At 35.3% G+C, this 57671-nt stretch carries 55 protein-coding genes (1 of these 55 running past the window's edge); 5 read left to right on the forward strand and 50 right to left on the reverse strand.

Features of this window, described 5'->3' with window-relative positions:
• The coding region (locus tag BM183_RS08850) for a transposase (protein ID WP_139221502.1) at positions 1–204 on the forward strand (204 nt) is incomplete at its 5' end.
• A gap of 173 nt (positions 205–377) precedes the next feature.
• Here BM183_RS08850 and codY read toward each other — a convergent pair.
• From codY to BM183_RS08890, 8 genes are all read right to left on the reverse strand, one after another.
• A complete protein-coding gene (codY, locus tag BM183_RS08855) occupies positions 378–1148 on the reverse strand; it encodes a GTP-sensing pleiotropic transcriptional regulator CodY (protein WP_091686223.1) in 771 nt (256 codons plus the stop codon).
• A gap of 194 nt (positions 1149–1342) precedes the next feature.
• On the reverse strand, positions 1343–3406 hold the full coding sequence (gene topA, locus BM183_RS08860) for a type I DNA topoisomerase (RefSeq protein ID WP_091686372.1): 2064 nt from the start codon (positions 3404–3406) through the stop codon (positions 1343–1345).
• A gap of 45 nt (positions 3407–3451) precedes the next feature.
• Entirely contained in the window at positions 3452–4540 is a 1089-nt protein-coding gene (dprA, locus tag BM183_RS08865; RefSeq protein WP_091686225.1) for a DNA-processing protein DprA, read from the reverse strand.
• A gap of 86 nt (positions 4541–4626) precedes the next feature.
• Positions 4627–6162, reverse strand: a complete 1536-nt coding sequence (locus BM183_RS08870) for a YifB family Mg chelatase-like AAA ATPase (RefSeq protein ID WP_091686227.1) — start codon at positions 6160–6162, stop codon at positions 4627–4629.
• Between the two features lie 271 nt (positions 6163–6433).
• Positions 6434–6751, reverse strand: coding sequence for a LiaI-LiaF-like domain-containing protein (locus tag BM183_RS08875; protein ID WP_242960945.1), 318 nt, complete (start codon positions 6749–6751; stop codon positions 6434–6436).
• Positions 6738–7292, reverse strand: coding sequence for a hypothetical protein (locus tag BM183_RS08880; RefSeq protein WP_091686231.1), 555 nt, complete (start codon positions 7290–7292; stop codon positions 6738–6740). The genes BM183_RS08875 and BM183_RS08880 overlap by 14 nt, the downstream gene beginning before the upstream one ends.
• Positions 7282–7776, reverse strand: a complete 495-nt coding sequence (locus BM183_RS08885) for an anti-sigma factor (protein ID WP_091686233.1) — start codon at positions 7774–7776, stop codon at positions 7282–7284. Before BM183_RS08885 ends, BM183_RS08880 begins: the two co-directional genes overlap by 11 nt.
• Complete coding sequence (locus BM183_RS08890) at positions 7773–8330, reverse strand: RNA polymerase sigma factor (RefSeq protein ID WP_316284387.1); 558 nt, start codon at positions 8328–8330, stop codon at positions 7773–7775. Before BM183_RS08890 ends, BM183_RS08885 begins: the two co-directional genes overlap by 4 nt.
• A gap of 260 nt (positions 8331–8590) precedes the next feature.
• Here BM183_RS08890 and BM183_RS08895 point away from each other — a divergent pair, with 260 nt between their 5' ends.
• Positions 8591–9478, forward strand: coding sequence for an SPL family radical SAM protein (locus BM183_RS08895; protein WP_091686237.1), 888 nt, complete (start codon positions 8591–8593; stop codon positions 9476–9478).
• A 169-nt stretch (positions 9479–9647) separates the two neighbouring features.
• On the opposite strand, the gene nrdR is transcribed toward BM183_RS08895, so the two are convergent.
• The gene (gene nrdR, locus BM183_RS08900; protein ID WP_091686238.1) at positions 9648–10112 is read right to left on the reverse strand and encodes a transcriptional regulator NrdR; all 465 of its coding nucleotides are present in this window, start codon (positions 10110–10112) and stop codon (positions 9648–9650) included.
• Between the two features lie 220 nt (positions 10113–10332).
• Between nrdR and BM183_RS08905 the strand changes: the two genes are divergently transcribed.
• Positions 10333–10593, forward strand: coding sequence for a PRC-barrel domain-containing protein (locus BM183_RS08905; protein ID WP_091686240.1), 261 nt, complete (start codon positions 10333–10335; stop codon positions 10591–10593).
• A gap of 55 nt (positions 10594–10648) precedes the next feature.
• On the opposite strand, the gene sigG is transcribed toward BM183_RS08905, so the two are convergent.
• From sigG to BM183_RS09075, 35 genes are all read right to left on the reverse strand, one after another.
• Positions 10649–11428 (reverse strand): RNA polymerase sporulation sigma factor SigG, encoded by a 780-nt coding sequence (gene sigG / locus BM183_RS08910; protein ID WP_091686241.1) that lies wholly within the window; start codon positions 11426–11428, stop codon positions 10649–10651.
• Between the two features lie 131 nt (positions 11429–11559).
• Positions 11560–12300: an RNA polymerase sporulation sigma factor SigE gene (gene sigE, locus BM183_RS08915; RefSeq protein ID WP_091686242.1), complete on the reverse strand. Its 741-nt coding sequence runs from the start codon at positions 12298–12300 to the stop codon at positions 11560–11562.
• 73 nt (positions 12301–12373) lie between these two features.
• Positions 12374–13312 carry a sigma-E processing peptidase SpoIIGA gene (locus BM183_RS08920; RefSeq protein ID WP_170847939.1) on the reverse strand — a complete coding sequence of 313 codons (939 nt, stop codon included), beginning with the start codon at positions 13310–13312 and terminating at the stop codon, positions 12374–12376.
• Positions 13313–13912: 600 nt separating this feature from the next.
• Positions 13913–15139 carry a cell division protein FtsZ gene (ftsZ, locus tag BM183_RS08925; protein WP_091686245.1) on the reverse strand — a complete coding sequence of 409 codons (1227 nt, stop codon included), beginning with the start codon at positions 15137–15139 and terminating at the stop codon, positions 13913–13915.
• A gap of 328 nt (positions 15140–15467) precedes the next feature.
• Complete coding sequence (locus tag BM183_RS08930) at positions 15468–16214, reverse strand: cell division protein FtsQ/DivIB (RefSeq protein WP_170847940.1); 747 nt, start codon at positions 16212–16214, stop codon at positions 15468–15470.
• A 46-nt stretch (positions 16215–16260) separates the two neighbouring features.
• Positions 16261–17520: a UDP-N-acetylglucosamine 1-carboxyvinyltransferase gene (murA, locus tag BM183_RS08935; RefSeq protein WP_091686248.1), complete on the reverse strand. Its 1260-nt coding sequence runs from the start codon at positions 17518–17520 to the stop codon at positions 16261–16263.
• A 106-nt stretch (positions 17521–17626) separates the two neighbouring features.
• Positions 17627–18772, reverse strand: coding sequence for an FtsW/RodA/SpoVE family cell cycle protein (locus BM183_RS08940; RefSeq protein ID WP_091686250.1), 1146 nt, complete (start codon positions 18770–18772; stop codon positions 17627–17629).
• Between the two features lie 43 nt (positions 18773–18815).
• A complete protein-coding gene (gene murD, locus BM183_RS08945; RefSeq protein WP_091686251.1) occupies positions 18816–20177 on the reverse strand; it encodes a UDP-N-acetylmuramoyl-L-alanine--D-glutamate ligase in 1362 nt (453 codons plus the stop codon).
• A 106-nt stretch (positions 20178–20283) separates the two neighbouring features.
• Positions 20284–21252 carry a phospho-N-acetylmuramoyl-pentapeptide-transferase gene (mraY, locus tag BM183_RS08950; protein WP_091686253.1) on the reverse strand — a complete coding sequence of 323 codons (969 nt, stop codon included), beginning with the start codon at positions 21250–21252 and terminating at the stop codon, positions 20284–20286.
• 64 nt (positions 21253–21316) lie between these two features.
• The gene (locus BM183_RS08955; protein ID WP_091686255.1) at positions 21317–23266 is read right to left on the reverse strand and encodes a penicillin-binding transpeptidase domain-containing protein; all 1950 of its coding nucleotides are present in this window, start codon (positions 23264–23266) and stop codon (positions 21317–21319) included.
• 86 nt (positions 23267–23352) lie between these two features.
• Positions 23353–25446, reverse strand: a complete 2094-nt coding sequence (locus BM183_RS08960; RefSeq protein WP_242960947.1) for a peptidoglycan D,D-transpeptidase FtsI family protein — start codon at positions 25444–25446, stop codon at positions 23353–23355.
• Positions 25447–25456: 10 nt separating this feature from the next.
• Positions 25457–25972, reverse strand: a complete 516-nt coding sequence (locus BM183_RS08965) for a septum formation initiator family protein (RefSeq protein ID WP_091686257.1) — start codon at positions 25970–25972, stop codon at positions 25457–25459.
• Between the two features lie 29 nt (positions 25973–26001).
• Entirely contained in the window at positions 26002–26955 is a 954-nt protein-coding gene (rsmH, locus tag BM183_RS08970; protein ID WP_091686377.1) for a 16S rRNA (cytosine(1402)-N(4))-methyltransferase RsmH, read from the reverse strand.
• A 31-nt stretch (positions 26956–26986) separates the two neighbouring features.
• On the reverse strand, positions 26987–27415 hold the full coding sequence (gene mraZ / locus BM183_RS08975; protein ID WP_091686258.1) for a division/cell wall cluster transcriptional repressor MraZ: 429 nt from the start codon (positions 27413–27415) through the stop codon (positions 26987–26989).
• Between the two features lie 244 nt (positions 27416–27659).
• A complete protein-coding gene (gene lgt / locus BM183_RS08980) occupies positions 27660–28592 on the reverse strand; it encodes a prolipoprotein diacylglyceryl transferase (protein WP_091686260.1) in 933 nt (310 codons plus the stop codon).
• Between the two features lie 17 nt (positions 28593–28609).
• A complete protein-coding gene (gene ychF / locus BM183_RS08985) occupies positions 28610–29707 on the reverse strand; it encodes a redox-regulated ATPase YchF (protein ID WP_091686380.1) in 1098 nt (365 codons plus the stop codon).
• A gap of 120 nt (positions 29708–29827) precedes the next feature.
• Positions 29828–30496, reverse strand: coding sequence for a thiamine diphosphokinase (locus BM183_RS08990; RefSeq protein ID WP_091686261.1), 669 nt, complete (start codon positions 30494–30496; stop codon positions 29828–29830).
• Between the two features lie 85 nt (positions 30497–30581).
• Complete coding sequence (gene rpe, locus BM183_RS08995) at positions 30582–31241, reverse strand: ribulose-phosphate 3-epimerase (RefSeq protein WP_091686263.1); 660 nt, start codon at positions 31239–31241, stop codon at positions 30582–30584.
• 206 nt (positions 31242–31447) lie between these two features.
• Positions 31448–32326 carry a ribosome small subunit-dependent GTPase A gene (gene rsgA / locus BM183_RS09000; RefSeq protein WP_091686265.1) on the reverse strand — a complete coding sequence of 293 codons (879 nt, stop codon included), beginning with the start codon at positions 32324–32326 and terminating at the stop codon, positions 31448–31450.
• Positions 32326–34512: a Stk1 family PASTA domain-containing Ser/Thr kinase gene (gene pknB / locus BM183_RS09005; RefSeq protein WP_091686266.1), complete on the reverse strand. Its 2187-nt coding sequence runs from the start codon at positions 34510–34512 to the stop codon at positions 32326–32328. The genes rsgA and pknB overlap by 1 nt, the downstream gene beginning before the upstream one ends.
• Before the next feature lie 15 nt (positions 34513–34527).
• Positions 34528–35250 (reverse strand): Stp1/IreP family PP2C-type Ser/Thr phosphatase, encoded by a 723-nt coding sequence (locus tag BM183_RS09010; protein WP_091686268.1) that lies wholly within the window; start codon positions 35248–35250, stop codon positions 34528–34530.
• A 77-nt stretch (positions 35251–35327) separates the two neighbouring features.
• Entirely contained in the window at positions 35328–36386 is a 1059-nt protein-coding gene (gene rlmN / locus BM183_RS09015; protein WP_091686270.1) for a dual-specificity RNA methyltransferase RlmN, read from the reverse strand.
• 3 nt (positions 36387–36389) lie between these two features.
• Positions 36390–37736 (reverse strand): 16S rRNA (cytosine(967)-C(5))-methyltransferase RsmB, encoded by a 1347-nt coding sequence (gene rsmB, locus BM183_RS09020; protein ID WP_091686271.1) that lies wholly within the window; start codon positions 37734–37736, stop codon positions 36390–36392.
• Position 37737: 1 nt separating this feature from the next.
• Positions 37738–37860, reverse strand: coding sequence for a hypothetical protein (locus tag BM183_RS21250; RefSeq protein ID WP_276326328.1), 123 nt, complete (start codon positions 37858–37860; stop codon positions 37738–37740).
• Positions 37853–38557 (reverse strand): zinc metallopeptidase, encoded by a 705-nt coding sequence (locus tag BM183_RS09025; protein WP_334292868.1) that lies wholly within the window; start codon positions 38555–38557, stop codon positions 37853–37855. The genes BM183_RS21250 and BM183_RS09025 overlap by 8 nt, the downstream gene beginning before the upstream one ends.
• 15 nt (positions 38558–38572) lie before the next feature.
• The gene (gene fmt, locus BM183_RS09030; protein ID WP_091686275.1) at positions 38573–39517 is read right to left on the reverse strand and encodes a methionyl-tRNA formyltransferase; all 945 of its coding nucleotides are present in this window, start codon (positions 39515–39517) and stop codon (positions 38573–38575) included.
• Positions 39518–39629: 112 nt separating this feature from the next.
• On the reverse strand, positions 39630–40109 hold the full coding sequence (gene def / locus BM183_RS09035) for a peptide deformylase (protein WP_091686277.1): 480 nt from the start codon (positions 40107–40109) through the stop codon (positions 39630–39632).
• A gap of 24 nt (positions 40110–40133) precedes the next feature.
• On the reverse strand, positions 40134–42383 hold the full coding sequence (gene priA / locus BM183_RS09040) for a replication restart helicase PriA (RefSeq protein ID WP_170847941.1): 2250 nt from the start codon (positions 42381–42383) through the stop codon (positions 40134–40136).
• Positions 42384–42404: 21 nt separating this feature from the next.
• On the reverse strand, positions 42405–43976 hold the full coding sequence (locus BM183_RS09045; protein ID WP_091686279.1) for a UDP-N-acetylmuramoyl-tripeptide--D-alanyl-D-alanine ligase: 1572 nt from the start codon (positions 43974–43976) through the stop codon (positions 42405–42407).
• A 284-nt stretch (positions 43977–44260) separates the two neighbouring features.
• Entirely contained in the window at positions 44261–45757 is a 1497-nt protein-coding gene (locus BM183_RS09050) for a UDP-N-acetylmuramoyl-L-alanyl-D-glutamate--2,6-diaminopimelate ligase (RefSeq protein WP_091686280.1), read from the reverse strand.
• A 155-nt stretch (positions 45758–45912) separates the two neighbouring features.
• Positions 45913–46494, reverse strand: a complete 582-nt coding sequence (gene lepB / locus BM183_RS09055) for a signal peptidase I (RefSeq protein WP_091686282.1) — start codon at positions 46492–46494, stop codon at positions 45913–45915.
• Between the two features lie 19 nt (positions 46495–46513).
• Complete coding sequence (gene lepB, locus BM183_RS09060; protein WP_308742331.1) at positions 46514–47218, reverse strand: signal peptidase I; 705 nt, start codon at positions 47216–47218, stop codon at positions 46514–46516.
• A 204-nt stretch (positions 47219–47422) separates the two neighbouring features.
• Positions 47423–47671: a DNA-directed RNA polymerase subunit omega gene (rpoZ, locus tag BM183_RS09065; protein WP_091686283.1), complete on the reverse strand. Its 249-nt coding sequence runs from the start codon at positions 47669–47671 to the stop codon at positions 47423–47425.
• 83 nt (positions 47672–47754) lie between these two features.
• Positions 47755–48027: a DUF370 domain-containing protein gene (locus BM183_RS09070; RefSeq protein ID WP_091686285.1), complete on the reverse strand. Its 273-nt coding sequence runs from the start codon at positions 48025–48027 to the stop codon at positions 47755–47757.
• Positions 48028–48088: 61 nt separating this feature from the next.
• Positions 48089–48967, reverse strand: coding sequence for a YicC/YloC family endoribonuclease (locus BM183_RS09075; RefSeq protein ID WP_091686287.1), 879 nt, complete (start codon positions 48965–48967; stop codon positions 48089–48091).
• 526 nt (positions 48968–49493) lie between these two features.
• On the opposite strand from BM183_RS09075, the gene BM183_RS09080 reads away from it, so the two are divergent.
• Positions 49494–51257 carry an Rqc2 family fibronectin-binding protein gene (locus tag BM183_RS09080; RefSeq protein ID WP_091686289.1) on the forward strand — a complete coding sequence of 588 codons (1764 nt, stop codon included), beginning with the start codon at positions 49494–49496 and terminating at the stop codon, positions 51255–51257.
• Between the two features lie 382 nt (positions 51258–51639).
• Here BM183_RS09080 and BM183_RS09085 read toward each other — a convergent pair whose 3' ends face one another.
• From BM183_RS09085 to BM183_RS09105, 5 genes are all read right to left on the reverse strand, one after another.
• A complete protein-coding gene (locus tag BM183_RS09085) occupies positions 51640–52665 on the reverse strand; it encodes a pre-peptidase C-terminal domain-containing protein (RefSeq protein ID WP_091686291.1) in 1026 nt (341 codons plus the stop codon).
• A gap of 427 nt (positions 52666–53092) precedes the next feature.
• The gene (gene mnmA / locus BM183_RS09090; protein ID WP_091686293.1) at positions 53093–54178 is read right to left on the reverse strand and encodes a tRNA 2-thiouridine(34) synthase MnmA; all 1086 of its coding nucleotides are present in this window, start codon (positions 54176–54178) and stop codon (positions 53093–53095) included.
• Positions 54179–54189: 11 nt separating this feature from the next.
• The gene (gene nifU / locus BM183_RS09095; RefSeq protein WP_091686295.1) at positions 54190–54627 is read right to left on the reverse strand and encodes a Fe-S cluster assembly scaffold protein NifU; all 438 of its coding nucleotides are present in this window, start codon (positions 54625–54627) and stop codon (positions 54190–54192) included.
• Positions 54628–54701: 74 nt separating this feature from the next.
• A complete protein-coding gene (nifS, locus tag BM183_RS09100; RefSeq protein WP_091686296.1) occupies positions 54702–55886 on the reverse strand; it encodes a cysteine desulfurase NifS in 1185 nt (394 codons plus the stop codon).
• A 30-nt stretch (positions 55887–55916) separates the two neighbouring features.
• The gene (locus BM183_RS09105; RefSeq protein WP_091686298.1) at positions 55917–56399 is read right to left on the reverse strand and encodes an RrF2 family transcriptional regulator; all 483 of its coding nucleotides are present in this window, start codon (positions 56397–56399) and stop codon (positions 55917–55919) included.
• Positions 56400–56616: 217 nt separating this feature from the next.
• Between BM183_RS09105 and BM183_RS09110 the strand changes: the two genes are divergently transcribed.
• A complete protein-coding gene (locus tag BM183_RS09110) occupies positions 56617–57087 on the forward strand; it encodes an acyl-CoA thioesterase (protein WP_308742330.1) in 471 nt (156 codons plus the stop codon).
• A gap of 151 nt (positions 57088–57238) precedes the next feature.
• Here BM183_RS09110 and bcp read toward each other — a convergent pair whose 3' ends face one another.
• Positions 57239–57671 carry the 3' portion of a thioredoxin-dependent thiol peroxidase gene (bcp, locus tag BM183_RS09115; RefSeq protein WP_091686299.1) on the reverse strand. It continues 26 nt past the right edge of the window, so 433 of the gene's 459 nt are visible here — the last part of the coding sequence; the start codon falls outside the window, past its right edge — the gene reads right to left on this strand; it ends in the stop codon at positions 57239–57241.

Raw genomic sequence — 57671 nt, forward strand, 5'->3', positions numbered from 1 at the left:
GAGAAATCTGGAATTCCTGAATTTGAAGAATGTGCAAAGACATACAGGAACTGGTCTGAAGGAATTTTGAATGCCTTTAAATATAAATATACCAACGGCCCTACGGAAGGCTATAATAACAAAATCAAGGTACTTAAAAGAATATCTTTTGGAGTCCGTAACTTTAAGCGTTTTCGGACAAGAATTATTCATTGCTCTATCTGATGATAACTGGACGACAAAAAATGAAAATGAAGAGGCTTATTTGGCATGCCCAAAAACAGGAATTATAGACACAAACATAAAAATGGTTCTAAATACAGTAATGGAGCAGGATTCAGAGAATCCCACCCCAAAACTTGACAAAGAGCCATTAATATCATGTAAATTTTTATACACTATTTCTTTAATTTCTTTAACTCATCAAAAACCACGTCATTTAGTACTTTTATATAAGTACCCTTCATACCAGATGACCTGGACTCAATAACACCGGCACTTTCGAACTTTCTTAGAGCATTAACAATTACTGATCTTGTAATTCCTACTCTGTCCGCAATCTTACTTGCAACTAAAATTCCTTCATTGCCATCTAATTCTTCAAATATATGTGTAATTGCTTCAAGTTCAGAAAAGGATAAGGTGCTAATGGCAGATTTTACAATCTGAACTTTTCGGCTTTCTTCAGCACTTTCTTCATTTACAGAGCGCATCATCTCAAGTCCCACAACTGTAGTTCCATATTCACTTAAAATAATATCATCAATATCATATTGGCTGTTAATTTTATAAAGGAATAAAGTACCTAATCTTTCTCCAGCAATATCTATCGGTGTAATAATTGCCTGATAATCATTCACATTGTCGAATTCAAATCCCAAGGTTAATAAATTGACGTTTTCTTTCGTTGAAAGAACATTTAACAATCTTTCATTGAGCAAGGTATCAATATAACCGCCAACAGTGTCTTTTATTAATTCTTTGATTTCCATAATATCATCACGATTCTTAATTCCTAACACTTTACCTTTTTTACTGATTACAAGAATATTGGATTCTAAAATTTCTCCTAACACTTCACAGATATCATTAAATACTACTTTTTGTGAATCATTGTTGTGTAAAAGTTTATTTATTTTTCTTGTCTTATCTAGCAACTGTACGCTCATGTAACGTCCTCCTAGTACTCCCCACCTAATAAGAATACTTAATTAATTCTATATCATAGCAGTAAAACAAATAAATCATAGGCTTTAAATTCTGCTACAATTTCAATATTAACATACATTTTCTCGAAAAACAATAGCCATTTCACGTAATTTATACAAATTAGCCAAATTATACATACGATTCAACATAATTTTCACTTATTAACTGCCACGTAGCCACATTTTTCGTCATTACAAACCAATTTTGTCCCTTTTTCCAACATATACCCACCACATTTTGGACATTTTTCTTTGGAAGGTTTCTGCCATGTCATAAATTCGCATTCCGGATTGTTTTCACATCCATAATATTTTCTTCCCTTTTTTGTTTTTCGGATAACTATATCCTTTCCGCAAATTGGGCAAGGTATACCTATTTTCTCCAGATATGGCTTAGTATTTCTACAATCAGGGAAACCTGGACATCCAAGGAATTTACCGTGGGGTCCATATTTAATCACCATGTTCCTTCCACATTCTTCACAGATTACATCTGTTTCCTCATCTTCTATTTTAATTTCTTCCAGTTCTTTTTCTGCTAACTTAACCGCTTCATCCAAATCGGGATAAAAATTACGAATCACTGTTTTCCAATTTACAGTTCCATCTTCCACACTATCTAATAAGGATTCTAAATTTGCAGTAAAATTAACATCTACAATACTGGAGAAAGATTTTTTCATAATGTTGTTTACAATCTCGCCTAGTTCTGTAATATATAGATTTTTATTCTCCTTAACCACATACCGCCTTGCAAGAATAGTTGTAATAGTTGGTGCATAGGTACTTGGCCTGCCTATTCCCAATTCTTCTAAAGTCTTTACTAAGGATGCTTCCGTATAATGTGCCGGTGGCTGTGTAAAATGTTGAGACTTATTTAGTTCTTTTAAAGTAAGTTCTGAATCTTCACTTAAATCTTTTAATAGTGTCTTATTTTGTTCCTGATCCTCATCTGTTGTATAAACAGACATATAACCTTCAAATATTAATTTGGAGGCTGAAGTAGAGAATCGGTATCCATTACCATCAATTTTAACGGTAGTAGTTTCATATTTAGCCGGCTGCATTCTGCTTGCAACAAACCTTTTCCAAATAAGCTGATATAATCGGAATTGATCCCTGGAAAGAGACTCTTTTACCTGAACAGGAGTTAAAGTAACATAAGTTGGACGAATGGCTTCATGTGCATCCTGTATTCGCTTTTTACTTTCCTTCCCTTCTTCCTGACTGGCAATAAACTCTTTGCCATAGGTTTCTCCAATGAATTCTCTGGCAGCTGTATCTGCTTCTTCCGAAATACGAACAGAGTCCGTACGTAAATAGGTAATTAAACCCACCGTACCATGTCCTTTTACGTCAACACCTTCGTATAATTGTTGAGCCAGGCTCATTGTTTTTGAAGTAGAAAAGTTAAGAGTCTTGGCAGCCTCTTGTTGTAAGGTACTGGTTGTAAAAGGCAGAGGTGCCTTCTTTTGTCTCTCACTCTTTTTAATTTCAATAATTTTGTAGACAGCATTCTCTAAATTTTTTAGTATCTGATTCATTTCTTCTTCCGAAGAAATCACTATCTTACTATTACCTTTACCATTAAACTTTGCAATCAAGGGATGCTTGTCACCTTTTACCTGAAAGTTTGCTTCTAAATTCCAATATTCTTCCGGTACAAATGCATTAATTTCTTCTTCTCTGTCACAAATGAGCCGCAAAGTAACGGATTGTACCCGTCCTGCACTTAATCCTCTTTTTACTTTAGCCCATAGCACCGGACTAATACTATATCCTACCATACGGTCAAGAATTCGTCTTGTTTGTTGAGAATCTACTAAATTCATATCTATATCTCTGGCTTGCTTTATGGAATTCTTAACTGCATTCTTTGTAATTTCATTGAAGGCTATTCTGCTGGTGTTATTCTTATCCAGCTTTAATGTCTGAAACAAATGCCAGGAAATAGCTTCTCCTTCACGGTCCGGGTCAGTTGCCAAAAATACTTTATTTGCTTTCTTTACTTCTTTTCGTAATTTAGCAAGCAGTTCTCCTTTACCACGTATTGTTATATATTTTGGTTCATAATCATTATTCACATCTATGCCCAGCTGGCTCTTTGGTAAATCACGAACATGTCCATTGGAAGCCATTACTTCATAATTAGTTCCCAAAAATTTCTTTATGGTTTTCGCCTTTGCCGGTGATTCTACGATAACTAGATTTTTAGCCACTACCATTCACTCCCCTATAATTTTTTGCAGCTTTCATTACATTCTTTATGGAATACAAACATAATAATTCTTTCTAACCTGCTTAATATAATTCTTTAGCTCTAAGCTTAAAAGAATTTCCGATAATTCATATATACAAAAATTAGTTTCTCCAGCTATTTCATTCATATGCTTCGGGTAGAAACTTAAACTATCATATACCATTTTTTCATGGGTTTCAAGCAATTTATCGTTTTTTTTCGTATCCATTTCAAATTTTTCATAATTCAGGAAGAAATCTTCCAGTATATCTTTCGGTTCTGTAACTAATTTTGCACCCATTTTTATTAAATTATTACAGCCTGTACTTAGCCGGTCATTAATACGCCCTGGCAGAGCATATATATTCTTTCCTTGTTCCAAACCAAGATCAACCGTTATCAAAGAACCACTTTTTTCTTTTGCTTCTATTACTAATATTCCGTCAGACATTCCACTTATAATACGGTTTCTCATTGGAAAATTACCGGCATTGGGATTTACACCTATTCCATATTCCGATATAACTCCTCCTTCTTTTTGCATATCCATATAAAGTAAAAAATTTTCAACTGGATAGCATATGTCAATTCCACACCCTAACACTCCATAAGTACTTCCCTCCACCGCCAGTGCTCCCTGGTGTGCATACCCATCAATTCCTCTTGCCAATCCACTAATTACTTGCAGACCGGCTTTTGCTAATTCACTTGCAATATATTTACTTACCTCTCTGCCATACTCAGAACAGTTTCTGGCACCTATAACAGCAATAGAACCTATTTGATTCTTTGGAAGATTTCCTCTCACGTATAGGGCATGGGGCGGATTATAAATATTACGTAATTTATCCGGATATTCACTGTCCTCTTTTGTTACAAAATATATGCCCTTATCCAATACTTTAGCATAGTTTTCTTGAATTTTTGCAGAATCCTTGCTTTTGCGTATCATAAGCCTGTCTGCATCCGTTAATATATTCAAGCACTCTAACCCTTTTTCGCTTTCATGGAAGGCTCTTTCGGGAGTTTCATACAGGTCTAAAATAGCCTGTATTTTCTTTAATCCAATGTTATGAATATTACATAACCAAAACCAATACTCTTTATTCTTCAAAGGTAAATTCCCCTTCCAATATAATTATAATGTACTTTCATAGATTTTATTATCTTTCATACTAATGAAGATTAGTATGACTTACCTTATTCTTCCCAATACTTTTTATCTAAGCTCCTGTAACAGATTGCTTCACTTAAATGCTTTATGCTGATGTCATCTGCATTTTCTAAATCAGCTATTGTTCTTGCCACCTTAAGGATCCTGTGATATGCCCGGGCGCTTAAATTCATCTTAGTAAATGCTTTCTCTATAAGAATCTGCTCCTTTTTTCCTAATTTACAATACTTAGATATGGACTTGGGAGTTAATTGAGAATTGTAGTTAAAATTTTCATTGCAGTATCGGCTCATTTGTACTTCTCTTGCTTTCATAACTCTTGCTCTTATGTCCTTTGAAGTCTCAGTAACTTTTTTCTCTTCCAGATCTTTATAGTTAACTTGTAAGGTTTCAATACAGATATCAATACGGTCCAGCAATGGCCTGCTGATCTTACCCAGATACCTTTTTACTTGATTAGGGGAGCAATTACACTTATTCCGGTTGGGATAATGCCCGCAGGAGCAAGGATTCATTGCAGCCACAAGCATACAGTTAGCAGGGTATCGAAATGTTCCCTGTAATCTTGTTATAGTAATTTCATTTTCCTCCAGCGGCTGTCTCAATATTTCGATGGTATTCCGATTGAATTCTGGAAATTCATCCAAAAACAAAACTCCTAAATGAGCGAGACTGATCTCACCGGGCATAGGCGTTCTACCTCCTCCTGTTAAAGCTGTACTTGTTATGGTATGATGTGGTGACCGAAAGGGTCTTTTAAGAATTAGCGACTGATTATTATCCAATAATCCTGATACACTATAGATTTTAGAAATTTCCAGACTTTCCTCAAAAGAAAGTTCCGGCATTATAGTTGGGATTCGTTTTGCAAGCATTGTTTTGCCTGCTCCTGGCGGGCCAACCATTAAAATATTATGCATTCCGGAAGCCCCTACTTCAATGGCCCTTTTAGCCAGTTCCTGACCTGTTACATCTGAAAAATCAATGTCCTCCTTACCCCTATGATTTGAAAAAAGTTCATCCATATCAAGAAAATAAGGTTCTAAAAGAGAATCATTATTCAAGAATTCTATCACATCCTTAAGACAGCTTACACCATATACATCCATCTCCTGCACTACAGCACCTTCTTTTACATTACCGGCAGGAATAATACATCTGGTAAAGCCTTGTTTTAAGGCAGTATAAACAATAGGCAGAACTCCGTTGACTTTGTTTATGTCACCATTTAAACTTAGTTCTCCTATAAATAAAGTATGAGCAAGATTTTTTTGGGGAATATAGCCAAAAGCGGTTAAAATAGCGATTGCTATTGGAAGATCGAAGGCAGTGCCTTCTTTTCGAATATCAGCGGGAGAAAGATTGACGGTAATTCTTTTAGGCGGCAAATGGTATCCTGAATTCTTAAGGGAAATTCGGACCCGCTCCCTTGCCTCCCTTACTTCAGAACCCAAATAACCTACTAAATCAAACATAGGCAGTCCATCACTTACATCTGCTTCAACAGAAACAATCATACCGTCTATACCATTGACAGATGCACTGTATGCTTTACTAAACATTTATTGCTCCTTTCCTTGTCTCTCTTCAAAGAAGGAAGCATTCATCCAAAGTCAGTATAGCAAAGTACTACTGTATTTACAAGATTTTTTAATTATTAATTCTAGTTTTTTCCTGGGAGAAACTTATTAACTTAAAAAGCCATGAACATACAGAATGTGGATAGCCTGAGCAGCTAATTTGATAAGCAGCTTTATTGAAGCAACTTTTTTATAAGCAGGAGAGGTATAAAACAGATGTTTTCTGTTATATACCTCTCCTGCTTCTATTTTTTTAAAAAATACGATGTATTCCATCAATATGATAATTTATCACATAATTAAGAACTTCTTCTGTAAAAGCCATTCCCATTGCAAAAAAGGATAGTACAATAATTAAGAAAAAGGCTGCTTTGTCATAAATCAGTTTATCTTCTGTCTGTTTTATATTTGCCAGTAAAATCTCAATTCCTAATAGAATAAAAATAATCGGCCAAAATTTAAATATGAACTCATAAGATAAATTCGGTATAAAAGCATGTAAAAAGAATAATATACCAAAAGTAATTAACAGAATTCCAAAAGTTAAAGTTCCTACTCTATGAATTTTCATTATGATTTTCTCCTTTATCCTCTAACATATCCAGTTCTTTTTTCTTTCCCCTGATCAAATATACTCCCAAAGCAATAATTGCAAGACTAATCATACTCTGAGGTCCAATGTAACTTAAGGAATAAATAAAATCTCTTAATCTGCCTGGCAGGAAAGGTAAAAATATACGGTTTAAATTATTCCAGAGGCTGGATGCACCAAGTACAATTAAAAATACTGCAATTAAATTTTTATATTTTCTTGCAAATAATATAGTTTTATCCTTTTCTGTAGAAAAATTAAATATATAGTCATCTTCTATTGTAAAAAATTCATCATCCGGAAGTGACCGAAGATTGTGAACGGTAAAAAAGCTGTAAAACCAGATTATTGGCAGTACAAACATAACAACTCCGATTCCTGACCAGGCTGATAAAGCAATTACTATAAAAAAGGCTGCCATTGTACTAATACCTCTTTTCATAAATCCCATATACATTTCTCCCGCTCCGGGTAATAGGGAGAACATGAATGTAAAAAATCCATTCTTTTTATTTGTCATGATTTCTATCCTCCATTTTTATAATATCGTTGGAAAAATTAAATAAATTATCACTTAATGAATTGGTACCTTCTCTAATCCTATCCGTTATGGAAATCGTTCCCGATGGTTTCTTAATATCTGTATTAATTTTGTTTGGATCATTGGAAAAATCATGTACATTCATAAATAAAAGTAAGATAATAAACGCTCCTATAGTTGCAGCTCCCACCTTTAGGCTATATAGGAAAAGCTGCATTCTCTTTGTCATTTCTACCGCATTCTTAACAATCTGAACATCGGCTTTCTTGGAAGCCGCCAGTATATTCATCTTCATATCCGGTGGAGCTGAAACCATATCTGTTTCCATAAAACTAGCCAGTCTTTCAGAACAGTAATCACATTCGCTAATGTGCATAAGAAACCTTATCCGTTCCTCCCCGTCCAGCCTGTTTTGTTGAAATGCCAAATATCTGTCATCAGAAATATGGTGATTCTCTATCATTTTAATCCGGCCTCCTTTTCATACTTTTTCCGAAGCATTGCTTTTGCCCGGTAAATCTGTGTTTGAACAGTTTTTAAATTCTTCCCTGTTTTATCTGAAATATCAGCTGCGGATATTTCATAATAAAAATAATCCAATGCTACTTCTTTATATGGAGATTGTAATCGATTGCACTGATCTAGCAGCTGATGTTTTATTTCCCTATCAAGAACTTCCTCTTCCAAGGTAGGAGAATTGTCTTTTTGAATAAGAAAATATTCTTCTTCAACTGGAATGCTCCTTCTTTCAGCCCTTTTCAAATAATCCAAGCATTTATTGGTCGCAATACGACAGAGCCAGGCTTTCTCCTTATCTCTGTCAAAAGATGAGAGATTTTTATATGCGGATAAAAAGGTTTCTTGGGCTAAATCCTCGGCTTCAAAGTAATCTTTTACTATTTTAAAACATACAGAAAAGACTAAGTTCTGATATGTATCAATTAGATATTCATAATAAACTTCATTACTGATTTCATCCGCCTCCTTTCTCTCATAATAATAGAACGATTTTGATATAAAATAATCTTCAACTTTTTTTAAAAATTTTTATTTTTATTTATCTTTCATTGAATTTTAAAAATCTATTGCTATTTCAGACCATATGTTCTATCATTAAATAAACTAATGGATTAAATACATAAAATTTACTTAACAGAACAACTTAATCATAACAAATTGTATTCTATTAAAGGAACGCAAATTATAGCAGTATTCAAAGTATATATTACAGTTAATTTTAAAAAAAGCAAATATTTTATTAAAATTTGGAGAAGTTTATGCACGAATCAATAGTAAAAGGAATCTTATCCGCCCATAATGGAATGAATATATATCGGGGTTGTACTCATGGCTGTATCTATTGTGATTCCAGAAGCAAATGTTATCAGATAAATCATGAATTCGAGGACATAGAGGTGAAAGTAAATGCACCGGAATTATTGGAAGAAGCCCTCCGGAGAAAAAGGAAGAAAACCGTGATTGGTACCGGAGCTATGACCGATCCTTATATTCATTTGGAAGAAACACTGGGGAACACAAGAAAATGTTTAGAACTAGTAGAGTCATATGGGTTTGGTCTTGCCATACAGACAAAATCAGCAAGAATCTTAAGAGATTTAGATTTATTAAAAAAAATTAACCAGAAGTCAAAATGTGTAGTACAAATGACCCTAACTACATATGATGAAGAATTATGTAAAATAATTGAGCCAAATGTAAGCACCACAAAAGAAAGATATGAAGTCCTAAAGATTATGCAGGAAAACGGAATACCTACCATTGTCTGGCTAAGCCCCATTCTGCCTTTTTTAAATGATACGGAAGAAAATATAAAGGGAATCTTAAACTATTGTATAAGAGCAAAGGTACATGGAATTATATGTTTTGGAATGGGACTTACTTTAAGGGAAGGAAATCGGGAATACTTCTATAAGAAATTAGACCAGCACTTCCCAGGACTGAAAGAAAAGTATATAAAAAAATATGGAAACTCTTATGAGATCAATAGTCCAAATAACGCGAAATTAATGAATATACTGAAAGAAACTTGTTCCTCTCATCATATTCTCCAGGATGTAAATGCATGCTTCCAATACCTTCACCAATACGAAGAGAAGAATTCATATGAACAGCTTACGTTTCCGGGCCTTGAGGATATTAATTAAGTATAAAAAACTGAAAATGCACCACCATATTCTTTCTTATGTATATTAATTACCGCTAATCATTAAAAAACCTTTATTGGTTAAGCTTTATACCTCTTGGAATTCTATATAATATAGGTAGATTTTATTCCAAAAGATACATTTCTTAACCAATAAAGGTATAATTAGTTTATAATGTTGTTTCATTATCTAATATTTTTTTTAATTCATGCATAAAAGTATTCACATCTTTAAATTCACGATAAACCGATGCAAACCTGACATAGGCAACCGGGTCTAGTTCCTTTAATTTATCCATGACGATTTCACCAATAATAGAACTATGTACTTCTTTTTCTTCCCGATTAAAAATTGCAGTTTCAATTTCATCCACTAATTGATTGATTTGATCTACAGAAATTGGTCTCTTATGACAGGAACGAAACACACCTGCTTCAATTTTTGTACGATCATAAGGCTCACGGTTGTTGTCCTTCTTTATGACTACCAGTGGAATAGCTTCAACTTTCTCATAAGTGGTGAATCTTTTGTTACATTCATCACATTGACGCCTTCTCCTAATTGAATTATTATCATCAGAAGGTCTTGAATCTATAACCCTGGTATTTTCCTTCCCACAAAATGGGCATTTCATAATGTTTCCTCCTTAAGTTTGCAGCAATTAATGTTCTAATTTAGATTATATGTAAAATGTCTTCCAAGGTCAAGGAATATTCCATAAGTTGAATTTTAGTTCTTTCCGGTTAAAAAACTAATTAAACTTATATGCAGATAAAATATATACATATAATAGAATAAGAATCATATATTAGTTTATGAATATAATATTCAATACATTTAGTGAGGGTTTTGTCATGAGAATGTGTGAATTAAAAGAAAAAGAAGTTATAAATTGTAGAGACGGTGAAAGACTGGGCTTCGTTTGTGATATCGAATTCGACATAAATACCGGAATTATAATAAAACTAATCGTTCCCGGCCCCTGTAAAATCTGGGGCATCTTAGGACGTGAACATGAATATTGTATACCTTTTTGCAGCATCAAACAAATAGGACCTGATGTTATTCTGGTAGACATAGATATCAACGAAGTACTGGAGAAAATACTTTTTTGACCTTCAAGGGTATTCCCTTGAAGGTCACATAATCCTTAAGGCATAACTTTCCCGTTCATTGACTTAAATAGTTCTTCATACTTTTTAATGCTGATTTTTCAAGCCTTGAAACTTGTGCCTGAGAAATACTTATTTCTTTTGCAACTTCCATCTGGGTTTTACCTTCATAGAACCTAAGTTCTATGATGCTCTTTTCTCTATCAGACAATTTTGACAAAGCCTCTTTTAGAGAAATTTCTTCTACCCAATTTTCCTCTCTGTTTTTCTTATCGCTGACCTGATCCATAATATATAAGGTATCTCCACCTTCTGAATAAACAGGTTCATATAAAGATACAGGACTTTGAATGGCATCCAATGCAAAAACGATGTCTTCCTTACTAATACCAATTTCATTTGCAATGTCAGTAACGGTAGGTTCTTTATCATTCCTTTTGGTTAATGCCTCTTTAGCATATATGGCTTTATAAGCGGTATCTCGAAGAGAACGACTGACACGTATGCTGTTATTATCTCGTAAGTAACGCCGTATTTCTCCAATAATCATAGGAACTGCATAAGTAGAGAATTTTACATTTTGGGATACATCAAAATTATCAATTGCTTTCATTAATCCAATACAGCCTATTTGAAATAAATCGTCTACATTTTCATTACTATTAGAGAAACGTTGAATAATGCTTAAAACTAGCCGAAGATTACCTTTGATATACAATTCTCTTGCTTCTTTGTCCCCCTTTAATATTCGCTGAAATAATTCTTCCTTTTCAGCATTATTTAGTAATGGTAATTTCGAAGTATTTACCCCACAGATTTCTACCTTATAAAGAGCCATATGAAAACCTCCCAAATCATTAATTACTTAACTTAATGATTCACTTTTTCATGCCTCTTTATACGGCTGATGAGGATGTAATAATTTCCTTTTATGGAAGTCTTTATACTTCGTTTTTTTAAACAGATTTTTTATTCCAATCTTAACATTTCTTTCTTAAGACGTTTAATAATCTTTTTTTCCAGTCTGGATATATAAGATTGTGATATTCCAAGCAGATCAGCAACTTCTTTTTGGGTTCGTTCATTACCGTCTTCTGTATTTAGTCCAAAACGCAATTGAACAATAATTCTTTCCCGTTCACTTAATTTTGCTAACGCTTTTCCCAAAAGTTTTCGGTCTACCTCTTCTTCAATTCCTTTATAAATAACATCCTCTTCTGTTCCCAGAATATCCGACAAAAGAAGTTCATTCCCATCCCAATCCACATTTAAAGGTTCATCAATAGAGACCTCTAATTTGGTTTTATTATTTCTTCTTAAATACATTAAGATTTCATTTTCAATACATCTCGATGCATAAGTTGCTAATTTAATATTTTTATCCGGATTATATGTATTGATTGCCTTTATCAGCCCAATGGTACCTATGGAAATTAAATCTTCCACTCCAACGCCGGTATTATCAAACTTCTTAGCAATATATACCACCAGCCTAAGATTATGTTCAACAAGTATTGATTTCGCTTCTGTGTCATATTCGGTTCCCAATTTAGCAATTTCTTCTGCTTCTCTGATTGCATCTAAAGGTGCCGGAAGCACCTCTGCTCCACCAATATAGTGTATTTCCCCACGTCCATTAAATAGTATACTCCGAAAGTCAGGAATTACGCGGAATTGAATTTTGTTTGGTATGGTTATTTTCAACAGCATTTTTGACTTTTCCTCCCTATACATAAACTCCACTTGATTCGCTTTTTACCTTGAATTCCAGTTGCATTTAGATTCACATAATATCCTTATGCAAAATCAGTTGATATTCGTTCTGTTTCGATAATCTGTCAGCGCAAACAGCTGTTAAAACCTTCTCGTTACAAATCTGTTCATCTTCCTCCCACAGTATTACCTTATCCAGTGTAAAAGCAGGTAAAATCCCATTTTTTCTGCCTACGGAATGATAAGGTATCATCATAATATTCAGTCGTTCCCCGTCGCTGTCTTTCATAAGGTCCTCAGACAATCCCATTCTGCCAATTGAACTGCTGTTCCCTTCTAAATTATCCAACCATGTTTGGAGGAGTTTTACCTGACCTTCTGATAACAGTTTAGAAATCACTGAATATTCTGTTATTATTACTGGTTTCCCATAAATCGGATCATAAAGTCCATTACCGGTATCCAATAAACCAACTGCCCGAACCTTATTCTCCCTATAAAACAATTCTGCCTCATAAAGTCTCGAATTCCCTTTTCGAAAACTGTAATATGTATGAATGAAAACTATAATCGCTATAGTTCCAAATAGTATGGCAATGACAAAATATGTTTTATTCAGATTTCTAAATAATCCACCATTCACTAAATCACGAAAGAATACTCCCAGCTTTGAATAATAGTAAAGTGAATTTAGCACACCTCCCAAAAAGAACGTAGCTATGTACAGAACTGCTATGGTTTTCAATCTCGCCTTCCATCCATTTTGAATATAAGATACATAAACCATTCCTGTACAGATGAGGCAATAAGAAAATAGAAACTGAAGAATTCCGTTTAAATCCGGGATTACTGCAAGAATACACGCACCAATTGCTCCTATAACTCCGCCAAAAATAATCCTGGGTTTCGTACTTTTACACTTTACGATTTTTTTTACAATGAAGAGCAGTAAAATATCCATCGCAAAATTAATGAGAAAAATAACATCAATATATACTTCTAGATACAAGCACACCCCCTCTTCCATAACTTGTATTTTCTTTACCTATTATATATTTTTTTCAGTTTAGTTCCTGTCACATTCTGGTAAGAAAATAGGCTTTTTCATTTACCCATACTTACAAAATGTTCTGAAATTTTATGTATTCTATAAATATTTTAGTTTCTCTTGAGAATATGCTGTCGTAAAATAATAAGCTTAGTCGGAGTTTCGTAGAAATTTACATTTTAATTTAATAAAAATTATTGTAATAGATTGTATAATTAGATATGGACTAGATTAAAGGCATTTGCTATTCTTAATCAAAGCTGTTATAAAACTGTCATCCTGTGAACACTTTAAACTCTAAGATTGAACGTTTTGCAACAGCCTTAATATGATTACGTCACTTTTATAAAAACTTCGGAATTTTAATTCCGTTTGTATCTCAGGTATTAAAGAAAGAATTACTAAAAGCATTTACTGTTTTAAACATAAAAAAAGACTGTTACAAAATTATCATCCCGTAAGCACTTTTAGCTTTAAGGATTCCGTTTTGTAACAGCCTCAATTATAATTAAATATATACCATATTTATATTTTTTTGTTTCATATTTTAGTCTTATATTTCTATTTATTATTACGATTCTTTTGTAAGAACTCCGGAATCTTAATTCCACTTGTATCTCCAGCATTAAAAGAAGGATTACTGCCAGTATTCATTGGACTTGTATAACCTTGATTTAACGGTTTCGGATTATATGTATTACTGGTTGCCGCTGTCTGGGCTTGTGACTTAGCGAAGGAAGAACTGGAGTTCATAGTATTGTTACTGCCAAATCTATAATCCGGTCTTGCAATTCCTTGTTTTAAGAAGCTTGGCCCCTTTTGTTCCACAGCAGAGCCCTTTGCATCCAATCCCGTTGCAATAACGGTAATAGTTGCTTCATCTGGTGTAGTATCATCAAACATAGCACCAAAGATAATGTTTGCAGTTTCTCCAGCCAGTTCCTGTACCATGGTTGCAGCTTCGTTTGCCTCAATTAAGCTGATATCACCGGAAATATTAATAATTACATGAGATGCACCCTGAATGGTTGTCTCTAATAAAGGACTGGTAATAGCCTGATTTACTGCATCAATACATTTATCATCGCCTTTGCCCACACCGATACCAATATGAGCAACACCCTTGTCCTTCATAACTGTCTGTACGTCTGCAAAATCAAGATTAATTAAACCAGGAACATTGATTAAGTCGGTAATACCTTGTACACCTTGTTGTAATACCTCATCTGCTTTACGTAAAGCATCCGGCATTGTGGTTCTTCTATCTACGATTTCTAACAATTTATCATTAGGAATTACAATTAAGGTATCCACATGTTCTTTTAATCTTTCAATACCGCCAACTGCATTGTTCATGCGGGCTTTCGCTTCGAATTTAAATGGTTTAGTTACGATACCTACTGTAAGGATTCCCATTTCCTTAGCAATTTGTGCTACAACAGGAGCAGCACCTGTTCCGGTTCCACCGCCCATACCACAAGTAACAAATACCATATCAGAACCTTTGATCAGATTCGTTAATTCTTCCCGGCTCTCTTCCGCCGCTTGTGCTCCGATTTCAGGTTGTGCACCTGCTCCTAAACCTTTGGTCAATTTCTCACCGATTTGAATACATTGTGGTGCCTTGCAGTTTTTAAGATGCTGCTTGTCCGTATTTACACAGATAAATTCCACACCTACGATGTTTTCTTCAATCATTCTATTAACAGCATTATTCCCTGCACCGCCGACTCCAATTACAAGAATTTTTGCAGATGAATCAGCTTCATTTGTTCTTATTTCAAGCAAGGTACTTCCTCCTTCACTATACTAATCTTTAAAATTATTTATCCAATTTATTAGCCATTTGTTTCCCTCTATGTAAAATTACCGATTAAACAAACAGTTTTCATTATCAACAAAAGAAGCTGCTTATTTTTAAGTCCAATAAGTCTAGTTTATTCTTTTGTAATCCTATAGTATATAATAGCTTTTATTGACAAAATAATCAACCCTAAATTTATATTTTTAGCACCCATTGCAAACACATCTGTTTACAGATGTGCACTGCCACAAAAAATTAAGTTGAAAGAATCACATTAAGGTATTCTTTCCATAATTAATTATCTTTCAGCCTTTATTTCCGAGGCTTGGCAATGATTCTATCCTGTCCTTCGGTATAATTTCTCATATCCAATGTAAGTTTCTTATTAGGGGCCTTGGGTAATAAATTCTTTAGTTCAGCAATTTGTTCATCATATGTATTTCGTTTCCCAAGCAGTACCTGAATTTTTCCACAATATAATGTTACTTCCATATCCGGACTAAATTGAATGGTTTCTATATCCAATTCATATTTTCTTATTAATTGTGTCAAATTTAGAATAACGTTGAAAATTTCATCTTTTTGTGTATCTAGTTTTTCATAAAGTACCATCTTATTGAAACTTAAGCCAGTAATAAATGGAACCTGAGACAGTTTTTCATCCGAACTTTCTACAATAATTCCATCTTTATCAAAATACATATAACCACCCATGTATTCAATACAGCCGGTGACAACTTTTTCGTAAACCTGAATGGTGACTGTGTTTAGATTCATCATTTCTATATCTACCCGTTCAATAAATGGTATACTACTCGTTTCACCGTATTTATATCTTAAATAAAGTAATATGGTATTTTTATCAGTCTTTTTGGTAAGCACTTTCTCCTGTAATTCCTCTGAAGTATAGTGATTACTCCCTTCCACAATAACAGTTTCCAACCTGCTGGTAAATAGAAGAACAAAGGTTGAACCAACAATGAAGAGGCAAAATATCAGTATTTTCATAAGCCTTGACAAAATACCCTTTTTCTTTTCTTTTTGTCTCTTTTCTCTCATGTTCCCTCTTTTCTGCATAAAAATAGGCTATGCAAATAAACACTATTTAATCTTCAGAAATATACGAAATTTCGGCACCTAAATTGCCTAAATCCCTGCAAATATCCTCATATCCTCTTTGAATATGAATGGGGTTATGAACATTGGTTTTTCCCTCTGCCATAAGCCCTGCTATTATTAATGCAGCACCGCCCCTTAATTCACTGGCATACACATCTGCACCCTGCAATTGAGAACACCCCCGGATGGTTGCTTCCCTTCCGTTAATCTGGATATCCGCTCCGAATTTTATTTGTTCTTTCACATTTTGGAATCTGCCTTCAAATATGTCTTCCACTATTTTGCTTGTTCCGGTTGACTTCATTAGAACTGACATCATTTGTGACTGCATATCCGTTGGAAATCCTGGAAATGGCATGGTTCTGATAATCGGTATAGGCTTTGGCCTGCCATGGGAAGAAATCTGAATGTAATCTTCTCCACATATGATGTGACTGCCAATTTCACGGAGAACCAGAATAACCCCTTCCAGACAACTGGAATTAATGCCTCTTAAAATTACTTCCCCTCCTACCCCTGCAACAGCAGCCAAATAAGTACCTGCCACGATTCTGTCTGACGCTGTAGTGTATTCCACATCATGTAGATTTTCTACTCCATGTATTTCAACTTTATCGGAACCAGCTCCTACAATATCAGCACCTGCGGCGTTCAAAAAATTACATAATTCAATAATTTCCGGTTCTTTTGCAGCATTATATATTACAGTTTTTCCTTTCGCTAAAATAGCAGCCAGAATTACATTTTCTGTTGCACCTACGCTTGGAAATTCCAAAAATATATCTGTGCCAATAACACCCTCTGTATTACAATAAATCAGCCCGTCCTCTTCTTTCAGGGAGATATTCATTTTTGCAAATGCATGTAAATGAAAGTCTATAGGTCTTGCACCTATGGAACAACCCCCGGGATAGGTTACTATTGCAGATTTTCTTCGTCCAAGTAAGGCTCCCATAAGTATAATAGAAGATCGCATTTTCTTTACTAAATCTTCCGGGACGGTTGAAGTATTAAGGGTTGTTGTATCAACAATAAGGGTAGATCCTTCCCATTCCACTAAACAGCCTATGGTCTCTAAAATATTTATCATATGATAAACATCCAATATTTTAGGACAATGATTTAACTTTGTAATACCATTTACCAGAACTGTTGCTGCTAATATCGGCAAAACTGCATTTTTAGAACCCTGTATGTTAACTTCTCCATTCAGCTCATTTCCACCAACAATTTGAATAATTGCCATGGTTCACCTCAAACCAATAAGAAATATAGTATTACTATATGAAAGTTCCTTATAATTTGTGCTTGTAGCCGAATTGGTAAAAGTAAATACCTAATTAAGGATTTCATTATCTTTCAAACTTTATTTGATTGGAAACACTTAAAACAATTCCCATTTCTATAAGTAAAACTACCAAGGAACTGCCTCCATAACTGATAAACGGTAATGGAATACCGGTAGAAGGAATTGTATTGGTAACAACTGCAATATTTAAAAGTACCTGCATTGCAATATGTGTTAAAGTACCTGTAGCAATTAATCCTCCGTAAAGGTCCGGTGCGTTGATAGCGATTACAAACAATCGCCAGACAACCAATACAAAAATCAGGATAATGGCAACTGCTCCAAATAATCCAAGTTCTTCACAAATAACCGCAAAGATCATATCATTATGAGACTCCGGTATAAAGCCCAGCTTTTGCATGCTTTCTCCAAGTCCCCTGCCAAAAATTCCTCCGGAAGCAATTGCATACAGTCCTTGTAATATTTGATAGCCCTTCTCATGGGTTTCTACGTTTTTCCACACATCAATACGAGTGCTTCGATAACTCACCCCAAAAACGGCTATGGCTCCCAGTCCAATAGCTATGATTCCTGACACAATAAAATACAACTTTTTTCTACTGGCAACAAAACAAATAGCTATCATAATGCATCCCATAACCAAAGCAGTACTAAAGTTAGGAATTAAAACCAATACAATTAACGGAGCTACGAATACCACGACTCTTACAAAACCTCCGAATTTATCCAGTTTTCTGGGCGCTAAATTAACTATGTAGGCGGTAAATAATATAATTGCAATTTTAGACAACTCAGAAGGTTGAAAACTTCCCAAAGGTCCTAAATCAATCCATCGTTTTGCACCATTGATTTCTTTACCGAATATTAATACATATGTTTGTAGTAAAATACAAAAAATGAATAGCAAAGTAACGGGCTTCATTTTTAAAATAGGCAATTTTTTAATGTAAAAATGATAATCTATTTTAGAAACTATGAGCATTATAATTATACCCAGCGCCCCGAATATTGCTTGCTTCTCCAAATAAAAGGTGGGTTTCCCATAATTTCTGCTGGCATTATAGAAGCTGGTACTATAAATCATTACCAGTCCAATACACACTAAAAAAATAGTCAAGAACAGCAGACTGTAGTCATAATAGCTATGAAATTTTTTAACTTTCCCCTGTTCCCGTTCTGCCCTGGTCATAAAAACCTCGATTCCGGCGCTTTAGCGCCATTCTTTGTATCATTCAATTCTTTAGATTCTTTACATATTCTTTAAAGAGGCTCCCACGCTCTTCATAATTTTTAAACATTCCCCAACTTGCACAGGCAGGGGATAATAATACAGAATCTCCCTGATTTGCCTTCCCTGCACAAATCTCTACTGCTTCTAATAAACTTTCCGCCATAATAATATTGTTAAACCCATGGCGTCTTGCAGTTGCTGCAATTTTATCCCTGGTCTGACCAAGGAGAACCAAGTAGCGTATCTTATTCCCAAAGGCCTCCACCCAATCATCAAAATCCGATCCCTTATCGTATCCCCCTGCGATTAATAAGGTAGGTGTCTGCATGGACTCAATCGCTTTCATAGAAGCATCCGGATTGGTTCCTTTGGAATCGTTATAATACGTCACACCATTCTTTGTAGTTACAAATTCGATTCTATGCTCCACAGCAACAAAATTAATAATTGCTTTACGAATACAGTCAATAGGTACTTCTAAAGAAATTCCTATTGCTGCTGCAGCCATAACGTTTTCATAACTATGTCTTCCAAATATGTTTAATTCATGTATATTGCAAATATAGGTTCTATTCTTATCCACACTATAGTAGATATTATCTTCTTCCAGATAAATTCCGTTATCCAAACTATGTAGGCTGCTGAAAAAGAATACCTTTGTCTTAAGTTTTTTTCCGATTTCTCTTAAAGTATTATCTTCATAATTTAATACACATACATCATTTTGATCTTGATTTGCACTAATATTTACTTTAGCTTCAATATATTTCTCCATGGTATGGTGACGATTTAGGTGATCCGGTGTAATATTTAATATAGCACTTACATCCGGCTTAAACTTATGAATGGTTTCTAATTGAAAACTGCTCATTTCCGCAACCGTAATGGAATCCTCTGTTGTGTTAAGAACCATTTCCGTATATGGCACACCAATGTTTCCAACAACGAATACACTATTATAATAGGTTCTCATGATTTCTCCTACCAATGTAGTAGTTGTGGTTTTTCCGTTGGTTCCGGTAATTGCTGCAATTTTACCCTTGGAAAAATAATAAGCCAGCTCAATTTCTCCCCAGATTGGGATTTGATTGTTTCTCATCTTATTTACGATTTCAAGGTCAGTTGGTACACCGGGACTTAATATTGCTAAATCCAGTTGCTTTAATAAATTCTCCGGTATTTCTCCTAATAATATATTTCCTTTAAAACCGATTGGTAATTTTGCTGCTATGTCCTCTTTGTTTAGATTGGCATTTCCATCATATAATGTAATATCTGCTTCTGTCTGCTGTAATAACTTAACTGCAGCCATGCCACTGATACCTGTTCCGAAAACCAGCACTTTTTTATGCTTTATGTCCATATTACTTCCTTCTTTCCTATATGCAAAGTTCTTTACTTTATATTCCGGTATTTTGTATGCCGTTTTCTTATAAATTCTTTAAAATTATTTGTATAATAAATATTTTTTATAAACCAATTAATGCGATTAAGCAAAGCACCGCAGTAATTACAGAGAATACAGCAACTACTCTGGTTTCCGGCCATCCGCATAATTCAAAATGATGGTGTATCGGTGCCATTTTGAAGATTCTTTTTCCGCCGGATATCTTAAAATATCCAACCTGCAGCATAACAGATATAACTTCTACCAGATAAATAATACCTACTATAAGAATGAACAATGGCATACGCAGCATATATGCAGAAGCTGCAACAAAGCCTCCAAGTGCCAAAGAACCTGTATCTCCCATAAATACCCTTGCCGGATAAATATTGAATACCAAAAATCCTAGCAAACTTCCAGCCACTGCACAGGTAATTGGTGATATACCGCTTTGTGTTCCAATGGCAACTACTGAGAAAAAAGTAGCAATTAATAGAGTAACACTGGTTGCTAATCCATCCAGTCCATCCGTAAAATTGGCTCCGTTTACTGTACCCAGCATAACAATAAACAACAATGGTACAAATAAAAATGAAGTTTCCAAATACTTGCCTTCTGCAAGACCACCGGTAAAAGGTATCAACATTTTTGTACCTACATCTGTATAATTAACCAGATAGTAGCCGAATATGGAAGTAACCAAAATCTGACCCACCAACTTTTGCCAAGCCCTTAGTCCCATGGATCTTTTCATAACTATTTTTATATAATCATCTAGAAAGCCAATGACGCCAAAACCTACAGTTGCAAATAACACCGGAATCATATCCGAATATTTTCCAATGTAAAACAGTGAAGTAAGGATTATACTTAGTAAAATTATGATACCTCCCATAGTAGGAGTTCCTGACTTCTTAAGATGAGATTCCGGTCCGTCATCCCGTACATACTGACCAAATTTTAACCTTTTTAAAAAAGGTATCATGACAGGGCAAAGTATGACACTAATTACAAATGATATGAGAACCGGTATTAATATTTTAAAATCCATGTTTATTTCCTCCCAAGTGAATTCACTTATAATTCTTTCGTAAAATCAACTTATTTATTATATTCTATTTAAGGTATAGAATCAAGTCGCTATTTCTTTCTATCTTCTCACCAGGTAGTGGAAATTGTTCTGAAACAATATCACCTTCACCAGTATAATAAACTTCTCCTAAATCCACTTCTTTCAGTATTTCTTTCACTTCTTTTACCGTCTTTCCAATAAAGTCCGGCATCTGAACAGTTCCAATACTGTATTCTTTTATCTCCGCTTCTGTATAGCTTTCCTCAATACCTAAATAAGGTAATATGTTATCAAATACTTCGGACACCACCGGTGCTGCAATAGTACCTCCATAATAAATTCCTACCGGTTCATCGATTAAAACCACTGCCATTACCTGAGGATCATTGGCAGGTGCAAAACCAATAAAAGAAGATATGTACTTGTTACTGCTTCTTGGCAGTTTTTCAGAAGTGGCAGTTTTTCCTCCAATGCGAAAACCTGGTAAATAAGCCCTCTTTCCTGTTCCTTCTGAAACTACCAGTTCTAATAGATTTTTCATAGTTTCCGAAGTTTCTTTGGAAACTGCACCTGCCTGAACTGGATACTCAAAGTTTTTCACAGTAGAACCATCCGGACTTTTTGCAGTGATTCCAAAATGGGGAGTTACTAAATTTCCTCCATTCACCACCGCACTTGAAGCCACCAATAGCTGTAAAGGAGTAATTTGAAAGGACTGGCCAAAGGATATGGTTGCTAATTCTACTGCTCCTACTTTTTCCGGCTTATGCATGATGGATTTTGCCTCTCCAGGAAGATCTATGCCAGTTTTTTGAAACAGTCCAAGTTTCTTAAAATATTTATACATATTAGTAAGTCCAACCCTGGCACCAAGTTCCATAAATACCGGATTGCAGGAATTCTTAATGCCTTCTATAAAAGTTTCACTGCCATGTCCGCCTGCTTTATGGCAGCGTATTCTTCTGTCTTCCACAATCTTATATCCCGGACAATGAAAATGATCATTCAAAGAAACTACTTTTTCTTCCAGCGCCGCGGTAGCGGTTATGATCTTAAAGGAAGAACCCGGTTCATAAGTATCACTAATGGAAGCATTTCTCCACATATTGTTTAGTAAATCATTCTTTTTCTCGCTGGTTAAAGTAGTCATATCTATGCCTTCCAGCATATTATCAGTTAAAGTATATGGACTATTTAAATTAAATTCAGGAACATTAACCATAGCGTATATTTCGCCTGTTTTAGGGCTCATAACTATCAATTTCACATTATTTGCCTGCTTGGCCTCCAACACTTTTAAGGCAGCTTGTTCCGCGTATTTTTGAATATTTACATCCAGACTAATATACAAATCATTTCCGGCTTTGGGCTCAATTCGGTCTTCTGCGGCATTTTCTATTTCAACTCCATATGCTGTTGTAAGAGTCAATATAGTACCGTCTATACCTTTTAAATATTTTTCATATGCAACCTCTAAACCAATGATTCCCTGATTATCACTGCCGGTAAAACCGATTACCTTGGATGCCAAAGTTTCAAAAGGATAGTATCTTTTATAATCCTCATCCACCATAACCCCATCCAAATCGTAATCACGAATTGCATCTGCTATCTCTTTATCAACATTAGACTTAATTCTTTCAATGGATGATACTTTTTCCACTCTTTTTCTAACCTTCGCTTCATCCAAATCCAATAAATCAGATAAGACCTGAATTACTTTTTCCGGTTCTTTTATCTGACTATGAATTACAGATATGGTAGATACCGGCTTATTAGTAGCGATTGCAATTCCATTTCGATCGTATATTATGCCTCTTGCAGCTTTAATGGCACGCTCTCTTTCGTGTAAGTCTTCCGCTCTTTCTGCATACTCTGCTGATTTTACAATCATCAGATATCCAAGTCTGACGGTTAGGCCTGTAGCTGCTATAAGAACAAATATTATAATAATAAGCACGTTACGACGATTGAAAGTTTTATTTCTTGCCATAAGCTTCCTCATATATCTTATTGCTTTATTTTATTACATCATTCATGAGGATATGATTAATCTTTTGTCAAATACATTAAATAGATTTACTCTTCGGTTTCCTCTCCTAAACCAGATAGCACATCCGGATAGGATTCGTCTGATGTTTCAGGCCCCTCTTCTGTACCGGTACCGGCTTCGCCAGAATTCGTTTCTGATTCTTGCCCGCTTTCTGTATTATTGCCTTCATTAGATTGATTAGTCAATGAATCGTTATTTTCTTCGCTATTTTCTTCTTCATTAGAATTATTCCCTGAACTTGCCCCATTAGCAGTACTTTCCGAATCTCTATTGGAATTACTTCCGGTACCACCTTCTGTATCCGTAAAAACATCATCATGGGAGGGGTAAATTTCCAAAAACGGAAGAACTTCAGCTAATATTTGACTGGTCAGCTTTGTTGCAAGAGAACTATCTGCCTGTTTAATTACATTTTGTGCTTCGTCTATAACAACATAGATTACAATTTCCGGATTATCTGCCGGAACATTTCCAATGAAAGACACAATATAAGTTTTATCCGCCCTCGGTAACTTTTCAGCCGTACCGGTTTTTCCCCCTACGGTATAGCCGGGTACTTGTGCATGCTTTGCAGTTCCGGCCTCTACAGTCTGAAACATGGCTTCTTTTATAAAATTCGATGTTTCCTTTGACACTGTTTTCCGTATTAAATTTTTATCGAAGGTTTTGACCGTTGCACCCTGATCATTAATTATTTCTTTAGCCACATGGGGCTGATAAAAATATCCGCCATTGATTAAAGAAGAATAAGCAGCTGCAACCTGTACCATAGTGGAAGTAAAATTCTGTCCAAAACTATTGGTTGCCAGGGCAGAATCAACTCGGTCCTTTTTAGGCATTAAGATACCATTTGCTTCACCAGGAAGATCAATTCCTACTTTTTCTCCAAACCCAAAAAAGGTTTGATAATTATAAAATAGTTTTTTTCCCTCTTTTGCTGCTATTTGCATCAATGCATCATTACAGGATTTCATAAGTGCTTCTTGTAATGTAATTGTACCATGCCCAGCACGATTGCTGCATTTGATGGTGTAACCCCCTACCTTTTCATATCCATCGCAAAAGAAAGTATCGTCAGCAGATATCAGCCCTTCTTCCAATGCGGCAGCTACTGTTATCGGCTTAAAAGTGGAACCGGGTTCCCAAGCGTCATTTATGGTAAAGTTTCTCCATATCTTATTTAATGCTTCCAGCTTATCATCTTCTGTCATCCCTTCAATTTCTTTTTTGGTATAAAAGGAGGACAAATCTGTGGGGTTATTCAAATCATAGGCTTTATTTGATACCATTGCATAAATCTCACCATTATTGGGATTCATAATAAGAACACCTATGTTCTTACTGCCATATTCTTCATTAAATGCATCTACATGTTTCTGTACAATGCCCTGTACACTGGCATCAATTGTAGTAATTATGGTATTCCCGTTTACCGCAGGTTTTATATGGCGTTCCAGATTCAGCTCCGAATCAATGTAGCCATATTCTCTGCCGTTTGTCCCATTTAATTCTTCATTATAATATTGCTCAATACCCCAGGTCCCTACATTTCCGCTGGCTGTAAATCCAATGACATGGCTTGCCAATGAGTCGTAAGGATAGCTTCTTATGTAATCTTCTTCAAACCAAACGCCCTTAATATGGCTGTCCTTTTCTTCTATTTTATTTTTCATTGCAGTCATTTGGTCATAAGTCAGATTCTTAAGCAGCTTTACATACTGGCTTTCCGGTTTTGTTTTTACAATTTCCATCAATTCTTTCCGGGATAAACTGTCATAGGTATCTACCAGTGCTGTAATGGTCGGCTCCAGATTATCTTCTTTTTCTTTCAGCATGTATTTCACGTCTAAAATCAAGTGATATACTTTTTGGCTGGCAGCTAACACCGTTCCCTTACGGTCCAAAATACTTCCCCTTCTATAAGGAATGGTACTGCTTGTATAGGTTTGCTGAGATAAAACTCGTTTAGCATACTTTTCTCCATCTTTTCGATTTAAGTACACCAGTCTACCAATCAACGCAATTAGAGCAATGATTATAACGCAAAAAACAAGCAATAATTTTGCTTGCATTTTGGGTGTAAAAGACTTTCTTTTCTTTTCTTTTGCTCTTCTATTCAATTTCTGCACCTCAATTCAATATTTTATCAATTAAAGTAGGTTTTTCCACTTCTGGAATTTCCCCATGTTGTCTTACATAATCACTTAAATTACTTTCATATGCAATAACTTGATTATCGCGGGGATATACCATTCCTAATTCCTCGGTTGCTACTTCATAAATATAATTTAAATCCAGAGATGTTTCAATTTCTGATAATGCAGAGGCATTTTCATTTTTTATTTTAATTAAATTGCTTTCCAGTTTAACAATATCCTTATTCATTTGTGAAATATTGGATTGTACACTTAGATACTCCAAACATATATATACTGTTACAACAATTGCAAAGGTAAGAATAAGCATTGATACAATATCCATACCTGTATTTAATTCTTGTCTTTTTCGACTTTTTCTTCTGGTTTCTTGTCTTCGGACCGGTCTTTGTGCTTCCTGATAATCCGGTACCACCTGCAACTTTCTTGCTGCATTTCCTTCTATACTGTATATATTATGATTGTAATTACGTCTCTTTCTTTCCTCCATGGAATATCCTCCCCGCTTCTATCTCTTTGTCACTTGAGATTATTCTCTACTTTTTTCTCAAATACTCTTAGTTTAGAACTTTTTGATCTTTTATTGTTCAAAACTTCTTCTTCCGAAGGTGCAATAGGCTTTCTGGTAATTACAGTACCTTGAGACCTATTACCGCATACACATACCGGAAAGTTTGGTGGGCATGTACAAGGATCTTCGTTTTTTCTAAAACTGCTTTTCACTATTCTGTCTTCTAAGGAATGGAAGGTAATGATACAAAGCCTTCCTTTATCATTTAACATTTCAATCATATCATCTAATGATTTACTTAATACTTCTAATTCTTTATTCAATTCAATACGAATAGCCTGAAAAGTTTTCTTTGCGGGATGACCTGTATTCATTCGTATTTTCATTGGTATTGCCGCTTTAATTGCTTCCGTTAATTCATCTGTAGTTTCAATTGGTCTTTCCCCTCGGACCCTTACAATATGTTTCGCAATATTCTTTGCAAATTTGTCCTCACCGTAATCGCGGATAATACGGTATAAATCATGCTCGCTGTAATTATTTACAATATCTTTTGCAGTTATTTCATTTCTGGTATCCATCCGCATGTCTAACGGGGCATTTTCTTTATAAGAAAAACCTCTCTCCGGTGTATCCAGCTGATAAGAAGAAACTCCCAAATCTAATAGAATCCCATCTACTTTTTGAATTCCTAAATCAAGAAGAACGGTTTTCATGTTACTGTAGTTGCTTCGAACAATGGTAACCTTATCTCCAAATTCCTTTAATCTGTTGCTACCGGCTAAGATTGCAGCTTCATCCTGATCAATTCCTATTAATCGTCCTTTATCACCTAAACCTTTGCATATTTCATAAGAATGACCTGCTCCGCCTAAGGTTCCGTCAACATATATGCCATTAGGTTTTATATTTAACATTTCAATAGTTTCATCTAATAGTACTGATTTGTGTTTAAAATTAATATTTTCCGATAAAGTGTCCACAAAGCACCTCCTAAAAACTTAACCCAAGCTCAGACATATGTTCCGCAATTTGATCCATGTCACCATAACCATTATTGCTCTCCCATCTTTCTTTGCTCCAGATTTCAATTTTGTTTAATACCCCAACAAATACAATATCTTTTTCTAAAGCAGCTGATTCCCTTAACTTATTAGGAATTAAGATTCTTCCCTGCTTGTCCACTTCGCAACTGGCAGCTCCTGCCATAAAATATCGTTGCAATTGTCGGGCGTCTTTACTTCCCGGAAGGTTTTTCAGTTGAGCAATGAATTCCATCCATTCATCATTAGGGTATACAAATAAGCAGCCATCTAAACCCCCGGTTACAACAAATTCATCCCCTAAGGCTTCTCTGAACTTTGATGGTACAATTATTCTTCCTTTAGCATCAATCGTATGATTGTATTCACCCATGAACATGGATTTTCACCCCTTATTCACCACTTCACTCCACTTCAAACCACTTTGCTCCACTTATAATGCTATTTTATCTTAGTTTTGGGAATTTATCAAGTAAAAAAAACACAAAAAAAAATACAAGTTCTACCATCATAGGCAGGAACTTGTATTCCCCACTTATTTTATACAAGATGTAGCTTATTTATATCTATAAGCACAAAATGTACCGATTTATTGTGTTTTACTATAAGATAGTAATTTAGACCTATCTTACATTCTTTCTCACTTGCCTTCTTTTTATGATAATGATTGCCATAGCTGCAATTACCAAAAGGGCTGAAAGTACTTGTGAAACTGCAAATGGAGTACCCCATAAGAATAGCTGGTCTGATCTTATCCCTTCAATCCATGCCCTTCCTAATCCATATCCAACTAAATATAATAGAAATACTTCACCATTAAATTTCTTGTGTTTTGAGTATAATATCAGCAAAATAAGCACCCCTAAATTCCACAGAGATTCATACAAGAAGGTAGGATGAACCTGAATATAACTGATTCCATCTATTACAACCGGATTATTTCTAATCTCTAAAATACGATTAAGCATATCGGGCTTATTGGCATACTTTTCAGTAAGGTAAGATACAGGAGCAGTATAATCATAACTAACATCCCGGAGATCCAGCAACATAGAAAACAGTCCGTTAGTGTACTTCCCGAATACTTCGCGGTTAAAGAAGTTACCCCATCTTCCTATGATCTGTCCGGTAATTAATCCAAGACATGCCGTATCCACCAGTAAACCAAAGGACACCTTTTTTATCTTAGTATAAATCCAGGCTGTTAATACAGCTACTATAATACCACCATAGATTGCTAAGCCACCCTGCCTGATATTTAAAATCTGAATAAGATCATCTTTAAATTCATCCCATGAAAATATTACATAAAACAACCTTGCTCCGATAACAGATAATATAATCGCATACAATGCAAAGTCCAAATACAAATCTGGATTTTGTCCGGTTCGCTTTGCCTGCCATTGGGCTACTAAATAACCGGCTGCCATACCCAGTGCAATAACAATTCCATAAAACGCTATTTCAAATCCAAATACCTCAATGGAGGAACCTACATTATTGAATTCGATCCCTAAGTTTGGGAATTTAATACTTGTAGCTGCGTTGTAAATCATTTATATTCACCACTTTCCTACACGTTAAATCGGAATAAAATAACATCTCCGTCTTGCACAACATATTCTTTACCTTCTGAACGAACTAGGCCTTTATCTTTCGCAGCATTAAAACTGCCGCATTCTACTAAATGGTTATAACTTACGATTTCAGCACGAATGAAACCTCGTTCAAAATCGGAATGAATCTTGCCAGCTGCACCGGGCGCTTTTGTTCCTTTAGTTATAGTCCAGGCTTTTGTTTCTTTTGGTCCTGCCGTTAAATAACTGATAAGTCCCAGAATATTATAACTTGCACGAATCAGTTTTTCTAATCCGGATTCTTTCAGGCCAAGTTCTTCTAGGAACATTTTCTTCTCATCATCGTCTAACTCTGCAATCTCCTGTTCAATCTGGGCACATATAACAAATACTTCTGATTTTTCTTCCTTTGCAAACTCTCTTACCTTTTGAACATGCTCATTGTTTATACCTTCATCTGCCAAATCATCTTCTATAACATTTGCTGCATAGATTACCGGTTTATAAGTTAACAGGTTGAAACTGCTGAGCAATGCAATTTCTTCTTCATCCTCCGTATTAAAACTCTTTGCCATATTACCGGATTCCAAATGTCCCTTTAGACGCTCTAATAATTCCAGTTCCTTTGCAAGTGCTTTGTCATTTTTGGCACCCTTAGAGGTTCTTGCAATTCTTCTTTCTAATATTTCCATATCGGAAAAGATCAATTCTAAATTAATTGTTTCAATATCCCTTAAAGGATTAATAGAACCGTCTACATGAATAATATTACTGTCTTCAAAACATCTTACAACATGAACGATAGCATCTACTTCTCTGATGTTGGACAAGAACTGATTCCCAAGACCTTCTCCTTTGGAAGCACCCTTTACCAAACCGGCTATATCCACAAATTCAATAGCAGCTGGAATTACTTTTTCAGAATTATATAAATCTCCAAGTACTTTTAATCTATCATCTGGTACTGCTACAATACCAATATTAGGATCTATAGTACAAAAGGGATAATTGGCCGATTCTGCACCTGCCTTTGTTAGTGAATTAAATAATGTACTCTTACCTACGTTAGGTAAACCAACGATTCCTAGTTTCATATGTGTTCTTGCTCCTTTCAAGTCTGGAAATCTGTACGTAATACAAATCTCCGGCAGAAAGAATTTTATTCTTTCTACCTTGTCTTCTTTTCCTATTATAAATGGAGTTGCCTCCCGCATTTAATCTTTCGATTCAACAACAACTAATATACCTGATTCTAATAAAATATTAGCTTTCGGACTTACCACCTCATTGCTGATCCCTATGCTTTCACCAACATGTAAAGTTCTCTTCAGCAATGGATATTTAAATCCTTCTAAAGTAACATGCTTAACAGTTTCTGTAAGCGGCAAAAGAGAAAGATAAGATCCATAAAGCTTATCTTTTATAAGAGTTGTATTTTGATCAATCAGATATATCTTATTATGTTCATCTATAATACAAGCTTTTCTATTTTGTTTTAATGGTATATATAATAAATGTATATTAGCAAGCATATGGTCTATTCGAGTCCCCGTTGCACCTAATATTACAATTTCGTCCGCTTCTAATTCTGTTGCCAGCGTAATGGCAATCTGCGTATCCGTTTCATCCTTCTCAGGATTATACTTTTTCATGGTAATATGCTGTTTTTCTTTTGCATAAGTACGGTATTGTTCAAGTATATCAGAAGGTACAGAATCAAAATCTCCTAAAATATAATCCACCGGCAAATTAAGGGCTTCTACGGATTTTAACCCACTGTCTGCAGCAATGACCGTATCAAATTCTTGATTCTCCAAAAATTTCTTAGCAAAATCTACAGATATAGTACCCCCGGTTAATATTAAAACTCGTTTTTGTTTCATAAATATAACCATACTCCTTCTAAGGTCAGGTTGAATATTTTCAACCGCTGAAATCCTTTCAACCTTGAGAGAATTTCACTTTACCTTATTGGTACTTTGAAAAAATTTCATTAAAGTTCTTTACATTCTTTATGATATCTCCGCCAAATACTGCAGTACCTGCTACGATAACATTTCCGCCTGCCTCAATAATTTCCGAAACATTATCTGTATTAATTCCGCCATCTACCTGAATGTCAACATTTAAGTTTTTAACACGAATTAATTCTTTCAAGGTTTTAATTTTATCTATAGCTAGTGGTAAAAATTTTTGTCCTCCAAAGCCAGGATTCACACTCATGATCAGAACCATATCAATATCTTCCAGACAATAATCCAGCACAGATAAAGAAGTAGAAGGATTCAGAGAAACTCCTGCTTTTACTCCTGCCTCTTTAATTCTGGAAATGGTTCTATTTAAATGTTTGCATGCTTCTGCATGAACAGTAATAATATCTGCCCCTGCATTTACAAAATCATCAATGTACCGGATGGGTTCCTCCACCATTAAATGAACATCAAAAACTAGTTTTGATATTGGACGTATACATTTCATAACAGGAGCACCAAATGAAATACTTGGGACAAATGCCCCATCCATAACATCAATGTGAAGATACTCTGCCCCAGCTTGTTCTACCTGTTTTATGTCTTCTTCCAAGTTTGCAAAATTTGCAGATAAAATAGACGGCGCTAATTTAATCATACTTTCCTCTTTCCTGCATATAACAAGCCTTGCTTGTCATACTGCCTTAATCTTAAGTCTGAAACGGTTTTCTTCAGACTTTCTTCATTTCCTGCATATGTCAAGCTCTGCTTGTCACACTGCCTTAATCTTAAGTCCGAAATACTATTTTCATGCTTTCCTTATTTTCTGTATAAGAAGTTTGCTTGTCATACTTACAACTATCATTAATATTTTTTAATATTCTTTAATTCCTCATAGAGAATTTTATAGCTTTCATAACGGACAGGGCTTATCTTTCCTGCTTCTAATGCCCTTTTGACCCCACAGTCCGGTTCGCTTAGATGCTGACAACCGATAAACCTGCATTCCTCATTATATTCGTAAAACTCAGGAAAATAAGTTTTTAACTCCTCCTTGTCCACTTCATTAATATAAAGTGAACTAAAACCCGGAGTATCCATAATATACGTCCCCGGTCTTACATAGAACAGTTCTGAATGCCTGGTTGTATGCTTTCCTCTTTTTATCTTTTCACTTATATTTCCTGTCTCCATATTGGCTTCCGGCTGAATCAAGTTAATAATAGAAGATTTTCCAACACCGGAAGGCCCTGCTACAACTGTTGTTCTACCTTCTAAAAGTTCCTGCAAAGAATCTATGCCTTCCTTCATAACGGCGCTGGTAAAAATAACCTGATATCCGCAATTCTTATAGATGTCTTTTAATCTGATAATTTCATTTTCTGAAACAATATCATCTTTATTAAAACAGATTATTACATCAACCTCTTGTCTCATCATCAGTATTAAAAAACGGTCTAATAAGTTTAAATTAGGAGTAGGATCCGCTGCAGCAAATATGATCACCGCCTGATCCACATTTGCTACACTGGGACGTATTAATTCATTTTTACGTTCCAAAATCCCGTTTATATTACCTTCTTTTTTCCCTTCGTCAATAACATCAATTAAAACATTATCTCCTACAAGAGGCTTTATTTTCTGATTTCGGAATATACCTTTTGCTTTGCACTGGTATATTCCAAAACCTTCAATATTTACATAATAAAATCCTGCAATTCCCTTTATAATTTTACCCTGCATTATTGTCCCACCGGTGTAAATACAATCGCCCAGATTGTATCATAATCGTCATAAACAATCAGACGTCCATTTTCTGATACTGCTCCTGGTTCACCTGGTTCTGCATCTCTTCCCACAAGCATGGTAGCAGTACCGGTGGAACCACTTTCACTCTTAATATCAGGTATGGTAATCGGGAAACTTTCGTAAGACTTTTCTCCTTTAAAAAGGTTTCGTGTTTTTCCATCTTGTTCCATATTTATTACTATAATTCCACTTTCGCCCGGATAATCGAATGGATTATCTGTAATGGTAATCTGACCTATATATTGCTGCGGTCCTGGAGTAGGTGTAGCAGCTTTAGGCCCCAAGCTAAGTGTAATATCAATTGGTGTTTGACTTGCCACTTTACTACCTGCTTCATAATTCTGGTACATAACTTTTCCAGCTTTATATACATCTGAATTATCATTGCTTACGTTACCTAAAGTTAAACCTGCTTCTTTCAGTTTGGTTAATGCATTAGCCTCAGTAAGGTCAAGTAAATCAGGAACAACAGACTGTTCATTTTTAGGTCCATTACTTACTATAATCGTAACTGTATCACCTTTTACAACTGGAGTATCTCTTGCAGGATTTGTTTCAATTACTTTTCCTTCCTCAATTTCATCGTTATAAGTAAAATCATGTTCAACAATCAAACCTGCCTTCTCTAACAATTCGGTGGCCTTCTGGTCTGATAAGCCATACACATTGGTTAACTTAAAACTTTCAGGTCCCACACTTACAAATAATTGAACCTCTGCATCAGCAGGAATTTCTGCACCTTTTTTCGGATATTGATCCATTACGAAACCTGCTTCATAGGTATCGGAATAGTCCTCCTTACGGGTAACATGCAACTTATCGCTTTGATCTTTTAGGTTCTTTTCTGCATCTTCAAAAGTTAAACCCACAACAGAAGTTACGATAACTGTTCCAACTTCTGCTTCTAATTCTTCCGTAGGTGTTGGTGTTAAAGTTGACTCTATTGGATCCTGGCCGCCCTTATTACCTTTGCTAGGAAATAAATTAAAAAATTTAACACTAATATAAATAAAGATAATAACTAAAATAACTGCCACCGCAATAGTTCCAACTAAAGTAATTTTCTCCATACGGGGATCAACAGTATCTAATTCTTCTTCCTCTTCCACAGGCACAGGTACAGGCTGACGATCGATTCTGGTTCTGCGGCCGTCTGTATTCTGCATGGTATCCTCATTTTCATTAATTCCCAGACCGGCTCCTTTAGAAACAGATTTAATATGATTCATCTCATCTTCAGAAATATTAATTGTAGGTGAATCCGTTACAATTGGAGCAGGAATTATGACAAAATCACCATTTGGATTGGTAATGGAGCGTTTTAAATCCGCAATTAATTCAGAAGCGCTAAGATAACGCCTCTCTGGCTTCTTTTGCATACATTTTTGCACGATTTTATCTACACTAAGAGGTATATTAGGATCTATTTCCCTTAGTGATGCTGCCTCTCCCTGAATGTGGAGAAGAGCAACAGATACGGTATTATCTCCTGCAAAGGGTACTCTTCCGGAAAGCATTTCATACATAGTTACACCAAGGGAATAAATATCGCTTTTCTCATCACTGTAACCACCCCTTGCCTGCTCCGGAGATAAATAATGAACGGAACCCATTGCATTGGAAGTAATGGTATTGGAAGTGGTCGCTTTGGCAATCCCAAAATCGGTAACCTTTACTTTTCCTTCTTTTGAAATAATTATGTTCTGAGGCTTAATATCTCTATGAATAATATGATTGGCATGGGCTGCCTCCATTCCCAGGGCAATTTGAATTGCAATACCAATTGCTTCTTTTACTTCTAACTTTCCTTTTCTTTCTATAAAATTCTTTAGAGTGATACCTTCCACCAGTTCCATAACAATATAATGTAGATTATTATCATTTCCAACATCATAAACATTTACAATATTGGGATGGGATAACCCTGCAACTGACTGAGCCTCTGCTCTAAATTTCATCACAAAATTTTTATCATCACTGTATTCCGGTTTCAGAATTTTTATGGCTACAAAACGGTTAAGTCTGTGACATTTTGCCTTATAAACATCAGCCATACCTCCTGATCCGACTTTATCTATAATTTCGTATCGGTCACTTATAAACATTCCTGGTTTAATCATTCTTTTCACCTCTCTCTACAGTTTTACAATAATAATGGAAATATTATCTTTTCCACCATTCTCATTTGCCTTTTTTACCAGTTCTTTTGCTGCAAGCTGTAGATTATCAGGATATTCCTTTACTATAGCCATTATTTCATGATCCTCCACCATATTGGACAAACCATCTGAACACATAAGTATGGTGTCATCTGTTTCCAGATTTACTTCAAAATAATCAGGTATTACGTTTTTACTTGCTCCTAATGCTCTTGTTATAATATTTTTATTGGGATGAAAACGCATGTCTTTCCTGTCAATTTCACCTGTCTGTACCATTTCTTCAACTAAGGAATGATCCACTGTAATTTGTTTAATATCTTCATTAATAATATATAATCTGCTGTCGCCAATATTAGTTACGTATAGTACATCCTTTAATATTGTTCCGGCAACAAATGTTGTACCCATTCCCTCTAATTCATTATTATCTTCAGCTTCTTTTAATAATGAATCATTGGTCTTTTGTAATGCTTCTGATATCATTCCAATGTGAGTATCTTGCTTACTGTTTTTAATATTCTCGGTAAAGGCTTCCACACAAAATCGTGAAGCGTAATCCCCCGCTTTATGGCCCCCCATTCCATCAGCAACAATAAACAAATTAGGCAGACCTCCAACGGGGTTTTCTTCACAGAAAACATAATCTTGATTAATCTGTCGTTTTTCTCCTATATCTGTTATTGAAAATGCTCTCATACATACCTCTTTTCTGAATACCAAGCTTGCTTTACTTGTTAAAGAAACAGATTCGCTTACCTATATACTTCCCCAAATCAATTCATTACTTTAACATCAGAAGATTGATCCATATAACTTTTCCTTAGTTGGCCACATGCGGCATCAATATCTGTACCCATTTCTCTTCTAATAGTAACATTTATTCTGTTTTTTTCAAGTATATTTTTGAAATTTAGAATATTTTTAGACTCCGATTGTCGATAATTCCGCTCTTTTATTGGATTAATAGGAATCAAATTTATGTGGCAGTTTAAGCCCTTTACTAAATGAGAAAGTTCCTTGGCAAGCCCAGGTAAATCATTCACCCCTTCAATCAGACTATATTCAAAAGTAATTCTTCGTCCTGTTTTTTCATAATAGTAATGACAGGCTTCCATAATAGATTCTATGCTATATCTATTGGCAATAGGCATAATTTCTTTCCTTAATTGGTCGTTTGGGGCATGAAGGGATATAGCCAGAGTAATTTGCAGATCTTTATCTGCTAAAGCCTTTATATTATCCGCTAATCCACAAGTGGATACCGTAATATTTCTTTGACTGATATTTAACCCATGCTCATCGGTTAACATACCAATAAATTTTACCAAATTATCCAAATTGTCCAAAGGTTCTCCCGTTCCCATAACAACCACATTGGATACTCTTTCACCGGAAATCTTTTGTATCTGATAAATCTGATCCAGCATCTCGGAAGGAGTGAGATTTCTTTCAAAGCCACCTATAGTTGAAGCACAAAAGGTACATCCCATTTTGCAGCCTACCTGTGAAGAGATGCAGACCGAATTACCATGACGGTATTTCATTAAAACGCTTTCCAGCACCCGGTCATCACATAACCGGAATAAAAATTTGCTGGTATCACCATCTTTTGATACCAATTTGTTTATTTCAGAAAGACCTGTAATTTCACATTCTTCTTTTAACCGTTCTCTTAATTGTTTTGATATGTTGGTCATGTCATCAAAACTGCTTACCAGTTTCACATGGAGCCATTCATAGATTTGTTTTCCACGGAATGGTTTATCTCCCAGCTTCTCTAATAAGCTTTTCATCTCCTCAAAATCTAAGGATTTGATATCTATTTTATTCATTGGTCAGTGTTCTCTCCTTAATCTGGCAATAAAAAATCCATCACATTGATGAATTCCCGGTATCAATTGCAAATAACCCTCTTTTGTTGTATCACTCCAGAGTATTTCCGGAAGATAAGGATTTAAACTTTCCGCTTTAAAATGATATTGTTTCATAAACCAACGTACATTTTCTATGTTTTCTTCCGGATTAATGGTACAGGAACTGTAAATAAAAGTACCACCCTTTTTTACATATTGATGAACCACTTCTAATATATCTCTTTGTAAGCGAACTAATTCTTTTTGTTTTTCTTTTGTAACATTGTATTTTATATCCGGCTTTTTCCCGATAATACCCAAACCGGAACATGGAAGATCAGCTAATAAAACATCAGCTTTCTCTATACTTTCTTCATCCAAAACTAACGCATCCTGGACTTTTGCTGTTATATTGGTATAACCCAAGCGGTTAATATTATCTACTATAAAATTAACTTTATAGTCAGAAACATCTCTGGAACTAACCTGTCCGGTAGAATGCAGCAATTCTGCTGCATGAAGGGATTTTCCACCGGGAGCTGCACATACATCAATGACTACGTCACCTTCTTTAATACCGGAAACTGCACCTACTAACATGGAACTTTCATCCTGCACTTGAAAATATCCTTTATTAAAGGCATTCAAGGCATTTAAATAGTTGTAGTTTTCTATTCGGAAAGCATAGGATAAATAGGCTCCGTATTCCACAGAAACTCCTTCATTTTCTAACATTTTCTTTAATTCATCCGGTGACACTTTATTCAGATTACAACGAATGGTTGTTTTTTTATCTCTTAAAGTAGTTTCTAATATGCCTTTTACAGTTTGGACATCGTATTGTTTTAACCAGTCTTTGATTATCCAATCCGGCATGGAATAGTTTAAACTTAAATAGCCTGCCGGATCTTTCTCTTCCGGTGGGAAAGATACCTTTTCCGGGTTTCGTATGATATTTCTTAGAATTCCATTAACAAATCCACTTAAGCTTTGAAATCCTCTTTTTTTCGCTAATTTTACTGCTTCATTACAAACAGCAGAATCCGGAACCTGGTCCATGTATTTAATTTGATAAACACTAATTCTAAGCAGATTTCTTATTAATGGTTTCATTTTATTTGTTTTAATGCTGGAATACTGATTAATAATATAGTCAATTGTTATCAGTCTTTCTATAGTACCTTCGCATATTCTGGTTATAAAAGACCTGTCTTGCTTTTCTAATGATTGATGTTGTTTTAAAATCTGACTAAGTACCCTATGGGTATATTGTTGATTCCCCGTAATATCCATTACTGCATCTAATGCAATTTCCCTGGGATTTTTCATGTTAATCCTCCATGCTTCCAATTCCTGCGAATTTGGGTACAAGCACAATAATATTGGCAAAGGGAATTTCACAATTCACTTGTGAAAATTTTATTTTCACACTTGTACCCTGGTCTTTAGTCACGATCTCTTCCTCCAAATAATATAACCAATCGTAACAATTGCAGTATGGAGGCTGCTGCTCCGGCAACATAGGTCAAAGCCGCAGCACTTAATACTTTTCTTGTTTGTCTCACTTCTTCCGTACGCAGGATTCCTGTTTCATCTACAATCTGTACTGCTCTTCTGGAAGCATTGAATTCTACCGGCAAAGTCACCAACTGGAATAATACTGCCAAAGCAAACATAATAATTCCTAAATTAATTAAGGTTTGAGAACCTCCCATAAAAAGTCCAATTAAAATCATTGGCCAGGATACACTGGCACCAAAATTTGCAACAGGTACTAAAGCACCTCTTATACGAAGAGGTACATATCCTCTGTTATGCTGAATAGCATGTCCGCATTCATGTGCGGCAACACCAACAGCTGCAACAGAGGTATTGTTGTATACCGTTTCTGATAATTTCAATGTCTTATCTCTTGGATCATAGTGGTCTGATAGATTGCCGCTGATTGGTCTAATGGTTACATCATAAATACCTGCAGAGTGAAGAATTCTTTCTGCAGCCTCTGCTCCTGTTAAACCAGATAGGCTTCTAACTTTAGAATATTTTGCAAAAGTAGTTTTTACTTTTAAAGAAGCCAATAAAGATAATACAACTCCTATTACAATTAATATTATTGTTGGATCATAATAACCAAAACCATAAAACATAATATTTTCCTCCTTATCTTAAGATAAAATCTTTCCTGCCTGAAGATCAAATCCTCTTATAAAAGCATCAACTGTCATTCGTTTCTTTCCTTCCAGTTGTACTTCATGAAGGACTAATCTTCCGTTACCAGTCTGAACTATAATAGAATCTTTTGTAACTTCCAGGATTTCACCAGGTTTTCCGGTATTGCCAGCTTTTTCTGATAACCCCTGCTCTACTGATGCCTCCCAAATCTTTAATGTTTTACCATCTAAGAATGTGTAAGCACTTGGCCAGGGATTCAGTCCACGGATTAGTCTTTCAATCTCTGCGGCTGAATTGCTGAAATCAATGTGCCCTAAGGATTTATCCAGCATTTTTACATAAGTAGATTCTTCATCTTTTTGCTTTTCTCTTACTGCTGTTCCATGTTCTATCTCCTTAAGTGCTTTTATTAGTAAACGGCCTCCGCATACAGCCAGTTTATCATGCAAACTGCCTCCGGTTTCTTTTGGTTCTATGATTACTTCTTCTTTCATAATCATATCTCCTGTATCTATTCCCACATCCATATACATAATGGTAATACCTGTTTTTTCTTCTCCATTTATTATGGTCCATTGGATAGGCGCTGCCCCGCGGTATTTGGGAAGCAGGGAAGCATGGACATTAATACAACCATACTTTGGGAAATCTATAATTGTTTTTGGAAGAATCTTTCCATAAGCTGCCACAACAATACATTCCGGATTAATTTCTTCTAACTTCTTTATGAAGTCCTCATCTTTTGCCTTATTAGGCTGATAAACAGGAATCTGGTGTTCTAATGCAAGTTCCTTTACCGGCGGATACTGCACCTGTTTACCTCTTCCTTTGGGTTTATCAGGCTGTGTTACCACCGCCAGAATCTCATGTTCTGATTGTATCAATGTATCCAATATTGTAGCTGCCAATTCCGGCGTACCCATAAAAACTATTTTCAATCGCTTTCATTCCTTTCATTCAAGTAAGTACAATGATTATTTTCTTCTGTTACTTTTCAATTTACTTTTTCTTAAGCATATATTTTACAGCTAATATTTTATCTATCCCTTTTTATTCTTCATCGTTATTAACACTATGAAGTTCCCCAACTACTTTGTCTACATATAATTCGCCATTTAAATGATCGTTTTCATGAAGCAAAGCTCTGGCTAAAAGTTCTGTTCCTTCTACAATAATTTCTTCCATGTTCTCATTTAATGCTTTTACTTTTACATAATTAGGTCTTGTTACGGTACCTGATTTTCCGGGTACGCTAAGGCATCCTTCTTCCCCGGTTTGTTCACCACTGGTTTCTAGTATAACCGGATTAATTAGTACAATAGGGCTGTCTCCTTCCGGAGATACATCTATCACCACAATTCGTTTTAAAACTCCTACTTGAGGAGCTGCCAATCCGACACCTAGTGCGTCATACATGGTATCTAACATATCTTCTATTAATATTTTAATTTTAGGTGTCATTTCTTTAACTTCTTTTGATTGTTTATTTAATACAGTATCTCCAATTAATCTTATATTTCTTATTGCCATAGTATTCATTCCTTTCAAAATTTATTAATAACTATTCATAGGGTTAAAATCAAATTGTACGTTGCAGCCGTTAAAATGTTCTGAATAATTAATATAACCTTCCAGATAATCCTTAATGGCAACTAATAAATCATAATCAGACCCTTTTATATAAATCATAAACCGGTATATATCATTTGCTTTTGCCAGAGAGGCGGCTGCGGGTCCTATGATTACAACTTCCTCACTGATCCCTTCCTTTGCAGTCCAGTCATTTGCAGCGCCGCTGATTAATTCTGCCGCTGTCAAGGCCTTATTTTCATCCTTTGATGCAGTCAGTATTGCTAATATATGTGCAGCCGGCGGATATTTTAATAATTCCCGATATGCCATTTCCTGTTTATAAAAACCTAAGTAATCATCTTCACTGGCTGATTTTATACTATAGTGATCCGGTTGATAACTTTGAATTACCACTTCACCGGGCAGGTGACTACGACCTGCCCTTCCTGAAGCCTGGGCAAGAAGTTGATAGGTTCTCTCTGATGCACGATAATCGGCGGCATATAAAGAAAGATCGGCCGCAAGGATTCCCACTAAAGTTACCATAGGAAAATCATGCCCCTTAACAATCATCTGGGTTCCCACCAGAATATCTGCTTCCCCATTGGCAAAAGCAGAAAGGATCTTCTCATGACTGTCTTTGTTCTTCGTGGTATCCATATCCATTCTTAACACTCTGGCACCTGGGAATTCTTTTTTTACCATATCTTCTACCTTTTGTGTTCCGGTACCAAAGGCTGCTATATACGGAGAGCCGCAACTTGGGCACTTAACAGGTGCTTTTTCTGAATAACCGCAATAATGGCAGAGCAATGTGCCATTATTATGAGCCGTTAGTGATATGTCACAGTGAGGACATTTCATAACATGGCCGCAGCTTCTACAAGATACAAAACCTGCATATCCTCTTCTATTAATAAACAACATAATTTGTTGATTTTTTCTTAATCTGTCTTCTACTAATTCCTTTAATTTTATACTAAAAATAGATTTGTTTCTCTTTTTTAATTCTTCCCTTAAATCCACAATCCAAATCTTAGGCATAATGCTTTTACCAATGCGGGATTGTAGAGTAAACAGCTTATATTTTCCTTCTATAGCATTCTTATAAGATTCCAGTGAAGGTGTTGCCGAGCCTAGTATAACACTTGCATCAGATAATTGTCCACGTTTTATAGCAACCTCTCTTGCGTGGTACTTTGGTGGATTCTCACTTTTATAAGTACCTTCATGTTCTTCATCAATAATGATAAGTCCAAGATTACTAAAAGGGGTAAATAAAGCCGATCTTGGTCCAATCATAATATCAATGTCTCCCTTTTTGGCTCGTAAATACTGATCGTATCTTTCCCCTTGAGACAATCTTGAATTCATAATAGAGATTCTGTCACCAAATCGTTTGTAAAAACGCATTACAGTCTGATAAGTAAGGGCTATCTCAGGAATCAGCATAATAACCTGCTTACCCTGTTTAATAACATCTGCAATAATCTCCATATACACTTCGGTTTTACCGCTGCCGGTAACACCATGAATCAGGTAAGTATTCCGTATGTTTTTTCTGTATTCTTTTATTATACTATCCACAATACCTTGTTGTTCCTCTGTCAGATGAACCTGTTCTTTATCCATGGCATCTTTTTGAATAGGATTTCGGTATAAGCGTTCTGCCTCTATAGTAATGATTCCGAATTTTTCTAAATCTTGTATGGTGGTTCTTGCTATGTTTAATTTATGAAGAACAACATCATAATCAATAGCGTCCTCTTCTATCAGTTCTTCTAATAGCCGGACTCTCCCTTTATTATTCTTGGCTTTAAATAGTTTCAGATGTTCACTGGCCTTCTCTGTGGGCACCGCCAATTTGACCGTTTTCTTTTCCTTTGCTTTTACTGATTTTTTAACTGGTATAACTGTTTTCAGGGCATCGTTCATGGTGGAACCGAAAGTTTCCTTAATCCAATAGGCTAATTGAATTAATTGGCTTTCAATAACCAAGCCATCATCTACAATTTGATATATAGGTTTAATTAAATCTTCCCTCCACTTTGGTACATTGGACACTTGTACGATATAACCTTTTATCAGGCGGTTTCCCTTTCCAAAGGGCACAACTGCCAACGCACCGATTACGGCTTGCTCCGCTAATTCTACAGGTATAGAATATTGGTATGTCCGATCCAAATTCTCATGAGAAATGTCAACAATAATATCTGCATATTTCATTGTCATACCAATCACCTGCCTTTAAATTTACTTACTTTTTTCTTCAATGATAGCCTTTACGATTTCATCTGTTCTCATAGAGCGTGAACCTTTTACCAGCATTCCGTCTCCTGGCTTTAATTGCCCATTTAAGTACTGAATAGCTTCCTGATTAGAAGAGAATGAATGGGTCACTATCCCAGAATTCTTATCCTGAACTCCTTTTGCAATATATGCCGCTTCCTTACCTACCGTAACCACTTCATCTACTTTTTGTTCTGCTATATAGGTTCCAACATCATAATGGCACTGGTAGGATAAATCTCCAAGTTCTAATATATCTGCCAATACCGCAATTCTCCTTGTTATATTTTCCATCTCCAGGAGAACCTGAATTCCGCTCTTCATGGAGTCAGGACTTGCGTTGTAGGAATCGTCTATAATACGAATCTGATTTACATCTTTTATCTGTCCCCTCATGGCAATAGGCTGGTAGTTGTACAAACCTTCCTTGGCAACAGAAACAGGTATATGATAATGTTCACTAACGGCTAGAGCTACTAAGGCATTATATACATTATGAATTCCTAAAACCTGTAGAATGATCTCTTCGCCATCACCCTCCGGTCTGTTTTCAGCCGTTGATTCTGCATCGCCATCTTTACTTTCTTTATTATCTTTCCTTGTTTTTCTTAATGTAAAATATGTTTTACCTTGGCTGGTTCTGATATTTTCTGCCCAATAGTCGTAGATTCCTTCAGTGCCAAATCCAATTACTTTAGACTGATAGAACTTCTCTAAAGTTTCAGGACTTAAATCTATTATAACAGGATTTTGTGAATATTCTTTGTTCATCTCTTCAAACCCATCCCCTGCCCCATTCTTCCTGGCTTGCAGTGTATGGGAAGCAGTATAAACTTCACTCAGTAAATCATCATTTCCATTAACAAATAATATGGAATCCGAACGGAAAGAATTGATTATATTCAGCTTTTCTTTTCTGATATTTTCTCTTGTCTTAAGCTGTCCTATATGGGATACACCAATATTGGTTACAACAGCAGCTTCCGGTCTTGCTATCTTAGAAAGCCTAGCCATTTCACCAAATTCACTCATTCCCATTTCAATTACTGCAATATCATAGCTGGAATCCAGTCTTAGCATCATAAGCGGAAGACCAACCTGGCTATTCATATTACCTTCTGTCTTTAAGACTTTATATCTGGTTTCTAATGCCGCTGCTATCATTTCTTTCGTTGTAGTTTTGCCTACACTGCCTGTGATTCCGATTACAGGAATTTTAAATTTGCTTCTATAGTAAGTACCCAGCGCTTGTAATGCTTCCAATGTATCTTTTACACTAATATAAACCATGGATTGGTTCATATCCTTAGTTAATTCTTTATGTCTGCTGGTAAAACAGGCTGTTGCGCCATTTTCAAAAGCATCCGGTATAAAATCATGTGCGTCCACTTTTTCACCTATAATTGGAACAAACAGCGAGCCAGCTTCCAGCCTTTTGGAATTGGTGCTTACGTTAGTGATCTGCATATTTTCATCACCGGTTAATATAGTGCCTCCTACCCCTTGGGCAATCTCTTTTATTGTTAATGCTTCCATATGATTATCTTCCTTTATAATATAGGATTATTATTATCTTATTCAATTAGCTTTTACTTAAAAATTATTTGTTTTAAAAAGCATTTCATTTATACCAATAATTCATTGATGGCAGTGTCTTATGTATACTTATTAATATGTCATATTCCATTACTAACAGTATCTTATGTATACTTTATTATTCTGTCATATTTCATTGCTAACAGTATTTTATGTATACTTTATTAAGAATGTTATATCCGCAGATATATAGGGAGTAAAACCTTCTTAATAAAGTATAAGGATTATATAATAGGAATTCCTTCTTCCTTCATCTCATTTACAATATCTCTGATGAGCTCTCTTTCATCCATATGGTACTTTTGGCCTTTAATTTCCTGATAGTCTTCGTGACCTTTTCCCGCCAGTACAATTACATCTCCATGCTTTGCATGTTCAATACAATACCGGATGGCTTCTTTTCTGTCTATAACTTCAACATAATCTCCATCCGCTTTATTCACACCAACTATAATATCCTTAATTATCTCCTCCGGTTCTTCAAATCTTGGATTATCCGAAGTTACAACTGTTAGGTCTGCCCACTTGGAAGATATTTCACCCATTTCATATCTTCTAAGCTTTGATCTGTTTCCACCGCAGCCAAATAGACAAACCAGTCTTTTGGGTTTATATTCTTTGAGGGTAGACAACAGACTTTCCAAACTCATGGGATTATGGGCATAATCTATCATTAAAGTAAAACTATTTGACAAGTTGACCAGTTCTATTCTTCCCTTTACCTTCACCTCTGATAATGCTTTTTGTATAATACCTGTTGGTATATTAAAATGCCTGCATATTGCAATAGCAGTTAAGGAATTATATACACTGAACTTACCTGGAATATCAATTACTACATCAAAGTTCATCAGACCCTCTACTCTGTATTTCACTCCAAGAATACCCATAGAACTATGCAAATCTACGTTAACAGCTCTTAAATCCGCTTTCTCTGATATTCCATAAGTTTCAAGCTTACAGGTATGACCATCTACGACATTCCATACATGGATATCATCTGCATTGGCAATTCCCACTTTACACTTTTTGAACAGTAAGCCTTTACATGCCATATATTCTTCAAAGTCTTTGTGTTCATTAGGGCCTATGTGATCCGGTTCAATATTGGTAAAGATACCAAAATCGAAAGTAAAACCATCTACCCGGTGCATCATTAAGCCCTGGGAGGATACTTCCATAACAACACACTGGCAGCCTGCTGCTACCATCTTATGAAAATATTCCTGTATTACATAAGATTCCGGCGTTGTATTATTAGCCGGAATTTTAGTATCTCCAACAATTGCTTCTATAGTACCGATTAGTCCTGTCTTAATACCTGAACTTTCTAAAATAGAATGTACCATATAAGCAGTGGTGGTTTTTCCCTTTGTTCCGGTAATTCCAATTGTCTTTAATTTGTCCGCCGGATAACCAAAATAGGCAGCTGACATATAAGCTAATGCAACTCTGGTATCCGTTACTTTTATTATTGTAGTATTGTTTATATTCTTAATATTAAGCGCTTCCATATCTTTCTCTACAATAACCGCCCCTGCTCCCTTTTCAATAACTTCATCTATGAACTCATGGGCATCTCTCACTGTGCCGGATATACATACAAAGACAGAATCTTTTTCTACTTTTCTGGAATCATAAACAAGAGTTGTAACGTCAACATCGTCCTTACCCAGCAATAAGGTATATTCTATTTTTTCCAATAAATTTATTAATTTCATATAAACCTCGATTCTAGCGCTTTAGCGCTTTTTCAGCTTACCCTATATAATAATTCCCATCCAGCGAATTACCAGGATGGGAATTATTATGACCCACCGGTCAATAATGTTAATTTAACTTCAAACTACATAAAACTTTTAATAATAGTTGCTAATTAATCCACCAGGCCAAATTTATTTAGGGGCCATATTCTTAAAATGACTTTACCGCTTATATTTTCCTTCAATACAGGACCGATACTTCTGCTATCTTCACTTATTTCCCGGTTATCACCCATTACAAAATACTCATCTTCCGCTAAGATAATAGGTTCCGCTGCAATGCCTGCTTTCGTTATAGGATCTTTTCCGTAATCTTCTTTTAATATTTCACCATTAATGTAAATGTCACTTCCAACAATCTGAATTGTCTCACCTGGCATACCAATAATTCGTTTTACATAATATTCGTTAATATCTCTTCCATAAGGATAAAAAACTATAATATCAAATCGGTCTAAATTACCGATTCTTGGACTGATTTTCCCAACCAATACATTTTCACCGTTATGCAGGGTGTTTTCCATAGAAGGTCCGTCCACAATAGTTCGTTGCATTACATATTTTGGTACAATAAATATACATATAAATAAAATAGCTACATATATAATAGCTTCCATTACTATTCCACGTATCTTTTTTCTTTTTATTTCCTCATCTGTTTGTTCAACATCCGTTTGATCTTCCTTCAAAACCATCAGCTCCTTACTCAATTATTTATTGATGCTCTAAGACTCCAATATCTTTCAACGGCCATATTCTTACCCATGCTCTGCCCATAACAGAAGATTTATGTACCGGTCCAATACTTGGATCCCTGCTGTCTTTGCTGTTATTACGGTTATCACCAAGTACAAAGTATTCGTCTTCTTTAAGTACAATACTGTCACCTGCGATTCCGGCATCTGCAATCTTTTCATAGCCATAATCTTCTTCCAGTAATTCACCGTCTATATAAATGTCACTACCAATAATCTGTACTTTTTCTCCAGGAAGTCCGATAATTCTCTTAATGTAATATACTTCTTTATCCCCAGGATAAGGACGAAAAACAATAATATCAAATCTTTTGGGAGTACCAAAGTGATAGGATAATTTTTCAAGAATCAAATGATCCTCATTATGAAGAGTGGCTTCCATAGAACTTCCACTGACTTCAATTTGCTGCCCTACAAATTGATGAATCAATAAAACAGAACATATCACAATAGCAAAGTAAATAATCATTTCCAATATGTCTTTCCCATAATTGGTATTGTTCTCTTCTGAGTTTTTAACATCCGTACTATTGATAAGTTCTTCTTTTGTATCGTTATACATGTTTTTTTGATTTTCTTTCATATGACTTATATTATTGGATTGTATTGTATTTTGTTCCTCATCAACCCATTGGTTATAATTCTCAAAATCTTTTTCTCCCATAATTTACCTCCGGCTGTACCAAGCCTTTACAACCATTCCTTATGAACAGGTATGTTCATGATATAAAAAAGCACTTTCACATAGTATCTTATAAAATACGAAGAACTTTTTTCTTTCGATCTATGTTCTCTCGAAAATTATATAAAATATCATACGAAAGTGCTCATCGGAATAAATAATATTTATTTAAAATGTAATAGAATATTACTCTTCTTTATCCTTTTCCTCTTCATTTAGAATCTTAACTTTTCCTTCATACAATTCCTCAACAGCAACAGATAAGGGTTTATTACAGTTTGCACTTACATAAGCATCTGAACCGTTAATAAGCTGTCTTGCTCTCTTGGCAGTTGCCAGTACGATGGAATATCTGCTGTTTACAACCGGCTGCTCTCCCGGTTCTACCTCGCTGTTAACTACTTTCATTAAATCAGTATAGGATGGATGTAACATAAAAAGCTCCTTTCTTGAAACCTTCGGTTTCTTTCCATAATAATTTTAAATCTAAGTCAAAGGGAATCCTCCCTATTTTACCATCATTCTTCCGGTAAAGATGCAGTATCCATACTTTCTTTGGCATTCACCCTGTTTGCTATGGTTTCCGGTAATAATGCAGATAATACCAGATGCCCGTTGTCTGTTACAATAACAGCTTTGGTTTTTCTCCCACAAGTGGCATCAATTGCAGTTCCTGCATCCTTTGCATTCTGAACCATACGCTTAATAGGTGCTGCTTCCGGTTTTATGATACCCACAATTTTATTGCTATTCACCACGTTACCAAATCCAATATTTATTAACCTGCTCAATTTTCTTCCTCTTTTCTAGCCTATTTGAAACCTGCATTCAAATAATAATAGAAAATATCAATTATTCAATATTTTGAATTTGCTCCCTGACCTTTTCAATTTCGGTTTTTAGATTGATGGCCGTATTGGATACTTCTAAATCATTGGCTTTTGATAAAATAGTATTGGCCTCCCGATTCATTTCCTGTGCTATAAAATCCAGCTTTCTGCCAATTCCATCACCATCATCTAAAGTCGCTTTCATATTCTGAATATGACTTCTCAGTCTTACCGTTTCTTCATCCACACAGATTTTATCTGCAAAAATAATAACTTCCGTAGCTAAGACGCTTTCTTCAATCTTTGTATCCCCTAACAGTTCATTTACCTTCGCTGTAATCTTTTGACGGTATTCTGCAATAATCTGAGGTGATCTTTCTTCTATATATTTTACAAATGTAAGCATGCCATCTAACTTACCGATAATATCTTTTTTCAGGTTCTCACCCTCTGTAATACGGGCATTTACTAATTGTTCTGCAGCAGCTCTTACAGGGCCTTCAATAATTTTCCACAATTCTGCTTCGTCAATGGATTGTTCCTCTAATGTTAAAACATCCGGGAATTTTGCCAAAGCAGAGACTCTGATGTCATTATCAATATGAAATGTTTCACTCATTTTGATAAAATTTTGCATATATTCTTTGGCTATATCTTCATTATACTTTACACATACATTCTCTTCTGTGTAATCTTCATAAGTAATGAATACATCTACTTTACCACGTCCGATATATTCCTTTAATACATTTCGTATACCCGCCTCAAAAAAACTTAACTTTTTGGGCATTTTAATAGAAATATCACAATACCGATGATTAACTGCCTTAATCTCAACTATTACCTTACGTTCTGGAGTTGATACTTCACACCTTCCAAAGCCAGTCATACTTTTTAACATAATTCACACGTTCTTTCATTTTTGATAATTATTTTTAGATTTTAACTCATATCTGCAATCCCTTTCCTTAGGAAGGGAAGGACTGCCTTTTCAGGTTAGACTATTTCAAAAATATAACATTCTATTTATAGGCATTTCAATTCATTATAATTGAAATGGTGACACAAGTCAAGATTACCAATTAAAAAAACAATGAAAAAAGTTTGCCCGGCGCATGGTTGCACCTGCTGCTCTCTGATGTTATACTATAGTGCAGTGAAAGAAATCTATTAACTTTAATTCTGGTGCCTTAGCACCATTTAATAACGGTAATAATTTTGTGTGCAGGCACAAATTCCATTGAAAAACCTGTTTTTCAACCTAGCTCCCATTGCATGCCGCATCTGCTTACAGATATGGCACTGCCACAAATCAGGGTTGTGAATTATGCATTTCAATAATTTACACTAACCTCTTTATTTTTGTTTTCAAAGCAGCCTTAAGGTAATACTTAAGATATGTTAATATACTTAAAGGAGAAATTGTTATGGCATTGGACGGACTTGTTATCTCTAATGTAGTTTATGAATTAAAAGAAAAACTGGTGGATGGCAGAATCACCAAAATATCACAGCCGGAAAAAGATGAATTAGTCTTAATCATAAAGAACAACAGAGCAAATTATAAATTATTTTTATCAGCAGGAGCCAGTCTTCCGCTGATTTATCTGACAGAAGAAAGTAAACAGAATCCCCTTACTGCTCCCGGATTTTGCATGCTCCTTCGAAAACATTTAAACAGTGCAAGAATTTTAGATATTATACAACCCGGTTTAGAGAGAATTGTTCAAATAAAAATTGAACATCTAAATGAATTAGGAGATCTTTGCGTAAAGTATTTAATTATAGAATTGATGGGTAAACACAGCAACATTATCTTTTGCGATGATACCATGAATATCATAGACAGTATAAAACACGTGTCTCATTTGGTAAGTTCCGTACGTGAAGTATTGCCCGGAAGAGAATATTTCATTCCTGTTTCCGGGGATAAACAAAATCCTTTAACTCTTACTTACGAAGCCTTTACAGAGCATGTTTTAAAGAAACCTTTTCCCTTAGGGAAAGCTATTTATACCGCTTTAACTGGTATTAGCCCTTTGATTGCAAATGAAATTTGTTACCGTGCTTCTTTAGATTCCGAGGCATCTACCAGTTCTTTAAGTGAGTTGGAGGGTGTTCATTTATATAAAAACTTCGACCGATTAATTGGTGATATAAGAGAATATAAGTTTCAACCTAATATTGTATATGATGAAGACAATTCACCTGTTGAATTCTCCTGTATACCACTGACTTGTTATTCTAATCTTACAAAACTGGATTATGAATCCATTTCTCAGGTACTGGAAACTTATTATGCTTCCAAAAATGCTATTACAAGGATTCGTCAAAAATCAGTGGATTTAAGAAAAATTGTTTCTAATGCAATTGAGAGAAATACAAAAAAATACGAATTACAGTTAAAGCAGTTAAAAGACACAGAAAAGCGTGATAAATATAAAGTTTATGGTGAGCTGATCAATACCTACGGTTATAACTTAGAACCGGGTGCAAAATCTTTAACTGCTCTAAACTATTATACCAACGAAGAAATCACCATTCCGCTTGACCCAACCTTAACTGCAAAAGAAAATTCGTTAAAGTATTTTGAAAAATATAATAAACTTAAAAGAACCTTTGATGCAGTGTCTTCCCTTATTGAAGAAACCAAAATAGACTTAATACATCTGGATTCCATCCGTACTTCTTTAGATATTGCATTAGCCGAGGACGATTTGGTAGAACTAAAGGAAGAACTTATGGAATATGGATACATGAAACGTAAGTTTACACCTGGAAAACCCGGCAACAAGGGAAATAAAAAACAAAAGGTAACCAGCAGGCCTTTCCACTATCTCTCTTCCGACGGTTTTCACATCTATGTAGGAAAAAACAATTATCAAAACGATGAATTAACTTTTAAATTTGCAACCGGGGGTGACTGGTGGTTCCATGCCAAAAACATACCGGGCTCTCATGTAATTTTACAAACGGAAGGAAAAGAAATACCGGATCGAACCTTTGAAGAAGCCGGACGTTTAGCGGCTTTCTATTCCAAAGGCAGAGAAGGTGACAAAGTAGAAATTGATTATACAGAGAGGAAGAACGTAAAAAAACCGGCTGGTGGAAAACCGGGATTTGTGGTTTATTATACGAACTATTCTATGATGGTATCACCGGATATATCAGATATTCAACAAATATCATAGAAAATAAACTGTCATTCTCATGCAATAAGGTGAAGAATCTTAATTTAATAACTGTTACTGTCATTCTTATACTTATAACATTTTTAACCTATAAAATTCAGAAGTAAGCGAAAACCTGAGTACACTCTTGTTTTCGCTTATTTCATATGTATAAAGAAGTATACCAAGTAGACACACCTTTCTCAAAGCAAGTATAATAGCAGTTAGATAATTTATCAAGAATGTTCTAGTAGCTCTGCGACTTTGTTCTTGACAAACTATCCAACTGCTGATAAGAGATAAGATGGCTATGATACAACTGAACGTAACCTACTTCTCAGAGCAAATGTAACATACATGCTGTGAAAGAAGTTCATTTACTTTAGAAGTTATCCTCTGTTAATTAGTAAGTAAACCTATATTGGACTGTTGCTTGCCCTGATGTTCCAAAAGCATATCCATATACTTCTATTCGATATGTACCCTCCGGAATTGAAGATAAGTTAAATGTCGTAATTTCATTAACTGCATTTGCAAAATCAAAAGTATATGATGATGAAGTACCAATAAAAGTTACCGTTCCCTGCGCTCTATCTGTGTTCCCATTTTTAGGAATTTTTAGTTCAAGTTTTGAAGTTGAATAAATACGTTTTGATCCTATACTATAGGATACAGGTGTTCTGGTAAACGTTCCAAGAGATAAAAATCCAGACGGTGGTGTTGTTGTACCACCAGGCCAAAGATCTGTATTAACAGTTCCTGTTTGTGCAACTGAGAAAAAGTAATGTAATGCTTCAGGATTTCCACCCGAAATTTCAATATAATATATTCCACTTACTGATGGTTTGATTTTATAATATTCCGGCTGTCCTGCAACTGCATTTGATTTTTTCCATCTAGACCATGTTCCATCCCCATTATCTTGCCACACATAAATATGTCTATCCTCGTTATACAAATTTTTCAAGACAACATCATATGTTGTTCCAGCATTTAATGAAATACTAAAAAAATCCCGGTCTCCCTCCACATGACAATTAGAATTTCTATAACCTTCAATAAATGGATTCCCACTTAAAACAGTTGTTCTTGCATATGGATATGCTTGAGCAATAGTATCATTGGGTTCATATGCGTCTGGAGTTATCGTTGTTGCACTTTCCATGCTTATAACGCTTGCAGGGCTTGTTACATGTGACATATTGTCCCTCTGTGAATCGATTATGCTAGATGAATCAATAAGCTCTAACACCGCTTCTGTATCAGAAACTGTGATATCACCATCCGAATAACTGCAAAAATTGTATTCACTAATTACTAATGGATTACCATCCGATTGTGACGCATTAACCGTAATTCCTTTAGCTGTTGCAATGATTAAGAAAAAAACCAGTACCATTGAATAGAAACCTTTAATGACTTTTTGCATAATACATCCCCACTTTCAATTTATATTTGTTTTGTTATGAAAATAACTTTTTGTAAGCTTACTTATTCACTTACAATATAAATATACTATGGTTTACTAATAATTGTCAATACAAAATATACCATATTAGGCAGAAAAGACTATATAATTACAAATTTTTTCGAAATATTACTACATAAGCAGTTTAAAGACAATCCTAGACTTTTTAACATACGACAAAGGGCTGTGAAGAATGGAAATAAGAATATGCCAGAAGAACAACTGCAGAACGTTCTAACAAACTCAATAAAGAATACTATAAATCAGAAGACGGCAAGTACCGCTCAACAAAGATGTGGTACTGCCGCCTCTAAATAAAATGAATTTCCAAATAATCAAAAAAACTGTCATTCGAGCCTCGTAGGCTCAGAATGACAGCAGTCACTTATTATTCATCTCTAAGAATCGTTCCCCCGCCTACTACATAGTCTCCATCATAGAATACTACTGCCTGTCCGGGTGTTATGGCTCTTTGAGGTTCCTCAAATACACATTCTACTTTATCTTCACCGACTTTTCGAATGGTACATTTAGAACCCTTATGACTGTAGCGGATTTTAGCATCCACTACCATTTCACCTTCTAAGTCTTCAATGGACATAAAATTCAAATTTCCTGCATACAGTTTGTTACTGTACACTTCATCGGCATTACCAATAACAACTTCATTGGTATCCGGTCTGATAGCCAGTACGAACACAGGATGTCCCATTGCAAGGTTCAGTCCTTTTCTCTGACCTACTGTATAATGAATAATACCTTTATGTTTTCCAATTACCTTTCCTTCAGGAGTTACAAAATTACCTTCTTTCACTTCTTCACCTGTATACTCAGTAATAAACTTTGCATAATCCTTATCCGGTATAAAACAGATTTCCTGACTATCCGGCTTATTAGCAATTCTTAGATTAATGTCTTTTGCAATTTCTCTGATTTCATCTTTTGTATATTCACCAACCGGCATTAAAGTATGCGCCAATTGATACTGTGTTAAATTATATAATGCGTAGGTTTGATCCTTGGCTGCAGTTGCAGATTTCATAAGAGTGTATCTTCCATTCTCCAGCCGAACCACTCTGGCATAATGCCCGGTAGCAATGTATTCCGCTCCAATGTCAAGAGAACGTTTCAGCAAAGATTCCCACTTCACATAGCGGTTGCAAGCAATACAAGGATTTGGTGTGTTTCCTTTTAAGTATTCCTCTGCAAAATAATCCATTACAGATCCTTTGAATTCTCTTTTAAAATTCATTACATAGTAAGGAATTTCTAATGCATTAGCAACTCTTCTTGCATCATCCACAGCACTTAAACCGCAGCATCCTCCGCTTTCTTCCTGGGCTGCAGCATCTTCATCCTGCCATATCTGCATGGTTACACCAATTACATCGTACCCTGCTTTTTTCAGTAAATACGCTGCAACAGAAGAATCAACTCCACCGGACATACCTACAACTACTTTTTTCTTTTCCAAATAAATGCCTCCTAGTAGGTTTCTGTAACTTCCTCTTCGCTGATATCGTCCTTTGGTTTTTCCAAACCTTCAATTTTAATGTTATTCTTCGTTGCATAGTCCCATAAAGCAGCATGAATAGCTTCCTCTGCAAGGAGAGAACAATGAACTTTTACCGGAGGAAGACCATCTAAAGCATCCATAACTGCTTTATTTGTAACCTTTAAAGCTTCTTCTATATTTTTACCTTTTACCAATTCGGTAGCCATACTGCTGGTAGCAACAGCTGCACCACATCCAAAAGTTTTAAATTTGCAGTCATTGATAATGCCTTTATCATCAATATCTAAATATATTCTCATAATATCGCCGCATTTTGCATTACCAACAGTTCCTACCCCGCTTGGGTTCTCTATTTCCCCAACATTTCTTGGGTTTGTAAAATGATCCATTACTTTCTCGCTGTACATTTATAATTCCTCCATTTGGAAATAATCCTATTATTCTTTTTGATATCATTATTCTCTAAACTCTAAATCAACAATTATCTTAGATTATTCTTTACATAATCTTCATATAAAGGAGACATAGAACGTAATTTTGCAACAATTTCTTTAATTTTATCTACAGTATAATTGATTTCTTCTTCTGTTGTATTATGGCTTAATGTTAAACGCAAAGAACCATGTGCGATTTCGTGAGGTAATCCAATAGCAAGCAGTACATGGGATGGATCCAAGGAACCGGAAGTACAGGCAGAACCACTGGAGGCACAAATATTTTGCATGTCTAGCATAATCAGTAAAGATTCGCCCTCAATAAATTGGAAACTAAAATTCGCATTGTTTGGTAATCTTTTTGCTCTGTGTCCATTTAATCTTGCATATGGAATTTCAGTTAGTACTCTTTGAATTAACATATCTCTTAAAGCAGCTTCTTTTTGTCCTCTTTCTTCCAAAGTAGCCATTGCTATTTCTGCTGCTTTGCCAAGTCCCACAATACCAGGAACATTTTCCGTACCTGCTCTTCTGTGTCTTTCCTGTCCGCCGCCATGAATAAATGATTTTAATTTAAGTCCTTTACGGATATATAAGAATCCAATTCCTTTCGGTCCGTTAAACTTATGACCGCTGGCACTTAGCATATCAATGTTCAACGCATTCACATCAATATTTAATTGGCCATAAGCCTGCACAGCATCCGTATGGAATAATATATTATTTTCTCTTGCAATTTCACCAATTTCTTTAATCGGCTGTATAGTTCCAATTTCATTATTAGCAAACATAATAGAAATCAATATTGTTGTGGGACGAATTGCTTTCTTAAGTTCATCTAACTTAAGAATACCATCTTCATCTACATCAATATAAGTTACTTCAAATCCATTTTTTTCAAGGTATTCACAGGTATGAAGTATTGCATGATGTTCTATTTTAGAAGTAATAATGTGTTTTCCTTTTGAAGCATAAGCTTCTGCAGTTGCTATTAAAGCCCAGTTATCGGATTCAGATCCACCGGCTGTAAAATAAATGTCCGAAATTTCTGCATTTAAAGAATTTGCGATGGTCGTTCTTGCTTCATCCACTGCCTTTTTATTTTGTGAAGCAAATTCATAAATACTGGAAGGATTTCCAAACATCTCCGTAAAATAGGGAAGCATTGCCTCCACAACTTCAGGTCTTGTAGCTGTAGTAGCTGCATTGTCTAAATATATTTTCTTATCCATTGTTGTCATCTCCTATTATATTTAATAGCCTTACTGCCCACATGATGGTTTTGTCCGGCTAGTATCTTCTTCCATAATTCCGTGCTCAGAACGTATCTTCCAGCTTTCCTCTATTAATTCGGATAGCATAATTGTATCGACTGCATTATTTATACTATCACTAATACGCATCCAAACATATTTTGTTACACATAAATCTGCACCAGAACAAGGCTCTCCGCTGCCTATTACTTCAGAACAATTAACGGGATTTAAATCCCCTTCCAGTGCCCGTAATATTTCTCCAACTGATATTTCTTCCGGTTTTTTTGCTAAGAGATATCCCCCTTGAGCGCCACGAAAACTAGTTACAATTCCTGCCTTTCTTAATTTAGCAATTAATTGTTCTAAGTAGCTAATAGATATTTCCTGTCTCTCTGCTATTCCACTAAGCGCCACTGCCTCTTTCTCGCCATTGATAGCCAAATCCAGTACAGCACGTAAACCATATCTGCCTTTCGTAGATAGCTTCAATCCAATCACCTCTCTCTTATATTCTTAGCGTTTAAAATCCTACTAATTCATTTCCGACTAAATTAGTGCAGTTTCTTTAGAAATGATAGCACCTCCTTGCGCCTTTGTCAATAAAGAATGTGAAAATAATACCGTATTTCTAAAATAATTAACCGGTTGTACTTTATTTTGTATTGTCTTATAATATTTAATGATGAATATAGAAGGCAGGTGGAGTATGAAGAATTTTTTAACTGAAAAACAAGAATCAAAAAAGATGGAGTTATGTTATAAAAGACAAGCTCATTATTATGAAACAGACCGAATGGGTGTGATTCACCATTCGAATTATATACGATGGTTTGAAGAAGCAAGGGTTCACTTTCTGGAGCAAATTGGGTTTGGCTATGATAAGATGGAGTCCCTTGGTATTTTATCTCCTGTCTTGGAGGTCACTTGCCAATATAAAAGTTCCGTTAGATTTCACGAAGAAGTTTTAATCTATCCCAGAATAGAATTTTTTAATGGATTAAGAATGACCATCCGTTATATGGTAAAAGATGCTAAGACCGGCAAAATACGTGCCACCGGGGAATCCAAGCATTGTTTTGTTGATGATAATTTTAAGCCTATTCGAATGAAAAGGGATTTTAATGAGGTTTATACTATATTATCAAATTATATAGTTGAACAGGCATTGGAAAGTTGAACTAGGCCTGTTCTAAAACAATAGGTTCCTTTTAATTTAATAAAACTGCCATTCTGAGTCCTTTAGACAAACGCTCTCTTATTGAGAACATCCGCTCCGATTCAGCTTTGCTGAATTTCTGCTCAGAATGACAGTCTTTAATTATTTTATATTATTGATTTAAGAATTCTAATATCTCACTTGCGTTGGTATCCGGTTTTGCCTTTTCATATACTTTCTCTATTACTCCCTTTTCGTCAATAACATAAGAAGAACGAACTACTCCCATGGATACTTTACCATATAACTTCTTTTCCTTCCATACATCATATGCTTGAATAGCTTCCAAATCCGGATCAGATAATAAGATAAAAGGCAATTCATGTTTAGCTGCAAAGTTTTGATGAGACTTTTCACCGTCTTTACTGATTCCAATTACTACAACATCTTTTTCCTGAAATCCCTGAAAGGTATCCCGAAATGCACATGCCTGTCTGGTACATCCAGGAGTATTGTCCTTAGGATAAAAATAAACTACCACTTTCTTTCCTAGAAAATCTGACAAACGAACAGTATTCCCATCTTTATCTTTTAAGCTAAAATCC

The organism is Anaerocolumna aminovalerica (assembly GCF_900115365.1).
Taxonomy (GTDB): Bacteria; Bacillota; Clostridia; order Lachnospirales; family Lachnospiraceae; genus Anaerocolumna; species Anaerocolumna aminovalerica.

Bases quoted from the DNA above. Each gene is read 5' to 3' on its own strand.
- BM183_RS08885 (WP_091686233.1), bottom strand. From the start codon at position 7,776: ATGATAGAGAATCACCATATTTCTGATGACAGATATTTGGCATTTCAA.
- rpoZ (WP_091686283.1), bottom strand. From the start codon at position 47,671: ATGTTACATCCATCCTATACTGATTTAATGAAAGTAGTTAACAGCGAG.
- BM183_RS08955 (WP_091686255.1), bottom strand. From the start codon at position 23,266: ATGGCAAGAAATAAAACTTTCAATCGTCGTAACGTGCTTATTATTATA.
- lgt (WP_091686260.1), bottom strand. From the start codon at position 28,592: ATGATTTACAACGCAGCTACAAGTATTAAATTCCCAAACTTAGGGATC.
- lepB (WP_308742331.1), bottom strand. From the start codon at position 47,218: ATGGGAGAAAAAGATTTTGAGAATTATAACCAATGGGTTGATGAGGAA.
- BM183_RS09045 (WP_091686279.1), bottom strand. From the start codon at position 43,976: ATGGAAGCATTAACAATAAAAGAGATTGCCCAAGGGGTAGGAGGCACT.
- lepB (WP_091686282.1), bottom strand. From the start codon at position 46,494: ATGGTTTTGAAGGAAGATCAAACGGATGTTGAACAAACAGATGAGGAA.
- BM183_RS08930 (WP_170847940.1), bottom strand. From the start codon at position 16,214: ATGAGAGAAAAGAGACAAAAAGAAAAGAAAAAGGGTATTTTGTCAAGG.
- ychF (WP_091686380.1), bottom strand. From the start codon at position 29,707: ATGAAACTAGGAATCGTTGGTTTACCTAACGTAGGTAAGAGTACATTA.
- rsgA (WP_091686265.1), bottom strand. From the start codon at position 32,326: ATGCAGGGTAAAATTATAAAGGGAATTGCAGGATTTTATTATGTAAAT.
- codY (WP_091686223.1), bottom strand. From the start codon at position 1,148: ATGAGCGTACAGTTGCTAGATAAGACAAGAAAAATAAATAAACTTTTA.
- nrdR (WP_091686238.1), bottom strand. From the start codon at position 10,112: ATGAAATGCCCATTTTGTGGGAAGGAAAATACCAGGGTTATAGATTCA.
- nifU (WP_091686295.1), bottom strand. From the start codon at position 54,627: ATGTACAGCGAGAAAGTAATGGATCATTTTACAAACCCAAGAAATGTT.
- BM183_RS08880 (WP_091686231.1), bottom strand. From the start codon at position 7,292: ATGACAAATAAAAAGAATGGATTTTTTACATTCATGTTCTCCCTATTA.
- BM183_RS09080 (WP_091686289.1), top strand. From the start codon at position 49,494: ATGGCATTGGACGGACTTGTTATCTCTAATGTAGTTTATGAATTAAAA.
- murA (WP_091686248.1), bottom strand. From the start codon at position 17,520: ATGGCAATTATTCAAATTGTTGGTGGAAATGAGCTGAATGGAGAAGTT.
- BM183_RS08990 (WP_091686261.1), bottom strand. From the start codon at position 30,496: ATGAAACAAAAACGAGTTTTAATATTAACCGGGGGTACTATATCTGTA.
- rpe (WP_091686263.1), bottom strand. From the start codon at position 31,241: ATGATTAAATTAGCGCCGTCTATTTTATCTGCAAATTTTGCAAACTTG.
- rsmB (WP_091686271.1), bottom strand. From the start codon at position 37,736: ATGAAAAATCCCAGGGAAATTGCATTAGATGCAGTAATGGATATTACG.
- priA (WP_170847941.1), bottom strand. From the start codon at position 42,383: ATGACAATGAAATATGCAGATATTATTGTTGACATTTCTCATGAGAAT.
- BM183_RS08895 (WP_091686237.1), top strand. From the start codon at position 8,591: ATGCACGAATCAATAGTAAAAGGAATCTTATCCGCCCATAATGGAATG.
- BM183_RS09085 (WP_091686291.1), bottom strand. From the start codon at position 52,665: ATGCAAAAAGTCATTAAAGGTTTCTATTCAATGGTACTGGTTTTTTTC.
- sigG (WP_091686241.1), bottom strand. From the start codon at position 11,428: ATGGCTCTTTATAAGGTAGAAATCTGTGGGGTAAATACTTCGAAATTA.
- sigE (WP_091686242.1), bottom strand. From the start codon at position 12,300: ATGCTGTTGAAAATAACCATACCAAACAAAATTCAATTCCGCGTAATT.
- BM183_RS08870 (WP_091686227.1), bottom strand. From the start codon at position 6,162: ATGTTTAGTAAAGCATACAGTGCATCTGTCAATGGTATAGACGGTATG.
- BM183_RS09010 (WP_091686268.1), bottom strand. From the start codon at position 35,250: ATGAGAGCATTTTCAATAACAGATATAGGAGAAAAACGACAGATTAAT.
- BM183_RS08905 (WP_091686240.1), top strand. From the start codon at position 10,333: ATGAGAATGTGTGAATTAAAAGAAAAAGAAGTTATAAATTGTAGAGAC.
- mraZ (WP_091686258.1), bottom strand. From the start codon at position 27,415: ATGTTCATGGGTGAATACAATCATACGATTGATGCTAAAGGAAGAATA.
- pknB (WP_091686266.1), bottom strand. From the start codon at position 34,512: ATGATTAAACCAGGAATGTTTATAAGTGACCGATACGAAATTATAGAT.
- murD (WP_091686251.1), bottom strand. From the start codon at position 20,177: ATGGACATAAAGCATAAAAAAGTGCTGGTTTTCGGAACAGGTATCAGT.
- BM183_RS09110 (WP_308742330.1), top strand. From the start codon at position 56,617: ATGAAGAATTTTTTAACTGAAAAACAAGAATCAAAAAAGATGGAGTTA.
- mraY (WP_091686253.1), bottom strand. From the start codon at position 21,252: ATGGATTTTAAAATATTAATACCGGTTCTCATATCATTTGTAATTAGT.
- nifS (WP_091686296.1), bottom strand. From the start codon at position 55,886: ATGGATAAGAAAATATATTTAGACAATGCAGCTACTACAGCTACAAGA.
- rlmN (WP_091686270.1), bottom strand. From the start codon at position 36,386: ATGAATAAAATAGATATCAAATCCTTAGATTTTGAGGAGATGAAAAGC.
- def (WP_091686277.1), bottom strand. From the start codon at position 40,109: ATGGCAATAAGAAATATAAGATTAATTGGAGATACTGTATTAAATAAA.
- BM183_RS08940 (WP_091686250.1), bottom strand. From the start codon at position 18,772: ATGACCAGGGCAGAACGGGAACAGGGGAAAGTTAAAAAATTTCATAGC.
- BM183_RS09075 (WP_091686287.1), bottom strand. From the start codon at position 48,967: ATGTTAAAAAGTATGACTGGCTTTGGAAGGTGTGAAGTATCAACTCCA.
- BM183_RS08965 (WP_091686257.1), bottom strand. From the start codon at position 25,972: ATGGAGGAAAGAAAGAGACGTAATTACAATCATAATATATACAGTATA.
- BM183_RS08875 (WP_242960945.1), bottom strand. From the start codon at position 6,751: ATGAAAATTCATAGAGTAGGAACTTTAACTTTTGGAATTCTGTTAATT.
- BM183_RS09050 (WP_091686280.1), bottom strand. From the start codon at position 45,757: ATGAAATTAATAAATTTATTGGAAAAAATAGAATATACCTTATTGCTG.